This window comes from Pandoraea pnomenusa (genome assembly GCF_000767615.3).
Classification (GTDB): Bacteria; Pseudomonadota; Gammaproteobacteria; order Burkholderiales; family Burkholderiaceae; genus Pandoraea; species Pandoraea pnomenusa.
Window position 1 is genome coordinate 1,828,056 of sequence record NZ_CP009553.3, and the last position, 56,762, is coordinate 1,884,817.

General features: G+C 62.8%; 51 protein-coding genes, 1 tRNA gene, 5 pseudogenes and 1 other annotated feature (2 of these 58 cut by a window edge). Of the genes and pseudogenes, 45 read left to right on the plus strand and 12 right to left on the minus strand.

Translation table 11 applies throughout. The annotated features are described in order from the left end of the window. Together LV28_RS32265 and LV28_RS48345 are read left to right on the plus strand one after the other, a co-directional pair. A protein-coding gene (locus LV28_RS32265; RefSeq protein ID WP_081326840.1) for a hemagglutinin repeat-containing protein crosses the window boundary here: on the plus strand, positions 1-3,099 show its end. The gene continues 6,084 nt to the left of window position 1, outside the view; the window shows 3,099 of its 9,183 coding nt (coding positions 6,085-9,183); the start codon falls outside the window, past its left edge; its stop codon occupies positions 3,097-3,099. Next, a complete protein-coding gene (locus LV28_RS48345; RefSeq protein ID WP_081326841.1) occupies positions 3,099-3,407 on the plus strand; it encodes a DUF3630 family protein in 309 nt (102 codons plus the stop codon). Before LV28_RS32265 ends, LV28_RS48345 begins: the two co-directional genes overlap by 1 nt. Before the next feature lie 164 nt (positions 3,408-3,571). On the opposite strand, the gene LV28_RS32270 is transcribed toward LV28_RS48345, so the two are convergent. Continuing rightward, positions 3,572-4,809, minus strand: a protein-coding gene (locus LV28_RS32270) for an IS3 family transposase (protein WP_115344378.1) whose coding sequence is annotated in 2 segments (ribosomal slippage) — positions 3,572-4,518 and positions 4,518-4,809 — 1,239 coding nt in all. Because the reading frame shifts where the segments join, the coding sequence is not laid out codon by codon here. Continuing rightward, positions 4,412-4,528: a sequence feature (AL1L pseudoknot), on the minus strand. It overlaps the preceding gene by 117 nt. A 788-nt stretch (positions 4,810-5,597) precedes the next feature. Here LV28_RS32270 and LV28_RS32280 point away from each other — a divergent pair. The 4 genes and pseudogenes from LV28_RS32280 to LV28_RS32285 form a co-directional block, all read left to right on the plus strand. Then, complete coding sequence (locus LV28_RS32280) at positions 5,598-7,112, plus strand: hypothetical protein (RefSeq protein ID WP_160117957.1); 1,515 nt, start codon at positions 5,598-5,600, stop codon at positions 7,110-7,112. Positions 7,113-7,649: 537 nt separating this feature from the next. Further along, positions 7,650-7,745 (plus strand): annotated as a pseudogene (locus LV28_RS49660) (hypothetical protein); the annotation flags it as partial. A gap of 95 nt (positions 7,746-7,840) precedes the next feature. Then, entirely contained in the window at positions 7,841-8,008 is a 168-nt protein-coding gene (locus LV28_RS48690; RefSeq protein WP_023595207.1) for a hypothetical protein, read from the plus strand. A 35-nt stretch (positions 8,009-8,043) separates the two neighbouring features. Next, positions 8,044-8,256 (plus strand): annotated as a pseudogene (locus tag LV28_RS32285) (transposase); the annotation flags it as partial. An 82-nt stretch (positions 8,257-8,338) separates the two neighbouring features. On the opposite strand, the gene istB reads toward LV28_RS32285, so the two are convergent. The 4 genes and pseudogenes from istB to istA all read right to left on the minus strand — a co-directional run. After that, complete coding sequence (istB, locus tag LV28_RS32290) at positions 8,339-9,124, minus strand: IS21-like element helper ATPase IstB (RefSeq protein WP_038618124.1); 786 nt, start codon at positions 9,122-9,124, stop codon at positions 8,339-8,341. Further along, positions 9,121-9,465, minus strand: a pseudogene (locus tag LV28_RS32295) (IS21 family transposase); the annotation flags it as partial. The pseudogene LV28_RS32295 and the gene istB, both read right to left, overlap by 4 nt. A gap of 37 nt (positions 9,466-9,502) precedes the next feature. Then, positions 9,503-10,701 (minus strand): IS3 family transposase gene (locus LV28_RS32300; protein WP_169834586.1). Its coding sequence is split into 2 segments (ribosomal slippage): positions 9,503-10,386 and positions 10,386-10,701, totalling 1,200 coding nucleotides; the frame shifts between segments, so codons are not numbered across the junction. Between the two features lie 96 nt (positions 10,702-10,797). Continuing rightward, positions 10,798-11,472, minus strand: a pseudogene (istA, locus tag LV28_RS32310) (IS21 family transposase); the annotation flags it as partial. A gap of 501 nt (positions 11,473-11,973) precedes the next feature. Here istA and LV28_RS48695 point away from each other — a divergent pair. The 5 genes and pseudogenes from LV28_RS48695 to LV28_RS48700 all read left to right on the plus strand — a co-directional run bounded on the left by LV28_RS48695 (position 11,974) and on the right by LV28_RS48700 (position 16,214). After that, positions 11,974-12,303, plus strand: a complete 330-nt coding sequence (locus LV28_RS48695) for a hypothetical protein (RefSeq protein ID WP_144347290.1) — start codon at positions 11,974-11,976, stop codon at positions 12,301-12,303. Between the two features lie 90 nt (positions 12,304-12,393). Further along, positions 12,394-13,463: pseudogene (locus LV28_RS32315) on the plus strand (hemagglutinin repeat-containing protein); the annotation flags it as partial. A 99-nt stretch (positions 13,464-13,562) separates the two neighbouring features. Then, on the plus strand, positions 13,563-14,381 hold the full coding sequence (locus LV28_RS32325; RefSeq protein WP_048806392.1) for a hypothetical protein: 819 nt from the start codon (positions 13,563-13,565) through the stop codon (positions 14,379-14,381). Between the two features lie 195 nt (positions 14,382-14,576). Continuing rightward, a protein-coding gene (locus LV28_RS32335; protein ID WP_115344375.1) for an IS3 family transposase occupies positions 14,577-15,667 on the plus strand; the annotation gives its coding sequence in 2 pieces (ribosomal slippage) (positions 14,577-14,835 and positions 14,835-15,667; 1,092 coding nt in all). Between the two features lie 85 nt (positions 15,668-15,752). After that, entirely contained in the window at positions 15,753-16,214 is a 462-nt protein-coding gene (locus LV28_RS48700) for a hypothetical protein (RefSeq protein ID WP_147291574.1), read from the plus strand. 393 nt (positions 16,215-16,607) lie between these two features. Here the strand turns inward: LV28_RS48700 and LV28_RS32340 are convergent. Further along, a protein-coding gene (locus tag LV28_RS32340) for an IS3 family transposase (RefSeq protein ID WP_371328142.1) occupies positions 16,608-17,710 on the minus strand; the annotation gives its coding sequence in 2 pieces (ribosomal slippage) (positions 16,608-17,449 and positions 17,449-17,710; 1,104 coding nt in all). A gap of 338 nt (positions 17,711-18,048) precedes the next feature. On the opposite strand from LV28_RS32340, the gene LV28_RS32350 reads away from it, so the two are divergent. Beyond that, complete coding sequence (locus tag LV28_RS32350; RefSeq protein ID WP_023595215.1) at positions 18,049-18,801, plus strand: YoaK family protein; 753 nt, start codon at positions 18,049-18,051, stop codon at positions 18,799-18,801. A 476-nt stretch (positions 18,802-19,277) separates the two neighbouring features. Here the strand turns inward: LV28_RS32350 and LV28_RS32360 are convergent, their stop codons facing one another. After that, positions 19,278-19,724, minus strand: coding sequence for a rhodanese-like domain-containing protein (locus LV28_RS32360; RefSeq protein ID WP_023595217.1), 447 nt, complete (start codon positions 19,722-19,724; stop codon positions 19,278-19,280). 118 nt (positions 19,725-19,842) lie between these two features. On the opposite strand from LV28_RS32360, the gene ftrA reads away from it, so the two are divergent. Next, positions 19,843-20,820: a transcriptional regulator FtrA gene (gene ftrA, locus LV28_RS32365; RefSeq protein WP_038618108.1), complete on the plus strand. Its 978-nt coding sequence runs from the start codon at positions 19,843-19,845 to the stop codon at positions 20,818-20,820. Between the two features lie 317 nt (positions 20,821-21,137). Here ftrA and LV28_RS32375 read toward each other — a convergent pair whose 3' ends face one another. Next, positions 21,138-21,773 carry a FadR/GntR family transcriptional regulator gene (locus LV28_RS32375; RefSeq protein WP_023595219.1) on the minus strand — a complete coding sequence of 212 codons (636 nt, stop codon included), beginning with the start codon at positions 21,771-21,773 and terminating at the stop codon, positions 21,138-21,140. Between the two features lie 309 nt (positions 21,774-22,082). On the opposite strand from LV28_RS32375, the gene LV28_RS32380 reads away from it, so the two are divergent. From LV28_RS32380 to LV28_RS32425, 10 genes are all read left to right on the plus strand, one after another. Continuing rightward, complete coding sequence (locus tag LV28_RS32380) at positions 22,083-23,222, plus strand: cupin domain-containing protein (protein WP_023595220.1); 1,140 nt, start codon at positions 22,083-22,085, stop codon at positions 23,220-23,222. A 73-nt stretch (positions 23,223-23,295) separates the two neighbouring features. Next, the gene (locus tag LV28_RS32385) at positions 23,296-24,363 is read left to right on the plus strand and encodes an LVIVD repeat-containing protein (RefSeq protein ID WP_257125741.1); all 1,068 of its coding nucleotides are present in this window, start codon (positions 23,296-23,298) and stop codon (positions 24,361-24,363) included. 34 nt (positions 24,364-24,397) lie between these two features. Next, a complete protein-coding gene (locus tag LV28_RS32390) occupies positions 24,398-24,769 on the plus strand; it encodes a RidA family protein (RefSeq protein ID WP_023595222.1) in 372 nt (123 codons plus the stop codon). 51 nt (positions 24,770-24,820) lie between these two features. Further along, positions 24,821-25,417 carry a glutathione S-transferase family protein gene (locus LV28_RS32395; protein ID WP_023595223.1) on the plus strand — a complete coding sequence of 199 codons (597 nt, stop codon included), beginning with the start codon at positions 24,821-24,823 and terminating at the stop codon, positions 25,415-25,417. Between the two features lie 112 nt (positions 25,418-25,529). Next, the gene (locus tag LV28_RS32400) at positions 25,530-26,402 is read left to right on the plus strand and encodes an ABC transporter ATP-binding protein (protein WP_023595224.1); all 873 of its coding nucleotides are present in this window, start codon (positions 25,530-25,532) and stop codon (positions 26,400-26,402) included. Beyond that, positions 26,399-27,220, plus strand: coding sequence for an ABC transporter permease (locus LV28_RS32405; RefSeq protein WP_024788461.1), 822 nt, complete (start codon positions 26,399-26,401; stop codon positions 27,218-27,220). Before LV28_RS32400 ends, LV28_RS32405 begins: the two co-directional genes overlap by 4 nt. A gap of 105 nt (positions 27,221-27,325) precedes the next feature. Then, a complete protein-coding gene (locus LV28_RS32410; RefSeq protein ID WP_024788462.1) occupies positions 27,326-28,348 on the plus strand; it encodes an ABC transporter substrate-binding protein in 1,023 nt (340 codons plus the stop codon). A 24-nt stretch (positions 28,349-28,372) separates the two neighbouring features. After that, entirely contained in the window at positions 28,373-29,869 is a 1,497-nt protein-coding gene (locus LV28_RS32415; protein WP_038618099.1) for an aldehyde dehydrogenase family protein, read from the plus strand. A gap of 26 nt (positions 29,870-29,895) precedes the next feature. Continuing rightward, the gene (locus tag LV28_RS32420; protein WP_023595228.1) at positions 29,896-31,569 is read left to right on the plus strand and encodes a GMC family oxidoreductase; all 1,674 of its coding nucleotides are present in this window, start codon (positions 29,896-29,898) and stop codon (positions 31,567-31,569) included. Further along, on the plus strand, positions 31,566-31,988 hold the full coding sequence (locus LV28_RS32425) for a Rossmann-fold NAD(P)-binding domain-containing protein (protein ID WP_023595229.1): 423 nt from the start codon (positions 31,566-31,568) through the stop codon (positions 31,986-31,988). Before LV28_RS32420 ends, LV28_RS32425 begins: the two co-directional genes overlap by 4 nt. Before the next feature lie 100 nt (positions 31,989-32,088). On the opposite strand, the gene LV28_RS32430 is transcribed toward LV28_RS32425, so the two are convergent. Then, positions 32,089-32,772: a TetR/AcrR family transcriptional regulator gene (locus tag LV28_RS32430; RefSeq protein ID WP_023595230.1), complete on the minus strand. Its 684-nt coding sequence runs from the start codon at positions 32,770-32,772 to the stop codon at positions 32,089-32,091. A 194-nt stretch (positions 32,773-32,966) separates the two neighbouring features. Between LV28_RS32430 and LV28_RS32435 the strand changes: the two genes are divergently transcribed. The 12 genes from LV28_RS32435 (at position 32,967) to LV28_RS32485 (ending at position 44,666) form a co-directional block, all read left to right on the plus strand. Next, complete coding sequence (locus tag LV28_RS32435; RefSeq protein WP_048806390.1) at positions 32,967-34,286, plus strand: alpha/beta fold hydrolase; 1,320 nt, start codon at positions 32,967-32,969, stop codon at positions 34,284-34,286. 95 nt (positions 34,287-34,381) lie between these two features. Beyond that, positions 34,382-34,987: a VOC family protein gene (locus tag LV28_RS32440; RefSeq protein ID WP_306630337.1), complete on the plus strand. Its 606-nt coding sequence runs from the start codon at positions 34,382-34,384 to the stop codon at positions 34,985-34,987. 23 nt (positions 34,988-35,010) lie between these two features. Further along, positions 35,011-35,244 (plus strand): hypothetical protein, encoded by a 234-nt coding sequence (locus LV28_RS49485; RefSeq protein ID WP_306630339.1) that lies wholly within the window; start codon positions 35,011-35,013, stop codon positions 35,242-35,244. A 28-nt stretch (positions 35,245-35,272) separates the two neighbouring features. After that, the gene (locus LV28_RS32445; protein WP_081326843.1) at positions 35,273-37,042 is read left to right on the plus strand and encodes an AMP-binding protein; all 1,770 of its coding nucleotides are present in this window, start codon (positions 35,273-35,275) and stop codon (positions 37,040-37,042) included. Beyond that, on the plus strand, positions 37,039-37,527 hold the full coding sequence (locus LV28_RS32450; RefSeq protein ID WP_023595233.1) for an acyl-CoA thioesterase: 489 nt from the start codon (positions 37,039-37,041) through the stop codon (positions 37,525-37,527). The genes LV28_RS32445 and LV28_RS32450 overlap by 4 nt, the downstream gene beginning before the upstream one ends. Next, positions 37,524-38,306, plus strand: coding sequence for a maleate cis-trans isomerase family protein (locus LV28_RS32455; protein WP_023595234.1), 783 nt, complete (start codon positions 37,524-37,526; stop codon positions 38,304-38,306). Before LV28_RS32450 ends, LV28_RS32455 begins: the two co-directional genes overlap by 4 nt. 38 nt (positions 38,307-38,344) lie before the next feature. Then, positions 38,345-39,496 carry an FAD-dependent monooxygenase gene (locus tag LV28_RS32460; RefSeq protein ID WP_023595235.1) on the plus strand — a complete coding sequence of 384 codons (1,152 nt, stop codon included), beginning with the start codon at positions 38,345-38,347 and terminating at the stop codon, positions 39,494-39,496. 103 nt (positions 39,497-39,599) lie between these two features. After that, positions 39,600-40,970, plus strand: a complete 1,371-nt coding sequence (locus LV28_RS32465) for an MFS transporter (RefSeq protein ID WP_038618095.1) — start codon at positions 39,600-39,602, stop codon at positions 40,968-40,970. A 294-nt stretch (positions 40,971-41,264) separates the two neighbouring features. After that, positions 41,265-42,356 carry a mechanosensitive ion channel family protein gene (locus tag LV28_RS32470; protein ID WP_255315170.1) on the plus strand — a complete coding sequence of 364 codons (1,092 nt, stop codon included), beginning with the start codon at positions 41,265-41,267 and terminating at the stop codon, positions 42,354-42,356. 128 nt (positions 42,357-42,484) lie between these two features. Then, positions 42,485-43,150, plus strand: coding sequence for a hypothetical protein (locus LV28_RS32475; RefSeq protein WP_038618092.1), 666 nt, complete (start codon positions 42,485-42,487; stop codon positions 43,148-43,150). A gap of 655 nt (positions 43,151-43,805) precedes the next feature. Next, entirely contained in the window at positions 43,806-44,018 is a 213-nt protein-coding gene (rpsU, locus tag LV28_RS32480; protein ID WP_010806331.1) for a 30S ribosomal protein S21, read from the plus strand. 174 nt (positions 44,019-44,192) lie between these two features. Further along, the gene (locus LV28_RS32485; RefSeq protein WP_023595239.1) at positions 44,193-44,666 is read left to right on the plus strand and encodes a WbuC family cupin fold metalloprotein; all 474 of its coding nucleotides are present in this window, start codon (positions 44,193-44,195) and stop codon (positions 44,664-44,666) included. Here LV28_RS32485 and LV28_RS32490 read toward each other — a convergent pair whose 3' ends face one another. The 3 genes from LV28_RS32490 to LV28_RS32500 form a co-directional block, all read right to left on the minus strand. Next, positions 44,667-45,692, minus strand: coding sequence for a hypothetical protein (locus tag LV28_RS32490; protein ID WP_147291573.1), 1,026 nt, complete (start codon positions 45,690-45,692; stop codon positions 44,667-44,669). It lies immediately after the preceding gene. A gap of 350 nt (positions 45,693-46,042) precedes the next feature. Next, a complete protein-coding gene (locus LV28_RS49285) occupies positions 46,043-46,906 on the minus strand; it encodes a CsgG/HfaB family protein (RefSeq protein WP_023595241.1) in 864 nt (287 codons plus the stop codon). 542 nt (positions 46,907-47,448) lie between these two features. Next, a tRNA-Arg gene (locus LV28_RS32500) sits at positions 47,449-47,523 on the minus strand. A gap of 555 nt (positions 47,524-48,078) precedes the next feature. Here LV28_RS32500 and LV28_RS32505 point away from each other — a divergent pair. The 10 genes from LV28_RS32505 to LV28_RS32545 all read left to right on the plus strand — a co-directional run. Continuing rightward, a complete protein-coding gene (locus LV28_RS32505; RefSeq protein ID WP_257125742.1) occupies positions 48,079-49,035 on the plus strand; it encodes a porin in 957 nt (318 codons plus the stop codon). Then, positions 49,011-49,253 (plus strand): porin family protein, encoded by a 243-nt coding sequence (locus LV28_RS49290; protein WP_257125743.1) that lies wholly within the window; start codon positions 49,011-49,013, stop codon positions 49,251-49,253. Before LV28_RS32505 ends, LV28_RS49290 begins: the two co-directional genes overlap by 25 nt. Before the next feature lie 279 nt (positions 49,254-49,532). After that, a complete protein-coding gene (locus LV28_RS32510) occupies positions 49,533-50,333 on the plus strand; it encodes a GntR family transcriptional regulator (RefSeq protein ID WP_023595243.1) in 801 nt (266 codons plus the stop codon). Positions 50,334-50,353: 20 nt separating this feature from the next. Continuing rightward, positions 50,354-51,565, plus strand: a complete 1,212-nt coding sequence (locus tag LV28_RS32515; RefSeq protein ID WP_023595244.1) for an ABC transporter substrate-binding protein — start codon at positions 50,354-50,356, stop codon at positions 51,563-51,565. A 4-nt stretch (positions 51,566-51,569) separates the two neighbouring features. Further along, positions 51,570-52,442 carry a branched-chain amino acid ABC transporter permease gene (locus tag LV28_RS32520; RefSeq protein ID WP_023595245.1) on the plus strand — a complete coding sequence of 291 codons (873 nt, stop codon included), beginning with the start codon at positions 51,570-51,572 and terminating at the stop codon, positions 52,440-52,442. Between the two features lie 22 nt (positions 52,443-52,464). Continuing rightward, on the plus strand, positions 52,465-53,490 hold the full coding sequence (locus LV28_RS32525; protein WP_081326844.1) for a branched-chain amino acid ABC transporter permease: 1,026 nt from the start codon (positions 52,465-52,467) through the stop codon (positions 53,488-53,490). Continuing rightward, the gene (locus tag LV28_RS32530) at positions 53,483-54,241 is read left to right on the plus strand and encodes an ABC transporter ATP-binding protein (protein ID WP_023595247.1); all 759 of its coding nucleotides are present in this window, start codon (positions 53,483-53,485) and stop codon (positions 54,239-54,241) included. Before LV28_RS32525 ends, LV28_RS32530 begins: the two co-directional genes overlap by 8 nt. After that, positions 54,238-54,948, plus strand: coding sequence for an ABC transporter ATP-binding protein (locus LV28_RS32535; RefSeq protein WP_038618087.1), 711 nt, complete (start codon positions 54,238-54,240; stop codon positions 54,946-54,948). Before LV28_RS32530 ends, LV28_RS32535 begins: the two co-directional genes overlap by 4 nt. 4 nt (positions 54,949-54,952) lie before the next feature. Further along, a complete protein-coding gene (locus LV28_RS32540) occupies positions 54,953-56,221 on the plus strand; it encodes a 3-isopropylmalate dehydratase large subunit (protein ID WP_023595249.1) in 1,269 nt (422 codons plus the stop codon). Between the two features lie 44 nt (positions 56,222-56,265). Next, positions 56,266-56,762: the 5' portion of a LeuD/DmdB family oxidoreductase small subunit gene (locus tag LV28_RS32545; RefSeq protein ID WP_023595250.1), read on the plus strand. The gene runs 76 nt beyond the window's last position; the window shows 497 of its 573 coding nt (coding positions 1-497); the start codon lies at positions 56,266-56,268; its stop codon lies off the right edge, out of view.

The following is a 56,762-nucleotide window of genomic DNA, read 5'->3' on the forward strand; positions in this document are numbered from 1 at the left end:
GATGTGCGCATCGAGTCGGCGCGGAACGAGAGCCGGAGCAGCTCGTTCTACGAGAAGAAGAGTTCCGGTTTGGGTTCGTCGGGCGGTGTGGGTATTTCGTACGGCAAGAACGAGCAACGTGACCAGACTAACGACAGCAGCGTAACGCAGACGGGCAGCATGGTCGGTAGCCTGAACGGCAATGTCAGCATGGTGGCGGGCAACGACCTGCTGGTCAGCGGCAGCGACATCATGGCGGCCGGCGATATCACCGGCATCGGTGAGAACGTCACGATCGAATCGGCGCTGAATCAGCAGCATCATGACGAGGCGCATGAGTTCAAGAGCTCGGGTTTTACGTTGGCGGTGAAGTCGCCGGTCATCGACGCAGTGCAAAACGTGACGAATCAGGTCAAGGCTGCGGTGGACTCGGGCGGGGATGCACGCGTCTCGGCGCTGCGAGGCTACGCTGCGGCAAGTGGCGCTTATGGCGCCTACAACGAGGCTGCGCGAGCTGTTGATATGTTTGCTGACCCGAATTCGAAGGCAAAGCCGGAAGCCAAGGTCGAGCTGAGCTGGGGGTCATCGAGCAGCAAGTCGACATCGTCTGTCGACACGACGCAGAACGTGTCGAGCAACATCAGATCGGGCGGCACGACGGCGTTTGTCGCCACTGGCGACGCGGCGTCGGGCAAAGGTAACGTCAACATCATCGGCTCGAACATCGATGCGAAGGACGTCCTCCTGCAGGCCAACAACCAGGTCAATATCCTCAGTAGCAAGGACACGGAGTCGACGCGCAGCGACAACGAGTCGAAAGGCGGTAGTTTTGGCGTGTCGTTTGGCACGAGCGGCTGGGGGGTATCGGCATCGTTCTCGAAGTCCAACGGCGATGCCAACTCGGATTCGACGTTCCAGAACAACTCTCACATTAATGCGAGCAATACGGCGGTGATTGTGAGCGGCGGCGATACGAATATCGTCGGCGGCAATGTGAATGCGGACAATGTGATTGTGCGTGTGGGCGGCGATCTGAACATCGCCAGCGTGCAGGACACGAGCGAGAGTTCGGCACATCAGGAGAGTATGGGTGGCGGGTTCAGCGCGAGCATGGGCGGCGCTTCGGGGAGCTTCAGCTATTCGCGCGGTAACGCTAGCGGCAACTACGCAGGTGTGGTTGAGCAATCTGGGATTCAGGCCGGGGCTGGTGGGTTCGACGTCGACGTCAAGGGCAATACGGATCTGAAGGGCGCATACATCGCCAGTACGGCAGACCCGTCGAAGAACCAACTCACGACGGGAACGTTGACGTACTCCGACATCCAGAACCATTCCGACTACAGCGCGAACAGCTTTGGCTTTGGCGGCGGGGGCACGTTCGGCAACGGGGGCGCCAACGAGCGGACGACGGGACCGAGTTCGGGCAAGAACACTGGCGGCATTGCACCGATGCTGCCGCAGTCCGAGAGCGGCAGCGAGCGTGGCGTGACCCGCAGCGGTGTGAGTGAAGGCACCATCACGCTGACGAACGGCGCGAACCAGACGCAGGATCTGGCGAGCCTGAATCGCGATACGTCGAATCTGAACGAAACGGTGAACCGAACGCCGGATTTGCAGAACCTGCTTAACGATCAGTCACGCTTGATGGCAGCGGCGACGGCGGCTGGGGAAGCGGTGGCGCGGGATATTGGGACGTATGCGGACAAGAAGCGAGAAGCGGCGCTAAAGATGGCCGACGCCACGACCGATCCGGAGTTGAAGGCGCAGTATCAGAAGGAAGCCGACGACTGGAAGGAGGGCGGCGACTACCGTGCGGCAATGCACGCGGCGGGCGGCGCCATCATCGCGGGCTTAGGCGGCGGGAATGCGCTCGGTGGTGCGTTAGGTGCAGGGTTGACGTCGAAGCTCGGCGGAACACTGAACGAACTGAGCGAGAACATTCAGAAGGCCCACCCGACGGGCAACGCCGATATCGATCAGGCATTGGCGCAGATTGTGGCGACGGGCGTTGGTACTGCGGTGGGGGCGGCGGTTGGTGGGAGTTCTGGTGCGTTTGCTGGCTATAACGTTGATCGGTTTAATCGGCAACTTCATGAGGACAAGGATCCGCGAAAGGATGAGCGGAAACGGATTCAGCAGGATATTGCTCCGCAGTTCGCGGCGGCCCATCCGGGAATGACTGTTGAGCAGGCAACTCAGATACTCGCAGACCAACTTCTGAGGCAAGTGGACACAACTGCCGCCGCCAAGGGCGGATGGAATCAGGATGCTGCGAACTACTTGAGCAACTACGCTGCGGCCCATGCTGGCGAAACCGTTGGAAAAGATCAATGGGGAAATGCCGTACCGTTGTTTGGAACTGCTGCTGGATATCAACGCAACGACAGTACTATTTTCAGCGCAAACCCGCAGACGACAGTCTCACCGCCGACATTGGGGCTAGGCTCTCTTGGTGGCTATTTCAAGGGGGTTGGTCAGGGCTTAGTCGATACGCTGGGACATCCAATAGACTCGGTTTGGGGAAGTCTCAAGGGCGTCTATACAATCATTACGGACCCCACCGGCATGGCATCGCGTTGGCAAAATGAGGCGCGAAATGTGGTCATTCAGGCAGGTGATGGGAACTTCGGGCCAGCGGGTCAGCAGGCCGGTCAGCAGTTCGGGACGACGCTAATAGACTCGGTGACGGTCGCCGGAGGCGGTGTTTTGATCGGCAAAATGATGCCGGGTCTCAAGGATTCGAGGGCAGCGGCGGGAAACGCTGACGCTGCGGTGAGCAACAATTTCTATCGAGATGGTATTTCTTATGATGTAAGGCGCATCGCTTATGAAGCAGATTCCAGGGGGCTTTCCAACACCGTGGATGCGATGCGGGCTTCTGGGGCGAGCGAGGAGATAATTGCTCGATGGGCGGTCGACGAGAGAAACGCACTTAAACTGCAATATCGAGACATATCCCCTCCAGACTTCGTGGCGGCGGCGGAAGCGAGAAACGTGGAGAAGTACGGGAACAAACTGGGGCCCTCAGTTGAACAACTCAGACAGAAGGGGCTGTCGTGGACGGATATTGCTAACGGTGCTGCTCGCCCTGGCGGACAAGACTTTGGATTCGGAAAATAATGAAAACCACTTTGGAAACATCGCCGACTGGATTCCGATATATCTCGGTCCAGGAGCGCGTTGATTGGGGCAGCGCTCCGAGTATTGTCGAGGATATCCTCAGTCGCCTTGGTGCTAGTGACGTGATGACAGTTGCGAATGATGACGCGGTATCCGTTGACACAAAATGGTGGAATTTCACTTTTGACGGAAAACGATTCAGAGTGGTTTATGAAGAATATCCGCGAAGCCTCTCGATAGAGCCTATGGAAAAGTTGGATTCTACGGTTTTGGCTGAGATTTCACGGTTGCTTTTGGTGGAAAAATAATATTTCTTTGCTTTTCAATGTTTTGTAAATTAATTGAAAATTTGTTTTTAGTGTTTGATGGTGATTTTTTGTTGGGTTGGTTGAATCTGTTTAATTAAGATTAATCAATTTTTAGCGAATTTATGGTGGTTGAACCGCACCGGGAATCGTGGAGGCTGGTTGGTTTAAGTTAATGCGGACACGTCAGCGGCATTTCTGAGTTGCCTGTAGTAGTTTGCCTCAGCTTCAGCAGGCGGGATATAGCCGAGCGGTTCCATCAGCCGATGATGGTTGTACCAGGCGACCCATTCCAGCGTTGCCAGTTCGACGGATTCCCTCGTTTTCCAAGGGGCGCGCCGATGAATCAGTTCCGTCTTGTACAGGCCGTTGATCGTCTCGGCCAGCGCATTGTCGTAGCTGTCGCCCCGGCAGCCGACCGACGGCTCGATGCCGGCCTCAGCCAGCCGTTCGCTGTAGCGGATGCTGACGTATTGAGACCCTCTGTCGGAATGATGAATCAAAGTCCCGTCCTCACCCGGTTGGCGGGCGTACAGCGCTTGTTCAAGTGCATCCAGAACGAAGTCCGTGGTCATCGACGAGCTGACGCGCCAGCCAACAATACGGCGGGCAAACACGTCGATCACGAATGCCACGTACAGCCAGCCTTGCCATGTCGAGACATACGTGAAATCCGACACCCAGAGCTGATTCGGTCGGTCAGCCTTGAACTGCCGGTTGACTCGGTCCAGCGGGCGCGGCGCGGTCACCTCGGGAATCGTCGTGCGAACACGCTTACCGCGAACTGCGCCACGCAAGCCCTGCAGTTTCATCAACCGTCCGACCGTGCAGCGTGCCACTGCAATGCCTTCCCGGTTCATCTGCTTCCAGACCTTCGGCACGCCGTAGACCTGCATGTTGGCCTGCCAGACACGCTTGATCTCCGGTTGCAAAAGCTCATCGCGTTTCGCGCGGGCGCAGCGCTTCGACGGATCGCGAAGTTGTGCTGCATGGCGTCGGTAGCCCGACGGGGCAATCCGCAAGACCTTGCAGATCGGCTCGACCCCGAAGGTGTCGCGATGCTGATCAATGAAGGCCTTCAGGACTTGAAACGGCGGTCGAGCTCCGCCTGGGCGAAAAACGCGCTCGCCAGTTTGAGAATCTCATTGGTCCGGCGCAGTTCCTTGACCTCGCGCTCCAAGGCCTTGATGCGTTCACGCTCGGCCGTACTCACGCCATCGCGCTCTCCACGGTCGACCTCGTCGCGCTTAACCCAATCCAACAGCGTCTGCGGCGTGCAGCCGATCATCGGCGCAATCGATTCGACTGCCGCCCACATCGAAGGATGCTCGCTACGCTGCTCGCGTACCAGGCGCACTGCGCGCTCTCGGACTTCCGGGGAAAACTTGCTTGGCTTCTTGTTCATTGCTCCATTCTCTCAAGAGTTGGAGCCTCCACAAAATCCGGTGCGATTCATGGTGCCCATGGATGGTTGGCCGGAGCAAGCCAAGGCGCGAATTCCGATCTCGTGAGCTATGGATCCAGTCCTAAGGTCGGTGACTTTCGTGTCGGTTCCTCCGTCTCCGCGAGTGCCATGCTTGGTCCTCTGGCCGGACAGTTCGGAGGTGGTGCAGGTCTTTTCTCTAACATTCAAGGAACGCCCATCACAGGGGGTACTGGCAGACCAAGGGGGTGGCTGCAATTGGACCGAATGTCGGCGTTGGAGCCGAAATTAAATTCAATATCATAGAGTTTACTTATAAGGGGAGGTAGTTGATTGATGATGAATGCGAGCGTTGGGCGGTTTAATGTTATTAGGCGCCTCATAATTGCTATTATGGTTTTTGGATTTATTGGTTTTTTGGGATTTAAATTATTGCCGAAGTGGCTGGAATATATAACGATATTTTATGTTTTATTTTTTGTGGCGATTTTGTTTTTATTGATTTCGAAGTTTTACAGGTGCCCATATTGCAATTCTATACCGCGAGGACATCCGATTCCGTATGTGGATCTGGCTCCGGAAAGCTGCAAGGTATGCGGCCGATCATTGAGGGTGGACGATCAAGGTGATTCTTCTGACTGTGCGTGATAAATAGTGAGGTAACGGACGATTTTATATCCGCGTCGCTGTCGAGGTCCAACGGCGACGCCAACTCGGATTCGACTTTCCAGAACAACTCTGATATCAACGCGAGCAATACGGCGGTGATCGTGAGTGAAGGCACCATCACGCTGACGAACGGCGCGAACCAGACGCAGGATCTGGCGAGCCTGAATCGCGATACGTCGAATCTGAATGAAACGGTGAACCGCACACCGGATTTGCAGAACCTGCTTAACGATCAGTCACGCTTGATGGCAGCGGCGACGGCGGCTGGGGAAGCGGTGGCGCGGGATATTGGGACGTATGCGGACAAGAAGCGAGAAGCGGCGCTAAAGATGGCCGACGCCACGACCGATCCGGAGTTGAAGGCGCAGTATCAGAAGGAAGCGGACGACTGGAAGGAGGGCGGCGACTACCGTGCGGCAATGCACGCCGCTGGCGGCGCGATCATCGCGGGCTTGGGAGGCGGCAATGCGCTTGGCGGTGCGTTAGGTGCGGGGCTGACATCGAAGCTCGGCGGGACACTGAACGAACTGAGCGAGAATATTCAGAAGGCCCGTCCGACGGGAAATACCGACATCGATCAGGCGTTGGCGCAGATTGTGGCGACGGGCGTTGGTACTGCGGTGGGGGCAGCGGTTGGTGGTGGTTCGGGAGCGTTTGCTGGATATAACGTTGATCGGTTTAACCGGCAGTTGCATCCCGATGAGCGGACGTGGGCCAAAGACAACGCGAAAAGTTTCGCAGAGTTCTACGAGAGAACCACAGGAAAGGCCATAAGCCAGGGCCAAGCGGAAAACATGCTTTTGGCGAACGGCTATCGTCTTGTCGATGAAATCGCAAGCAAAGGTCCGGGCGGTGATCCGGTTGCTATCGCATACATAAATCAGGTTGCCACAGGATTGTTCCAGACAACTTCCGAAGAATTTCGGAAGCCACTTATGAATGGGAATCGGGACGGCTCGCCCACTCCTGAGCAACTCGCCCTACCCGCAGCCAGAGGGAATCCGGCGCTAGGTCTGACTGTTGTTGCTGGGGTGCTAACTGCAGGGGTCGCACCCGAGATTGCCGCGGGCGTTGTTGCGGCGTCGAGGGTATGTGCGACAAACATCGTTCTATGCATGAATCAGATTGGCATCGGCTCGGGTGAGCTCTTTGCCAGTTCTGCAATGCCGGCAGGAACTGGTGCAGCAGTTGCGATGGCAGCCAAAATCAACAACTTTTACCGAGACGGCGCTGCGCCAGAGCTCTTGCAGCAGGCATATAGGCAGGCAGCAGTAAGTTCAACGCATAATGCCGCATCGTCGGAAGTGGTACTAGGAAAGTACATCGCCGGAAGTGAGAGCTCGTATGAGGCTGTAGCTGCGTCGAGAGGTTCGACGTATTTTTCCATGTCAGACTGGAACGCCGTCCAAGGACAGATGGGGGCGGATAAGATGTGGAACATAAATCGGGCTTTCCTTGACCAGCAGATGGCACAAGGCAAGAATTTCGTCTTTACATTGGACCCAAGATCTGTAAGCGAGTTGTCATACACGGCGAAGGAGTACGATTATCTCCAGAGAAATGGGTATGTATTGCAAGAAGGGACAGGAGGGTTGTTTCATGCAATTAAAAAATGATGCGGAAAGTCTAGATCTCGTTGATCAATGCGTGATTGATTACTATCGATCTAAAGGTCGATACGTGAAGAATTTCCTTAGATCAAGGAATGACGAGTGGGGGACTCTGTACTCCCATTACCTTGTGGATCGAAAAACAGTTGTTCGCGTATCTCTCGGTCAGGATAGAGGTATTTTTCTGACTGGAATTCAAATTGGCATTGGTCCTCACTATTTTTCTCCTTCGGAATTTTGGTCTTTTGAGGATGCGGATAGGTTCAGAATGGAGGCGAGCGTGGAATCGGTTTTGGTAAATTTATCTGCTTTGGATGATTTTATATTGTGAGTAATATTTTTAATGTTTGTGTGAGGGGAATTTAAAAATACTCTTCGATTTAACTGGATTCCGAGTAACGACTAAGAGCAATTCGAGTCGTGTCACATTTGAGGAAATCTTTGTACTGGGCCGCCTCTCCCCCGGATGAAGCTGCGCCAAAAGAATTGATCCAGCGGTAACACGCATGCGCGTTGGATCGACACGCTGGCGCCGTTGCCTATAGTGCACTCGCCGTTGCTGCCGGAGGACGGCCGGTGAAACTGGTTTGTGAAGTTCTCGGCGTGTCGCGCTCGAATGTAATGGCACTGACCTGCCGAATATTTTTTTACCAAGGGTGTCTAGGGAGTTGGGGGCGGTGGTTGCACTACGCTCGCTAATCGGGGGCGGCGTCACCGTTGCTGGTAACACGGACTTGAAGAGCGCGTACATCGCGAGCACAGCGGATCCGTGGAAGAACCAACTGACGACAGGCACGCTGACGTTCTCCGACATCCAGAACCATTCCGACTACAGCGCGAACAGCTTTGGCTTTGGCGGCGGGCGTGACCTGTCCGTGAAATTTCGTACCAATGGAATCTAGAGATAATGGCTCCTCAGCTCAGACGAGGAGTTGGTATGAAGAAAAGCCGGTACAGCGACGAGCAGATCGTGCGAATTCTGCGCGAAGCGGATCGAGATACGATCCCTGAGGTGGCCAAGCGCAATGGCGTGAGCGAGGCGTCGATTTACGCCTGGCGCAAACGGTTCGGCGAGATGGTGAGCGACGACGTCAAGCGCCTCAAGACGCTTGAGGCGGAGAATCCCCGGCTGAAGCTGCTGCTGGCGGAGTCGCTGCTTGTCAACGCCGGTTTAAATCTGACCCACCTTCCGGCGTATCGCCGAAGTAAATCTGACCCACCCAGGCTCCGTGTCACGCGGCGGCTTTCGCGCCTGCGCGTGTAGTTTGTCCAGCTTTCCGTTTGTCCTTCAGCCGATAGCTTTCGCCTGCAATCTGCACGATGTGCGCGTGATGCAGCAGCCGGTCGAGCATCGCCGCAGTCAGCGTCTGGTCGTCGGCAAATGCCGTGGCCCACTGCGTAAATGGCAGGTTGCTCGTCAGCACGATGGCTCCGCGCTCGTATCGCTTGGCCACCACGTTAAAAAACAGATTGGCTTCCTCGCGTCCAAACGGCAGGTAGCCGATTTCATCGATAACCAGCAGCTTCGGGCCAACCACGGCGCGGTTAAAAAACTCCCGCAGCCGGTTCTGCTGCCGGGCTGTGGCCAACTGCATCATCAAGTCGGCGGCGGTCGTGAAGCGCGTCTTGATTCCTGCCTGTGTCGCCCGATACGCCAGGGCGCAGGCGATGTGCGTTTTGCCCACGCCAGATGGCCCGAGCAGCACGACATTCTCGGCCCGTTCGATAAACGCCAGCCCGGCCAGCTCCTGGATTTGGGCTCGCGGTGCGCCGCTGGCGAAGCCAAAGTCGTATTGCTCCAGCGTCTTGATGCCCGGCAGGGAGGCCATCTTGGTCAGCGTCTGGCGCTTGCGTTCCTCTCGGGCATCCCGTTCGGTCAGCAGTAGCTGTTCGAGGAAGTCGGCGTGACTGGCATCAGCGTTGGCAGCGTTCTGGGCCAGCACGCTCCAGTCGTTCCCGATGCGGTCCAGTTTCAGTTCGTCGCACAGCCCTGCAATGCGTTCATGCTGGAGATTCATGCTGCCACCTCCAGCAAGGCGTCGTAGACCGACAGCGGATGCTGCAGGCTTTCGCTCGGCAGCACTCGCTTAAGCCGCGTCGGTACCGGGGCTGTAATCGAGGTCGACACCGGCAACGGCAGCAGTGCCGCTTGCTCTAACGGCAGTCGAACCGACGGTTTCTCTTTCGTCGTGGCATGCACCCGGACATTCGCCACCTCGGCCAGCCAGCGGCCAATATGGCCGTTAGCCGCCTCGACATCCAGCTTCAGGCCAGATTGCTTGAGCGTCGCCGCCAGCGGCACCACGAAGCTCTGCTTCAGATACCGGTTGAAGCGCTCGACCTTGCCCTTGGTCTTGGCTGGAGTTGCCCCTGTAACTCAGGACACGTGGACACCGTTAGGTTGATGACGCCGCTGCTCGCCTGAACTCGCGAGGCGAGCGGTATTTCAGGGCTTTGTGCGGGTGGCGCTCATTGTAATGTTCAAACGCAATGGCCAGACGCGAGAGCGCCGTTGGCGCGTCGGGCTTGTCCATATAGGCGTCGTAATTGTGCTTCATGGTCTTCACGAACGATTCAGCCATGCCATTGCTCTGCGGCGAACGTACGGGCGTGGTCAGCGGCTCCAGGCCCAGCTCGCGCGCGAAGCTGCGCGTGCGATGGTCGATGTAGGCCGAGCCGTTGTCCGTCAGCCATTCGATGGCCTGCGCCGTCTGCGTGGTGCCGAAGCGCTGCTCGACGGCCGCCAGCATCACGTCGCGCACCACGTCGCCGCTATGCCCGCCGGTCGTAGCAGCCCAGCTAATCGCTTCCCGGTCACAGCAATCCAGTGCGAACGTCACGCGCAGCGGCGTGCCATCGTCGCACCGGAACTCGAAGCCGTCCGAGCACCAGCGGGTATTGCTCCTATCCACGGCCACGCGACCGTCGTGCCGCCGCTTGTCTCGCCGCACGCCGGGACGACGCAGCAACAAATGGTGCTCACGCATGACCCGATACACGCGCTTGTGGTTGATGCACGGTGCGCCGACCATCTCGCGACTGCGGCGCAGCAGCGCCCAGATGCGCCGGTAGCCGTAGGTTGGCAGATGCGCCACGTGGCCATGGATTTCCTCGACCAGTTCCGTGTCGTCGGTGGGCTTGGCACGGCGACCGTCTTGCCAGTCAGACGAACGAGCCTGCTTCACTGCCACAACAGAGCGCGCCACGCCGAGAACTTCGCAGACCGTTTTCAATGGTCGTCCCCCGGCAGCAAGGGCGAGCGCGCAATCAGGTTTTTTGAACGGCCCCATTCCACGGCTTCCTTCAGGATTTCGACTTCCATTGTCTTTTTCCCGAGCAGCCGTTGCAGCTCCTTGATTTCCTTGATGGCTGCAGCCAACTCCGATGCGGGCACTACGGTTTCTCCCGCTTTCACCGCCGCCAGACTGCCTTCCTGGTATTGCTTGCGCCAGCCGAACACTTGGTTCGGGTTCACGCCGTGCCGCCGGGCCACGGCTGACACCGATGCTCCCGGTGCCAGCGTCTCCTGCACGATGGCGATTTTTTCCTGCGCCGTGCGCCGCCGACGGCGCTCCGGCTCGGTCAGAATTTCGATGGGTTCCACGTAATGACTAGGCTTACTGATAGGCACAAGACTATCCGTTATTTTAAGAGAGTCCTTGTGTCCTCAGATACGTGGGGCCGCTCCATTGGCACGGTACGGCCTGCATACCTTCGGCGTAAATCCATACGTTTCCGCCAGCGCCAACATCTCGCCGTTCCAGCGATGATGACCGTCGCCGTAAGCATCGCGTTCGACGATGACCGACTTGGCGTTATCGAACAGCACATGCTCGGGCGTGCCGCCGAAGTAGACGAAGGCTTCTCGCAGACACTGGCACAACGTCGTGGCATCCTCGCCGCTCGTGAAACGCACGTACGTCGCCCGGCTGTAGCCCAGCGTGGCGACCAGCGCCAGCAACGGCGACCTGCCGCGTCGGATCGTGGTGAAGTCGGCTTGCATCTGTCGGCCTGGCGGCGTCTCGAAGCGCACGACCGGTTCCGGCTCCGCGTCCCTGTATGGCGCGAGGAACACCTTGAGTTGGCTGATACCGCCGTCGTAGCCTTCTTCCCGCAACTCGCGCAGCAACACCGTTGCCGGAATCCAGTGCGGCCGCGCCGCCTCGATTCGCCCAAGCAGGTACGCCTTGAACGGGTCCAGTTTGGTTGGCCGAGGCTCTCGCCCCTTATACCGGCTAGCCTTCTGGTCGCGCAGATATCGTCGGACCGTGTTCCGCGAGACACCCATCTGCCTCGCTATCTCCCGCACCGGCGCTCCGCGCCTTGCCAATACCTTGATTTCCACTGCTTGCTCCTGAGTCAGCATCGGCGGCAAAAGCCGCCATCCTCTCCCAGGTGGGTCAGATTCACTTCGGCGGGTGGGTCAGTTTTACATCGGCGCTAACAAGTATTTACGGGGAACGCGATTAGATCCGGTCAATCGCTTCCAAAGATGGTTCAACTTGGCATAAACGACGAGTTGATTCGAATTGTTCCTGTTGGGGATAATGCTGGAATTAGCTCGTTCTATATGTCGAGAGTGCAATATGATCTGCTTGTTAGCCAAGGCGCGAGCGCAACTTCGATAGCGAATTCCCTGGGTTTGCCTGCCTCAAGTTTGGCAAGCGGGAGCGTAAGAGGGTTTCAAGCGTTCTCGATTCAACCGAAGCCGGGGGTTTTGGCGACCGCTTACCAAAGCACCATCGCACCCGTCAGTCAAGGGCAATTCACAGCTTCGGGTGGGATGACGCAGTATGTTGTCCCTAACCTTGGGAATTTCACGTCGCCCGTGGCCATCCCGGGTGGAATTTTTCGCTAGGAGCTGTGAATGGATGAGTTATTGAAATATCTCAATATTAAGATTGAAATTGCGGAAAAATTGGCTGTAAAGATAGGTGAAAAAGACGAAAATATAAAAAATATTTATGAAGAGAGACTTAAATGTATTTTTGAGGATATTAAGCAAAAAAGAATAAATTTACCTAGCGATTTGTTATTTGGCTATTGGTACTACTTCAGCCCGGAGGGTCCATGGGGGGTGTGGAATAAGTATCCGGATTTGGTGGAATCAATATCGGAAATTATTAACTTACTTTGGCTTAAGGGGGGTGATGATTTCCACGCGTACTGTCGACGCAATAAAATTGATATTCGTTAGTCGAGTGTGCGAGCAATGATGTTTCGCTAGTGAACGAGGCACGCGTCGTCGTATCGGAACTACCGCAGAGCGATATACACGTCGGTCAGCGGCGGCGATCTGAACATCGCCAGCGTGCAAGACACGAGCGAGAGTTCGGCACATCAGGAGAGTATGGGTGGCGGGTTCAGCGCGAGCATGGGTGGCGCGTCGGGGAGCTTCAGCTATTCGCGCGGTAACGCTAGCGGCAACTACGCAGGTGTGGTTGAGCAATCTGGGATTCAGGCCGGGGCTGGTGGGTTCGACGTCGACGTCAAGGGCAATACGGATCTGAAGGGCGCATACATCGCCAGTACGGCAGACCCGTCGAAGAACCAACTCACGACGGGAACGTTGACGTACTCCGACATCCAGAACCATTCCGACTACAGCGCGAACAGCTTTGGCTTTGGCGGCGGGAGCACGTTCGGCAACGGGGGCGCCAACGAGCGGACGACGGGACCGAGTTCGGGCAAGAACACGGGCGGCATTGCACCGATGCTGCCGCAGTCCGAGAGCGGCAGCGAGCGTGGCGTGACCCGCAGCGGTGTGAGTGAAGGCACCATCACGCTGACGAACGGCGCGAACCAGACGCAGGATCTGGCGAGCCTGAATCGCGATACGTCGAATCTGAACGAAACGGTGAACCGAACGCCGGATTTGCAGAACCTGCTTAACGATCAGTCACGCTTGATGGCAGCGGCGACGGCGGCCGGGGAAGCGGTGGCGCGCGATATCGGGACGTATGCAGATAAGAAGCGAGAAGCGGCGCAAAGGCTGGCCGACGCCACGACCGATCCGGAGTTGAAGGCGCAGTATCAGAAGGAAGCGGATGACTGGAAGGAGGGCGGCGACTTCCGTGCGCAATGCACGCCGCTGGTGGCGCAATAATTGCAGGCTTGGGAGGGGGCAATGCGCTCGGTGGTGCGTTAGGTGCAGGGTTGACGTCGAAGCTCGGCGGAACACTGAACGAACTGAGCGAGAGCATTCAGAAGGCCCACCCGACGGGCAACGCCGATATCGATCAGGCATTGGCGCAGATCGTGGCGACGGGCGTTGGTACTGCGGTGGGGGCGGCGGTTGGTGGGAGTTCGGGAGCGTTTGCCGGGTATAACGTTGATCGGTTTAATCGGCAGTTGCATCCGAATTAGCGGCAGTGGGCTAAAGACAATGCGAAAAGCTTTGCAGAGTTTTACGAGAACACTACAGGAAAGGCCATAAGCCAGAGCCAAGCGGAAAACATGCTATTGGCCAACGGTTACCGATTAGTCGACGCATCTGCTAGCAAGGGGCCGGGAGGTGATGCAGTTGCGGTGGCATATATCGGCAAGAACGCCGGTAGTATGTTCACAGCGACTGCCGCCGAGTACAAGAATCCTTTCCTGTACGGAAACAAGGACGGTTCGCTAACGCCGGAGCAACGGGCATTGCCGGGAGCCATTGCTAATCCTAAACTCGGCCTTGCTATTGCGGGCGCGTTGGCGGTGCCGGCGGTCCTTCCTGCATTGTCAGCCATACCGGGGGCGCCGATCTTCGGGGTTGACGGGGCATTGGGGTCGACAGCATGGACTTCGGCAGCAGGAACCGGCACGATTAGCGCGGGCATCAATGCTGGCTCGCAGTATTACCAGAACGGGACAGTCAATCCCGTTGATGTAGCCATTGCCGCGATATCGGGAGGCGTTGGCGTATACGGCGGGCTGGGATGGAACGCGTTGGTGAATGGCGCGGGCGGTGCGATAGGCACGGCGATCAATAACGCCGTATTCGGTAAGCACGATAGCATTATGTTTGGTGGCTTAGTGAGCGGCGTTAGCGCGGTCTTCGGCTATGGTGTTGGCAAAGATATGGAGACGCGGATCAACTCCATTCTGCGGCCCACGATCAACGGTTCGGGCTGGGCGGATGTCGGAAAATGGGCAGGGCCGTCGGGATTGAACTTCCTGTTACCGAACAATTTGGGTGTAATCGGGGCCGGCGTAGCCGGCGGGTCAGGTTCTGAGGCGGCGAGCGCCGCAATAAATGGTGTCAAGGATCGAATGGAGTCTGCAAAAAAATGATGCGTTTAGTGCTCCTACTGCTATTGGCCTATGCCCTGTCGATGCTATGTTTCGCGGCGATCAAAGTATCGTCTGTCCTGATGGCTGAAATATTTTACGGTGGAGCGTATCGGTGGGGAATGGATGACGCGACGTCTCCCCCGATTTGAGTATCGCGGCGATTTAGAGTCCAATCACGTGGTCAGGAGATTGGACATGAAGAAGCGATTCACCGAAGAACAGATCATTGGCTTCCTGAGGGAAACTGAGACTGGCATCCCGATCAAGGATTTATGCCGTCGGCATGGCTTCTCGGAGGCCAGCTACTACCTCTGGCGCAGCAAGTTTGGTGGCATGAGCGTGCCGGACGCGAAGCGATTGAAGGAGTTGGAAGCCGAGAATGCCCGGCTGAAGAAGCTGCTGGCGGAATCGCTGCTGGAAAACGAAGTCACTCGCGAGGCATTGCGAAAAAAGTGGTGAGCGCACCATCTCGCCGGGAGTTGGTGCGCTATATGAGCGAGCAGGGCTTGAGCGAACGCCGAGCCTTGCGGGTAGTCGGCATGAGCGCCAGCGCCTATCGTTATCGACCGGCTCCGGACCGGAACGCGGCTTTGCGAGCACAGATCGTGGCGCTGGCTCAGCGGCATCGCCGTTACGGTTCGGGAATGATTTATCTGAAGCTGCGCCAGTCAGGGCAGGCGGTCAATCACAAGCGGGTCGAGCGCCTGTATGCGGAAGAGAAATTGCAGGTGCGTCGCCGCAAGCGAAAGAAAGTACCCGTCTCAGATCGCCAGCCGTTGGGGCGGCCGTCGGCGGCCAATCAGGTCTGGTCGATGGATTTCGTGTTCGACCGAACCGCCGAAGGCCGTGTGATCAAGAACCTGACGGTGGTTGATGATGCAACGCATGAGGCGGTCGCCATCGTGCCGGAGCGGGCAATCAGCGGAAATGGACTGACGCGCATTCTGGATCGAGTGGCATTGCATCGTGGTCTGCCACAGGCAATTCGCACTGACAACGGCAAGGAATTTTGCGGGCGTGCGATGCTGAACTGGGCGCACGTACGAGGTGTGAAGCTATTCCTGATTGAGCCAGGCAAGCCGAACCAGAACGCCTACATCGAATCGTTCAACGGGCGATTTCGGGATGAATGCCTTAACGAGCACTGGTTCACCAGTTTGTCGCACGCAAAGGTCGTGATCGAATCCTGGCGGCGGGAGTACAACGAGGAGCGACCGAAGAAATCACTGGGCGGATTAACCCCAGCAGCGTATGCCCAGATACTGACAGGAAAGCAGTTACATTAACCCTCGGACTCTAAAGCCTGGTGCTACTGAATACGGGGGGACGTCGCCGGTTGCCGAGAATGGCATCAAAGTTGTCGCCGGCGGTATGGCAATAGCCGGAGGTTTTGCCGCCTGTTCAAGCTTGGTTGGATGCGCGCTGGGTGGACCAACTGCGGTGTTTGGCGGGAGTGAAACGATTGAAGGAGTGACCGGACTCTATAGGTTTGCGACTGGCAGCGGTCCTGCGGGCTTTAACCCAGTGCGTGATTTGCTAGTTGCGAACCTGCCAGTTGGTTGGGGAAACGTCACCTATGACGTTGGCGCGTTGGGGGCAAATATGCTGAGTCTTGGTATCCGCATGCCATACAACATTGGATTCACGGATGGAGTTAATCGATCAAAGTCGATATTTGGTGTGACAACGTCAAAATGGAATAACCCAATGCTAAACCCGATGACCAAACAGCAGTTACCGTCATATGTGGGGCAAGGAATATTGACGTACGGAATTGGTTCGAAGGGCGTGAAGATATTTAATGATATCCAAGAATCTAAAAATGAGCGTTAACCGTATGGCCGCGTCGATCCGCTTGCTACTTATCGTCGGTGGAGCATTTCTATGTTCCAGTGCCTTCTGGGGGGCAATCGTCGTTATTGTGGCACGTAGAGTGTTCGGCACAAATAACGAATATATGCTCCTGGGAATGTTTGTCGTGACATCGGCAATTTGTTTGTATTTTTGCATTAAATTTTTCTTGCGGTGCGGGCGAAAAAGGGGGTGAACCTAAATGGAGTCGACCCTGTAATCCCGGACACAGCGTCACGCTAAGGTTGCTGAATCCATCATGTCCAATCTCGAGACTACGTGATTGGACTCTAAATCGCCGCGTTACTCAAATCGGGGGCTGATCCGCTTGGGTTTTCTGTGCCAAATCCAGAGCGAGTTTTTCGGCGTATCGGGTCAAGTCGGCCCGGGTAAACCCACCAATTGGCGGGCGAAATCGGCCGGCGCCAGCTCTTTGAGAGCTGAGTGAGGCCGACTCTCGTTGTAGTCCGCGCGCCATGCCTCGATAGTCGCCTTCGCTTCGTCCAGCGTCTCGAACCAATGCAAGTTCAAACACTCGTCACGGAATGATCCGTTAAACGTCTCAATGTGGCAATTGTCCGTGGGCTTTCCTGGGCGGCTGAAATCGATTTTCGACTTGTGGTGATATGCCCACATGTCGAGCAGTCGCCCGGAAAACTCACTGCCGTTGTCTACGAAAATATGCCGAGGAGCGCCGCGTCTGGCCGCGATTCGATTGAGCGCCGACACCACATGCTCTCCCCTCAACCGTTGACCAACTTCGATGGCCAGGGCTTCTTTCGTGAATACATCGACAACTGTCAGCATGCGAAACTTCGAGCCATCTGCGAGTTGATCGGCGACGAAATCCATACTCCAGGCATCATTCGGTTTGCTCGGCACGATTTTCTGCACGCGCGTGACGACCATCTTGCGGCGCTTGGGCAGTTTCGATCGCAATTGCAATTGCTCTTCGCAATACAGCCGGTATGCTTGATCCCTGCCCAACTGCCAGCCTTCACGCCGTAGCAGTACATGCACGCGCCGATAGCCATAGCGCACCCGCGTATAGGCAATTTCGCGCATGCGGGCACGAAGCTCGGGCCGAGGATCTTTCACGCTTTGGTAGTACTGCGTGCTGCGAGGTTGCTTCACCAAACGACAGGCCCGCCTCATCGTCAATCCATAGTGGCTTATCACGTAATCCACCACGTCTTTCCTCAGCGCGGGCCGGGCCACTTTTTTGAAGCAACATCCTGCAGAATGGCCTTGTTCAGGCTTAGCTCGGCCACTAGCTTCTTGAGCCGTGCGTTCTCGTCTTGCAACTGTTTGAGCTCACGTACCTGGTCTGACTGCATACCGGCATATTGCTTCTTCCAGCGATAAAACGTCTGCTCCGAAATACCGACGTGACGGATGAGATCGGCCACCGGCATTCCCAACTCGGCCTGCTTCAGTACCGCCACAATCTGCTCGACTGAAAAGCGCTTGCGTTTCATAGCAAACTCCTCCTTTTTCCAAGGGTAAAGTTTGCCGAAAAACTAACGGCCCAGGTGGCCCAGAATTCTCATTGCAGATCACCCGCCAATTGGTGGGTTTACCCGGGCCGACTTGACCCGATACGCCGGAAAACTCGCTCTGGATTCTGCCCAGAAAACCCAAGAGGATCAGGGAGGGCTGGTCAGTGACGTTGAGGCGCAGGCAAGGGACAGCGTGCCCCATACCCTTGCCATGCAGGGTTTCTTGAGTGCCACTTGCACGAACTGATTCCTACTGGAGTCCCCGGCGGGAGTAAAATCGTTGCCACGCTATCTCGCGTATGCAATGCAGGTGCGCAATGCCGATCAACTATCTACGTGGTTTCACACATCCGGCACGAACCGACGCGGCCAATCGGCGTCTCGGCCGGTGGCTGGCGTTTGTCGCCGGGGCGGCCAATGCCGGCGGTTTTCTGGCGATGGGACAGTACACGTCCCATATGTCGGGCGTCGTGGCGTCGCTTTCCGATAATCTGGCACTTGGCCAGATTGTCCTGGTCCTCACCGGACTCAGCGCGCTCCTGGCGTTTCTCACGGGGGCGGCCACCTCGGCGGTACTCATCAACTGGGGCCGCCGCCATCACACCAACAGCGAGTACGCTGCGCCGCTGATGCTCGAGGCCATGCTGCTGCTGTGTTTCGGCTTCGTCGGGGCGAATCTGGCGCACCACCATTGGCTGTTCGCGCCCGGAACCGTAGCGCTGCTCTGCTTCGTCATGGGCTTGCAAAATGCAATCATCACCAAGATTTCGAAAGCGGAGATTCGCACGACCCACGTCACGGGTCTGGTGACGGACATTGGCATCGAGCTCGGAAAGCTGCTTTACTGGAATCGCTCGCAAGCCTCCCCGGACCGCAAGCATGTGAGCGCCAACCAGGCGAAGCTACACCTGCTGTCGTCCTTGCTGGGCATGTTCTTTATCGGTGGCCTCGCCGGTGCGCTCGGCTTCAAACATCTCGGTTTCGTCTCGTCGGTCCCGCTGGCCATCGCGCTCGTCGTGCTGGCCATCGTGCCGCTGCTGGACGATTTCTCCCATCGGGCGCACCCGTGATTCGGCAGGCGACAGGGCGCGAGCACGGACGAGGTTGTTGACACACACATGCCAGGCCCACATGCCAAGCCCGCATGATCATGCCGGCGGGCACGGCGGCAAGCACAACGGTCCGTCGCGTTTGCCGGCACCCGCGCAACCCGTCGCGCCGCGCCCGGATCGCGCACTTCCACGGGGACCGAACGCCCGACTGACCAGCCGAACTCGACCCAGAACGGCAGCATGCCGAGTCGCCTGAGGCACGCGTGATACACCGCGAGCGCGACCGACAGACCATATGGCGTGCAACGTTTGCTGGGCAGTCATGTACGGCTGCCAGACGTGCCGCGTCGGACGCTCCACTCCCGCGAACATCAGCAGATTCTGGTGGCGCAGCATGCGCCCAAACGCCTCGACATCGTCAAGCGAGACGATAAGCGTCGTTTCCGGATTCACGCTGTCGACGATCACCTGCGCGTCATCGAGCGTCGTGAGCGTCATCGAGCGTCCTGTGCGCCAGCAGTCCGAAAGCTGGCCGAGGTCGACAGTTCGAACCCCTCGTCGATCCAGCCGGTGATGCCGCCGATCATGATCTTCACTGGTCGGCCGAGCTGGGCAAGTCGGATCGCGCCTCGCGTGGCACCGTTGCAGTGGGGCCCCGCGCAGTAAGTGACAAACAAGGTGTCGGCCGGAAAATCGGCTAGTTTCGACGCAACGAGCTTTCCGTGGGGGAGGTTAACGGCACCCGGCACGTGCCCTCGGGCGAACAGCGCCGGGCTTCGAACGTCGAGCAGGACGAATCCGGGGGCGCCACTGGCTAGCGCGCTGGAAACATCCCAGCAGTCGGTTTCGAATTGCAAGGACGTCTGGAAATGATCGAGCGCGCGGGCGCTGTCGGCGGCGGGGACTGCGGTGACGGCGTTGGTCACGTGGCTTGTAGACATGGTCGAATTTCCCGTGGTGAGGGTGATGGGAGAGAACGCGATCCTTCAGTGCCCATTCTGTGCCCGCGCGGCGCACGGGGTAAGTGGCGTAATCGACAACATCCGGTAACATTACGCCATGAACCCACATTTCGTTGTCGCGCTGGCGTACGACCGGCTCTGTACCTTCGAATTCGGCTGCGTGACCGAGTTGTTCGCGCTGGAGCGCCCGGAGCTCGGCGTCGAGTGGTATCGCTTCGCTGTCTGCGCGGCCGAACCCGGTCCACTGCGCGCGGCCGGGGCAATCACGATCGGCGCGCCCTACAAGCTTGGGTTGCTCGATCGGGCGGATACGATCGTCGTGCCAGGGTGGCGCGATCCGGACGAAGTCCCGCCCGAGCCACTGCTCAGGAAGATTCGTGCCGCGTATCGGCGCGGCGCCCGGCTTTGCACCATCTGTTCCGGGGTATTCGTGCTGGCGGCCGCGGGGGTGCTCGACGGCAAGACCGTCACCACCCATTGGCGCTATGCGGAAAAGTTGCAGCGGCGCTACCCGAATGTGCGTGTGCAGCCGGATGCGCTGTATGTGGATGAAGGACAGATCGTCACGTCGGCGGGATCGGCGGCGGGACTCGACATGCTGATCCATTTGGTGCGGCGCGACTACGGCAGCCCCGTGGCAAACCGGGTAGCGCAGCGGCTGGTGCTGCCGCCGCATCGTGAAGGTGGACAGGCGCAGTTCGTCCCCCGGCCAATGCCGCCGGACGGAAGCAGCCGGCTGGCCAGGCTGATGGACTGGGTGCGCGAGCATCCTGCCTTGCCCCACACGCTGCAATCGCTCGCCGAACGGGCCGCGATGAGTCCGCGCACGTTGCAGCGCCAGTTTCAGGACGCGACAGGCATGGCGCCGTACGAGTGGCTCGTGCGCGAGCGCGTGAGCGTGGCGCGCGAGATGCTGGAAGCGGAAACGCCCCCGACGATCGCGCGTATCGCCGAGCTGGCGGGGTTCGGTTCGGAGGAATCGCTGCGCCGGCACTTTCGGCGTCTGGTCCTGACCAGTCCGGCGGCATATCGGGAAAAGTTCGGTCATGGTGCCGGGGGGGCGGCCAACCGGTAAAATGGCGGCGCAATGGCACGACGATGTCATTCTTACCCAGGATCCCCGGAGGGCCTCATCAATGCGCAAACTCGCTTTTCTGCTTCTTGCCAGCACGGTGCTGCTGGCCAGCTGTGCCGTATATCTTCCCGACGATGGTCCGCATGGCGGTCGCGGCGGTCCCGGCAATGGTTTCTGCCCGCCGGGCCAGGCAAAGAAGGGGAACTGCTGACGCGAAACGCGGCGCGCATGCCATTGCCGCAGCCCGCGGCCTGGGCATGACCGGCGCCGTCATTCATTGCGTCGACGCGCCTGCCGAACGCGGCATCGCTGACGGCTCAGCCGCCCTGACTTCCCGGCACCATCCGCGCCATGATCTGCTCGCGCACACGAATCAAGTGTTCGCGCATTGCCGTTTCGGCCAGGTCCGGCGCCCGATCGCGAATCGCGTCGGCGATCGCCTGATGCTCGATGTCGCGCTGACGGATACGCTCGGGGCAGTGCGGCATGGGTTGTTGCACGTGCAGGCGAACGTCCGACCCGACCCGTCGGACGATCTGATAGATGTCCGCCGCCAGCGCATTGCCCGAGGCCGCTGCGACCGCGCGGTGAAATGCCAGATCGGTGGAGCCGCGGTCGGCCCCCGGTGGCGTGGACGCCGCACGCTCGATTCGCGCGATCTCGACCGGGGTCGCGCGTACCGCCGCCAGACGCGCGAGGAACGGCTCGAGCGCCAGCCGCAGTTCTATCACTTCGAGCACATTCGTGCGCCCGGCCAGTATTTCGCCGCTGCGCTTCGACTGACCCTCACCGCGCCCCCGCGGTGACTCCAGTTCGCCTTCCTCGCGCAACACCTTCAGTGCATTGCGCAACTGATGACGCTTCACGCCCAGTTCGTCGGCCAACTGCCGCTCCGCCGGCAAGGCGTCGCCGTTGGCGAGGCGGCTTCGCAGACTTTCAACCAAATCGACCATAGCTATTTTCTCCACTACAACCAGTGGGTTTGGTTGCACGCCAAAAATTCTACCGAGGCAGCATGATAGCGGAATTCACAACCATCGGCTAACACGGCGAGGTCTTGTTTTTTAGTAATTCACGTGAATTATTCGGTGTCGATGTGCGAATCTCGAGATTGCGCCAAGACTGTTTTGGTTCAACCAAACTAACAACCAAATAATATCAACCATAATAACCAAATACATTTTTGGTTGACACAAAAAATTTGTATTGATCTAATCGTTTGCATCGGCAGTCAGTGAAACCCCACCCGGAGGTAGCACAGCATGATGCAAGCCACGCAGCAAGCCGCTGGTCGCGCGAGCGAGCAGGAGATGCGGCAGATGTACGAGGAAATCGGCAACGCGCACCTGTTTCCGTTCTGGGCGCGTAGCGCCGACGTCGAACACGATGAAATCCGGCAACTGATGCAAGGCCAGCGCGCCGTGCCGTATCTGTGGCGCTATCGGGAGGTGCTCGAGCCATTGCTGCAGCGCTCGGCGCGCCTGATTTCCACGGCGGACTCCGACCGGCGCTCGCTGATTTTGACTAATCCCGGACTCAAGCCCCGACGCGCGACGGTGACCACGCTGTACACCGCCTACCGCCTGAACGATCCGAACGAGATCATGCCGCCGCACCGGCACACCGCGAGCGCCATTCGCCTCGGTTTGACAGGTGCCCAGAACTTTACGGGCGTCGAAGGCGAGGACGTGGTGTTCGGCCCGGGCGACATGGTGCTCACGCCGCGCGACACGTGGCACAACCACGGCAATGTGGGCAGCGAACCGGCCATCAACCTGTCGGTGCTCGATTACCCGCTCGTCGAAACGCTCAACGCGCTGTCGTTCGATCACGATTACAGCGAGGGCGGAGCGGTCATGCGCAAGCAGTCGGCGCGCTTTCCCGCCGATTACTCCGCCATTACCTACGGTGCGGGCGGGTTGATGCCGCGCTTCGTCGACCATCGACGCGGCGCAAACGGTTCCTCGCCGATGTTCATCTACCGCTACGAAGCCGTGCGCGAATTGCTGGAGAAGCATCGCGAGTGGGCCGAGAACCCCTACGAAGGATTGCGCATCGAGTACGTCGATCCGCTTCGCGGCGGCCCGGTCTACAAGACGATGACCTTCTTCATGCAGATGCTGCGTCCGGGCGAGCGCACCTTGCCCATGAAGCAGACGGCCAGCCTGCTCGTGTCGCCGCTGGAGGGGGCCGTGCGTGCAACGCTCGATGGCGAGGCGTTCGAGACGCATCAGTTCGACACGCTCGCCGTGCCGGGCGGCACGTGGGCCGAATACGAGAACACGAGCGCCACGCAACCGGCCATCGTGTTCATTGCGAGCGACGAGCCCGCATTGCGTGCGTTCGGCCTGCTCCAGCGCTGGGGCAAGACCGCCGGCGGCGACATCATGCTGCTCGACTGAGGGGAGTCGCCATGGCCAAGGCGTGGAACACGCGGCGGGTGAGTCACATCGACTGCCCTGGCGGCGGGCAGGTGTGGATCGACCGGAACATCCTGTACGTCTCGCACATGCGCCCCCCGCCGGAACGTCGATCTACGACGTGTCGGATCCGAAGCATCCGCGGCTGCTTGCCACGCTCGAAGTGCCGATGGGCTGGCATTCGCACAAGGTTCGCGTGCAGGACGGCGTGATGCTCGTGAACTACGAGAAGTTTCGCGAAGGTGCGCCCGAATTCGGTGGCGGGCTGGGTATTTTCGATGTCACGCGCCCGTCGGAGCCGCGTCCGATCTCGCGTTGGTACTCCGGCGGCGAAGCCGGCGGCGTGCACCGGTATGACTTCGACGGTCGCTACGCGTATATCTCGCCGACCGCCGAGGGCTTCGTGGGCAACATCGTCAAGATCCTCGATCTGGCTCGTCCCGAGCAGCCCGAGGAGGTCGGCCGCTGGTGGATCCCCGGGCAGAACGTCGGCGCCGGCGAAGCCTATCCGTGGGACGACTACGTGCGTCCTCGCTGCCATCACCCGCTGCGCATGGGCGATCGTCTCTACGTGTCGTACTGGCACCATGGTTTCTTCATCCTGGACATCTCCGACATGTCGGCGCCGAAGCTCGTCTCGGGCCTGAACAGCAGTCCCGCGCATCCGCACCCGACGCATACCGCCTTGCCGATCCCGGGCATGGTCAAGGGACGCCGGGTCATGGTGGTGGCCGACGAGGACGTGGCAAAACTGCGGCCGTCACCGCCGTCGTTCGCCTGGATCTACGACATTACCGACGAGCGCCAGCCGATGCCGATCTCGACGTTTCAGGTCGAGGGCGTCGACCCCGATGGCATGCCTCGCGAGCCAATGTCGGGCTGCCACCAGCCCTCCGAACGTTTCGTGGGGACGACGCTGCCGTTCGCGTGGTTCGCCAGGGGCATGCGGCTGGTCGACATCGCCGATCCGTTCGCCCCGAAGGAGATCGCGTACTACGAACCGGATCCGCCCGCCGGCTGCGAGCGCGCCTCGTCCAACGACGTGACGATCGACGATCGCGGTCTGGTGTACCTGCTCGACCGGCAGCAGGGCATCGACATCATCGAGTGCTTCCCGGGATGACGCTTCGCCCCGGACAACGACAACGAGGACGGCAATGACGATTTCGGTACATGGCAAGCGCAACCCGAACCTTCCGTTTCACCCGGCCGTGCGGGCCGGCGACTACGTGTTCGTGTCGGGCCAGGTAGCCAAGGACGAGGACGGCGGCATGATCAGCGGCACGATCGAGGAAGAGACGCGCGCCACGATTCTCGCCGTGCAACGGGCGCTGCGCGCGGCCGGATGCGATCTGGCCGATGTGGTCAAGGCCACCGTCTACCTGGAGGATGCGCGCGACTTCGGCCGCTACAACGGCGTGTTCAAGGAGTTCTTCCCGGACGGACGTCTCGCGCGCACCACGGTCGAGGCGCGCGCCGTGATCACCACGCGAATCGAGATCGAATGCATCGCCTACCGGCCGCTGTGAGCCACGCCGGCCCGTCGCGACACCCACCGAACATCACCTGAGGACACCGACATGATCAAGCTTTACGGACGCGCCACTTCGGGCAACGTGCAAAAAGTCATTTTCCTGCTCGAAGAACTGGGGCAACCCTACGAACGGCTCGACTACGGTCGCCAGTTCGGCAACACCGGCACCCCCGAATATCTTGCCATGAACCCCACCAACAAGGTACCGACGCTGGCCGATGGCGAGCTCGTGATTTGGGAGTCGAACACGATCCTGCGCTACCTCGCGAGCCGGCAGGCGTCGTCGCTGTATCCCGCCGATCCGGCGCAACGCACTTTTGTCGAGCGATGGATGGACTGGACGCTCGCGTCGCTCAACCCCGTTTATCTCGCCGGCTTCAAGGACGCGAAGAAGCCGAGGGAGGCGCAAGCGGCCGATACGGGACCGAACCTCGCCGCCGAGCTGACGATCCTCGACAAGCACCTGCGCGAGGTGCCGTGGTGTGCCGGACAGGCGATCAGTCTTGCCGACATCGCACTGGCGCCGCTGGTCAGGCGCTGCGTGAACTTCCCGTTCGATTTGCCGGCGCTGCCCGGCATCGCGGCATGGCTCGGGCGTATCGAAGCGCGCCCCGCGTTCGCGAAGGCGACCAGCGCCGGCTGACGCGCGACTGCGCGAGGTCGTCGATGCACGATGGCGTTCGCGCCGCATGCCGCGCCGAGCGCGGCGTGAAGCGCGGACCATGATTCCGGAATCGCAAGACTGGAGTGTCCCCATGACAAGTCCCGATCGGCCCGACGGGGTGACGACGGTGCGCACGACAGCACCGGCGCATACACAAGCGCCCGTCCCGTCGCCGCAGCCCTACATCAGCGTGAGCGGACTTTGCGTCGACTTCGAGACGCAAGGGCGTGTGACCCGCGTGCTCAATGACATCCACCTGTCGGTCGAGCGTGGCGGCTTCACGTCGCTCGTCGGGCCCTCAGGGTGCGGCAAGAGCACGCTGCTGAAGGTGCTCGCGGGGTTGCAGGCGCCCACGCTGGGGCGCGTGAGCGTGGGGGGCATGACGCCGGCCGAGGCGGTGCGACAGCGCCGCATCGGCCTGGTGTTCCAGGAGGCGGCGCTCATGCCGTGGAAGAGCGCCTTCGACAACGTGTGCCTGCTGATGGAGATCGTTGGCACGTTTGGCGACAAGGAAGCGATTCGCGCCCGCGCGCTCGAACTGCTCAACATCGTGGGACTCGGGCACGCCGTGGATCGCAAGCCGTCGCAGTTGTCGGGCGGCATGCGCCAGCGCGTGGCCATCGCGCGCGCCCTGGCGCTCGATCCGGAGGTACTGATGATGGATGAGCCGTTCGGTGCGCTCGACGCCATCACCCGCGAAGAGATGAGTGACTTCCTGCTCGATCTCTGGCAACGGACCGGCAAGACGATCGTGTTCGTGACGCACTCCATCGACGAAGCGGTGTTCCTGTCGCGCGACGTCACCGTCATGGCGACGGGGCCGGCCCGCATTCTGGAGTGCCTGACCGTGCCGCTGGCCTACCCGCGCAACGAGGACAGCTATGCGACGCAGGCGTTCGCGCAGACGGCGTCGCATCTGCGCAAGCGATTGAAGGAAGGCCATCGGGCCGGGAGGGCGTCATGAGCGTATCGCCAACGGAAGTCGTGCCCGCCGGCGCGCGCGGGCGCGCCGCCCCCAAGCCGTTTCGCGGCCTGTGGCGCGCCGGTCCGGGCGTGGCCCTGCTCGTCGTGCTGCTCGTGCTCTGGGAGGCCGGGCTGCGCGTGTTCGACGTGCCCGCATTCGTGTTGCCGACCCCGACGCAGATCGCCGGGACGCTGGTGACGAAGCAGCCCGAGCTCGCCGCCGCGGCATGGGTGACGGCGCGCGAGGTGCTGTATGGCTTCGTGCTGTCGAGCGTCGTGGGGGCACTGCTCGCGATCGGCATTGCGCGCTTCGAGCGGTTGGGCGGCGCGGTCTACCCGCTCATGGTGGTCTTCCAGAACGTGCCGAAGATCGCGCTCGCGCCGATCTTCGTGCTCTGGTTCGGCTATGACCTCATGCCCAAGATACTGCTTATCGTCGTGATGGCGTTTTTTCCGGTGGCGCTCAACATGCTTGTCGGCCTGCGCAGCGCGGATCCGAACCTGGTCGCGCTGCTCAAGTCGGTCGGCGCCACGCGAACGCAGATCCTGATGCGGGTGCAGATCCCGCACTCGCTGCCGTCGCTCATGGCCGGCATCAAGGTCGCCATCACGTTGAGCGTGATCGGCGCCATCGTGGGCGAGTTCGCCGGTGCGTCGGCCGGGCTGGGCTACGTCATCCAGTTCGCTTCGACGCAAATGCAGATGCCGCTCGTGTTTGCCGCCCTCGTCGAGGTGTCGCTGCTTGGCGTGCTCTTCTACTACGCCGTCGAGGGATTCGAATACCGGTTCATTACGTGGGGCGGCGAATCACGCCACTGATCGCCGGATGGCGGGGCGGCGGGGCAGTGGGGTAGCGGGTTAGCGGGTTAGCGGAGTGTCGAAGCGTCTTCCTTTTCAGCGCTTTTTTCTTGCAGGAGTACCAGCGTGAGCAGATTGAGCAAACTGTTTTCGGGGCTTCTCGTGTCGGTGTCGTTGCTGGGCGCCGCGGCGCCTGCGTCGGCCGCCGATGATGTCATTGTCCAGCTCGACTGGATCGTGCGCGGCAATCACGCCATGTTCTTCGTCGCGCGAGACAAGGGCATGTTCGCGAAGCAAGGCATCAACGTCACCGCGATCCGTAAGGGCACCGGCTCGGTCGACGCGCTGCGCATGGTCGCCAACGGCAGCGCGCAGTTCGGCTTCGGAGATCTTTCGACGTTGCTGGTCGCACGCACGCAGGGGGCGGCGAACTCGGCGCTGGTCGCCGTCAATCAGAAGAGCCCGCTGGCCATGGTGTCGGTCAAGTCGCGCAAGCCACTTGCTTCGGCCAAGGACCTCAAGGGCCTGAACGTCGGTGTGCATCCGGCGGGTTCGACTTATGTGTTCCTGAAGGCCTTCCTCAGCAAGAACGGCATGTCGCTCGCCGACATCAGGCAAAGCACGGTCGCGCCGCCCTACGAAAATTACCTCGTGATGGGGCGAGTCGACGCGGTGCCCGGCTATATCGATGCGGAGGTGCCGTTGCTCGAGGAGAAGACGGGCGGCCCGGGCTCGCTCTCGATCCTCCAGGCGGCCGACCACGGTCTGAACGTCTACGGATCGGGCGTTTTCGCCTCGGACAAGATGATCGGGGCGAATCCGCAACTCGTGCAGCGCTTCGTGAACGCGTACATGGAGGCGTTCGCCTACGTGATCGCCCATCCCGACGAGGCGGTGGCGACCATCGTGAAAGCCAACCCCGAGTACAAGGGGCAGGAAAAGATCCTCGCCGAGCAACTCGACGCCGATTTCAAGCACACGATGTATTCGCCCGACACGGCGGCCAACGGAATCGGCTGGATCGATGCGAAGCGTTGGGGCGAGATGTTCGACGTTCTCCGAAAAGAGGGCTCCATCGATGCGAACGCGAAAGCCAGCGGCGGCTTCGACATGCAGTTCCTGACGGCGGCCAAGCCGCTGCGCAAGTGAAAGGGGGCGGCCATGACAGCGCGTATGTCCGAAAGCTTGCACGCGGGTGCGACCAGCCTGGTCCTCCCGGCCCATGAGGGGCTCTACTACGGCGGTGCGTGGCATGCCCCGCACGCGGGCCGTTACGTCGATGTCCACAGTCCGGGGGACGGATCGTGCATCGGGCGGGCCGCGGTCGGCGACGCGAGCGATGTCGACGCCGCCGTTGTGGCCGCGCGGCACGGGTTCGCCGTGTGGCGCGACACGCCGCCGCTCGAGCGTGCACGGGTGCTCAGGGCGGCGGCGGTGGAGATGCGCAGGCATGCGGCCGATCTGGCCATGCTCGACGCCGCCGACTGTGGCAATCCGGTGGCCGAGATGGCGGGCGACGTGATGGTCGCGGCGGCGCTGTTCGAGTTTTTCGCCGGGCTCGTCACCGAAATGAAGGGAGCATCGATCCCGATGGGGCCGGACGCCATCGACTTCACGGTGCGCGAGCCTGTCGGCGTCGTGGCGAGAATCGTGGCGTTCAATCATCCCTTCATGTTTGCCGCGGGCAAGATGGCGGCGCCGCTGGCCGCGGGCAATGCCGTCATCATCAAACCGCCCGAGCAGGCGCCGCTGTCGTCGTTGCGTCTGGCCGAGATCGTCGGCGGCCTGTTTCCTCCCGGCGTCGTGTCGATTCTCAACGGCGGGCGCGACGTGGGCGAAGCCCTGGTGTCGCATCCCGGCGTGGCGATGCTCGGTCTCGTGGGCAGCATACCGACCGGCCGCGCCGTGGCGCGCGGTGCCGGCGATCGTATCAAGCCGATGTTGCTGGAGCTTGGCGGCAAGAACGCGCTGATCGCCTACCCCGACGTCGACCCCGATGCGCTGGCCGCGGCCGCCGTGGGGGGCATGAACTTCACGTGGTGTGGCCAGTCGTGCGGATCGACGAGCCGCCTGTTCCTTCACGAGCACCTGTACGACGCGGTAATCGAGCGTATCGCGCACCGTTGCAAGGCGTTCGTGCCCGGTCTGCCGACCGATCCGAAGACGACCATGGGCGCGATCATCAGTCAGGCGCAGCATGCGCGGGTCATGGCATACATCGCGTCGGCGCACGAGCAGGGTGCGCGACTGGTCCATGGCGGCAAGGTGCCCGACGATCCGGCGCTGGCCAACGGCTACTACATCGAGCCGACGGTGTTCGCGGATGTGGATCCCAGCATGCGCATCGCGCAGGAGGAAATCTTCGGCCCGGTACTCTCGATCATCAAGTGGCGCGACGAAGCGCAAATGCTCGCCGAGGTGAACGCGCTCGACTACGGGCTCACTTGTGCCATCTGGACCAACGATCTCGAGAAAGGCATGCGCACCGCCTCGCGGGTCAGTGCGGGCTTCGTGTGGATCAACGAAGTCGGCAAGCACTTTCTCGGCGCGCCGTTCGGCGGCATGAAGCAGTCCGGCATGGGGCGCGAGGAATGCCTGGGCGAGATGCTGTCGTTCACGCAGGAGAAGAACATTCACGTCAGCCTGCGCCGCGTTGCCGCGCAGCCATGATCCTCCACCGTTCGCGAGACCCTGGCATGCAAAGCACTTTTGACTACATCATCGTTGGCGCGGGCTCGGCCGGTTGCACGCTCGCCAGTCGCCTGACCGAAGACCCGGAGGTTCGGGTGCTCGTGCTCGAGGCCGGCGGATGGGATCGCGATCCATGGATTCACATTCCGCTCGGATGGGGCAAGATTCTCACCAAACGGCTGCACGACTGGATGTACGACTGCGAGCCCGAGGAGAATGTTGGCGGGCGAAGCGTGGAATGCGCGCGCGGCAAGGTCGTGGGCGGTTCGTCTTCGGTCAACGCCATGGCGCACGTGCGCGGCAATCGCGCCGACTTCGACCGCTGGGCGAGTGACTACGGACTGCCCGACTGGTCCTACGAGAACGTGCTGCCGTACTTTCGCAGGCAGGAGCGGTGGGAGGAGGGGGGCGATACGTTTCGCGGCGGCGACGGGCCGCTCAACGTGCAGCGATGCCGTTACCAGGACCCGTTGCTGGGCGCGTTCGCCCAGGCTTCGCGCACGGCGGGACATCCGTGGGTCGACGACTACAACGGTGCCGCGCAGGCCGGCTTTAGCCGGCTTCAGATGACGATCCGCAATGGCCGCCGCTGCAGCGCGGCGAGCGCCTATCTGCACCCGGCGCGTTCGCGCCCGGGGCTTCGGGTCGAGGTCGGCGCGCTCGTTTCACGCGTGATCCTCGAAGGCGAGCGTGCCGTCGGCGTGGAGTACTGGCAGAACGGCGTCAGGCATGTGGCGACAGCCGGGCGCGAGGTGCTCTTGTCGGGCGGTGTCATCAATACACCGCAACTGCTCATGCTCTCGGGGATCGGCGACCCTGCGAGGCTGGCGCAGATCGGCGTTCGCACATCGGTGGCGAGTCCCGGCGTCGGTCGCAACCTGCAGGACCATCCGTCGGTGATCGTCATGTATCGTCGCGCAAGTCCGGGACCGTTTCACCGGATGATGCGTCTGGATCGCATCGGCATCGAGTTGATCCGGGCCTACTTCACGGGCAAGGGCTTCGCGGCCGACGTGCCCGGTGGGGTGGTCGGTTTCATGCAAAGCGGACAGGCGCCGGCGCCGAGCGAGGCACCCGATCTGCAATTGTTGCTCACGGCCGCACCGCTGGGGGCGTGGCCGTACTTCCGGCCGTTCAGGCAACCGTTCAACGACGGCTTCGCCTGCCGCACGGTCCTGCTGCATCCGCAAAGCCGGGGCGAGGTTCGCCTGGTCTCGGCCGACCCGGCCGCAAAGGCGCGGATTCACCAGAATTTCCTGTCGACGCCATACGACTGGGCCGCGTTGCGCGCGTCGGTGCGCATGGTGCGCGAACTGGCTGCCCAGCCGAGTCTGGCGCCATTTATCGGCGCGGAGATCGCGCCGGGGCCGACGATGTCGACCGACGCACAGATCGACGCGTTCATCCGCAAGACGGCCATCACCGTCCATCACCCCGCCGGCACCTGCCGGATGGGGGCACTCGACGACCCGATGGCCGTGGTGGACAGCGAGTTGCGGGTAAAGGGGGTGCAAGGGCTGCGCGTGGTCGACGCCTCCGTCATGCCCGACCTGACCTCCGGCAATATCAATGCGCCAGTCATCATGATCGCCGAGCGCGCGGCCGATCTGATTCGTACCGGCGTGCCGTTGCGCGCTCACCCGCGCGCGCATGAGGCAACGGAAGCGGTGGCGGCATGAAGCTCGCGCTCGCGGGACTCGGCAGGCATCGTCTGGTGGTCACCCAGCCGCTGGACGACGCCGAGATCGATCGCCTCGACCGCTTCTTCGAGGTGGCGATATGCGCGCAGGCGATGTCGCGCGCCGCGCTGAGCGAGCAGTTGCGCTCGGCGGCCGCGGCGCTCGTGGGAGAGACCGATGTCATCGACGCGCAGATGCTCGACGGTCTCGATGCGCTGCAAGCCGTGTGTTGCCTGACGCCGAGCGAGCCGCACATGGACATCGCGGCGATGACCCGTGCCGGCGTGCGGGCGATGTCGTCGCCCGACGCCCGGCGCGCCGTGGAGAACCTCGTGGCGGCCTTCGGCTTCGGCAGGCTCGGCGGACGTCCCCCCGATCTGCTCAACCCCGAACTGCTCTGCGATTGTTGCAGCTTCTGACGTCGCGAGGTCCGGCGTACCGCGCGTCTCCGACGGACTGGCGGGGTTGCCGAGGTCTGCGACGCCCCGGTATGCGGCGAGGCGCCGTGCCACTGGCCGACTACGGCTTCAAATGCCGTTCCAGCAAGTCGATGTCGTCGCGCAGCAGCTTGAGCACGCCGGCGGCGCTTTGCTCGCCCAGTTGTCGCCCGGCGTCCTGCTCGACCGAGCGCAATGCCATGTCGGCAATCTGCTCGGCAATTTCCTCTGCCCTGCGCGGTCCCGACGGGGCGAACCACCATGCCGTCCAGTTGCACATGCCGATGATCGAGAAGGCGGCCACCTTCGCGTCCATCACCCGGAACTGGCCGCGCTCGATACCCAGTTCGATTGCCTGCCGGAACTGCTCGAGCACCGCGCGACGCGACTGCTCGGCGAGCTTGCGCTGCTCGGGCGGCAGATTGTCCTCGTTGCGCTCCACCACACGAAATTGCAGCGGATGCGTGAGGATCAGGTGCGCGTGTCGAAGCACCCGGTGCCGGAGCATTGCCGACGGTTGCCGCAAGTGCGCCGGCAGCGCCTCGGACGCCAGTTCCCCGGCCGCTCGCGTGACCACCGTGGTCAGCACTTCGAGAATCGCCTCCTTGCTCTTGAAGTAGTAATAGAGCGCCGGCCGACTCACGCCGACCACGTCGGCGATGTCATTGAAGCTCGTCCCATCGAACCCCCGTTCAATGAACAGGCGCGTCGCGACCTCAAGAATGTTCTCCCGGAGCGCGTCGCTCTTTGTTTGTGCTTTGCTCATGTCGATTGCCTTTTCGGTCTTTCGACGCTCGCGTCAGAAAGCGCCAATAAATTCGAACGATAGCGAAAATCCATCGCCCAGCAAAGCTCGACCTATCTCCCCATCAGGTTTTTTACGCGTTCGTCAAAATTTTGCGGAAATGTTTACCAATCCGTAAAAATTTGAACTAGTATGTAAAAAAAGGAGGTGGAACGATGAATCAACAGCGACACGGCCGCGGCGATGGTCTGGGCGCGACGGCGGGTTTCCTGAATACCGACTGGAATCCGCGCGACCTGCCCTTGGGGGCGACCACGCGCAACGTGGTACTGCGCACCGCCGACGGCGCGGCCACGAGCGGCGCGCTTTACGCCGCGGGTGCGCCGGATACGGTGGTTTGCATCATGCATCCGCGCGAATTCATGGCGTGCCATTACCTGATCCCCGACATCGTCGGGGCGGGCTACGCTGCCTGGACTCAGGCGCCGCGCGCGGTCGGCAACGACATGCGCCTCGAGCACGAACTGGCGCTCTTCGACGTGGCGGCGGCCATGCGGTTTCTGCGCGACGCGGGCTTCAGGCGCATCGTGCTGCTCGGTAATTCGGGCGGCAGCGGCCTTTATGCGTTGTACGTGCAGCAGTCCGGCCTCGCGCCGGAGGCTCGGATCGAACGCACGCCCGGCGGGCGTCCCACCAGGCTGGCGGCGCTCGACATGCCGGTCGTCGACGGTGTGGTGTTCGTCGCGCCGCACCCCGGACAGGGCGCGCTGCTGCAATCGTGCATCGATCCGTCGGTCACCGACGAACACGACGCGTTGTCCGTCGACCCGACCCTCGATCCTTTCGACGGCGCCAACGGTTATGTGGCACGTCGGGCCGATGCCGATGCGTCGGTGCCGTCGACTCCGCTGTCGACTTCGCCGTCGACCCGGTACGCACCGGATTTCGTCGAGCGCTACCGCGCCGCGCAGACCGCGCGCGTGGCCCGGCTCGACGCGATGGCGCGGGATCTGATCGCCGCGCGCCAGGCGGCCCGCGAGCGTCTGCGGCGCGACGGCGCGAATGCCGCCGCCCATGTGCGCCGCCTGGCCGCGCACACGCCGCTGATGACGGTCTGGCGCACCGACGCCGACCTGCGCTGCTTCGATCTTTCGCTCGACCCGTCCGATCGACGTTTCGGCTCTCTCTGGGGCAGCGATCCATTTGCCTCGAACTACGGTTCGGTCGGCTTCGGGCGCGTGTGTTCGCCGGAAGCCTGGCTGTCGACATGGTCGGGCCTGTCGTCGAATGCGCTGCTGTCGAAGACCGCTTCCGCCATCGTTCAGCCCACGCTGCTGATCGAGTACACGGGCGATCAGGCGTGCTTCCCGAGTGTGATCGCGGACATCCACGCGAGTCTCGGCGCGTCGCACAAGACGCACCGCCGCGTGCGCGGCGACCATCACGGCCGTGCGCTCGCGCCGGGCGAGGAGGCCGGTCGTTACGTTGCCGGGCGCCTGCTGCAGGACTGGCTGCGCGAGACCTTCCCGCAATGACGCGCCCCCGCATTGCATCGAATCCACGAACCCACGAGACCTGAGATGAAGTTGAACGACATCCCCCGGCCGGCCCCGCGCAGCTCGCGTTACGCTTGCACGGCGTCGACCACACGGCCCGTCCGACCTGGCGCCTGCGAGAGACCGTCGAGTTCTACCGCGACGTGCTGGGCCTGCCGCTCATTCACACGATTTCCGCGCGCGGCTGGGGACCCGCCACGCATCCGGACTTCCTGCATTTCTTTTTCGACAGCGGCAACGGCAGCACCATCGCGTTCTTCTATTACCTCGGCAGCAACGAGCCCGCATCGCTCGCATGCCGTCCGGGCCGGGCACCGCTGCCGGACGATCACGTGTTCGACGCCACGCACACGGCATGGCTTGTCGACACGCAAGACGCCCTGCAAGCCTGGAAGGCGCGCCTGGAATCGCGCGGTGTGACGGTGTCCGCGGAGACGGCGCACGAGGTGATCGCGTCGATCTACTTTCGCGATCCGAATGGCTACTTCATCGAAATCACGCGCAAGCTGCGTCCGTTGGAGCCCATCGACGCCCGCGACGCCGCGGCCACGCTCGACGCCGCCATGGCCCTCGAAGACGAAGCGCGCGCGGGTGGCGAGGCATTCGCCAGCATCGATGCCGTGTGGCGGCGCAAGGCGGAATGCCTCGCTCAACGTGTGCTTCGGGAGCCCCGATCGTGAACCGCCATTCTCTGCAGATATTCGTGTTGAACGTGCCCGAGTTCGCCTCGCTCACGGCGGCCGCGCGGCGGATGCCGGAATGCCGGGTCGACGATGTCGGCGATTACGTCGTGATTTCCAGCGACGCGCCCATCGCCTTCGAGCGCCGCGCGCTGGGGCTCAAGCCCGCGGTCTGGTATGGGCTGTTCACGGGCGGCCTGAATGGCCGGATAGAAACCTATGAACGCGACATCGTGCGGATTGCCCCGCGCGCATGAGTTCGCGTCAGCTCGTGCAGGAGACAACATGAGCGGTATTCATCACCGTATCGACGGCGTGACGTACTGTCCGCCGGATCTGGCCAGACGCTATTTCGCCTCAGGCGCATGGCGCGACACCACGCTCGGCGACGCGTTGCGCGCCACCGCCGGGCGCGTGCCGGACCGGCCAGCCTACATCAGCGACGAGGCATCGATCTCATTCGCGGCGCTCGACGCCCGTAGTGAGCGGCTCGGTGCGGCGTTGATCGCGCTGGGGCTGCGTCCGGGCGACCGGGCGATCTTCCAGATGGGCACCACCGTCGATACTGTCGTAGCGTTGATGGGCGCCTACAAGGCGGGTGTCGTGCCGGTGTGCGCCGTACCACAGTACCGCGAAGTCGAGATCGGCCAGCTCGCGGCGCAATCCGAGGCGCGAGCCTATTTCGTGCAGGCGGATTTCTCGGCGTTCGATCTGGTCGGCTTCGCGCAACAGATGATGGACCGGCACGCCGCGCTGGAACATCTGCTGGTCGCGCGAGGGGCAGGCGCCGCCGAGCGAGGGGCGCGGCACGCCATCGAGCGGCTGATCGACGACATGACGCTCGAGCGCGCCCGCGCCATACTGGCCGACGTGCGCATCGGCAGCGAAGACGTGCTGAGCTTCCAGCTCTCGGGCGGCACGACGGGCGTGCCGAAGATCATTCCGCGTTTTCATGCGGAATACCTGGGCCACGCCCTGGCCTGGATGCGCCACATCGGCATGACCGAGCATAGCCGCATGATCTGGTCGCTGCCACTGCTGCACAACGCCGGTCAGTTGTATGGACTCGCATCGACCATCGCCACCGGCATGACGACCGTGCTCATGCCGCGCGTCGATATCGCCCGCATGCTCACGCTGATCGAGACGCACCGCGTCACCCACGGTCTGTCGATCGGGCCCGTGGCGCCGCAGATGATCGCCTACAAGGACGTTGCCCGCCATGACCTGTCGTCGCTGGTGCTGTTTGGCACGATGAGCCGCGCCGATTCGCTCGAAGCCCACCTGGGCGTGCCGTGCTTCAACCTGTACGGCACGACCGAAGGACTTCTCATGGGCGCCGGTGCGCATCTGCCGGCGGCGCTGCGTCACCACACCCAGGGCCTGTCGGGCTGTGAGGACGACGAGATCCGTGTGCGCTTTCCCGGCACCGACCAGCCGGTCGAAGACGGCACGCCGGGCGAGCTGTGTTTTCGCGGGCCATCGAGCCTGCGCGGCTACTACAAGGCGCCTGAAGCCACGGCGCAGACGATGACCTCCGATGGATTCGTGCGCACCGGCGACATGGTGACGGCGCGGATCATCGAAGGCGTGCGCTGCTTCGCCTTCGAGGGGCGTTTGCGCGACAACATCAATCGCGGCGGCGAGAAGATCGGCTGCGAGGAGGTCGAGGCGTACGTAAGCCAGCACCCGTCGGTCGCCGACGCCAAGCTCGTCGCCATGCCGGACCCGTTCTATGGCGAGAAGGGGTGTGTCTACCTGATCGTGCGTCCGGGACATGCGGCCCCGTCGGTCGCCGAACTGGCTGGCTTCCTCGTGAGCTGCGGATTGGCGAAGTTCAAATGCCCCGAGCGCGTCGAGGTCGTCGATGAGTTTCCTGTCACGCGCGTGGGCAAGGTCGACAAGGCGTCATTGCGCGCGGCCATCTCCGGGCGGATCGCAGCCGAAACTGCCGAAACTGCCGAAACTGCCGAAACTGCCGGAACTGCCGGAACTGCCGGAACCACCGGTGCCGCCGACGTCGCAGCCGTGCACGCCGCGAAGGAGGGCGCATGATCAGCACGGAATATGTCGCGAGCGAGTGCCCGTTCGTGGTGCGTCGTCAAGTGCGCTGGGGCGAGTGCGACCCCGCCGGGGTGGTCTTCACGGCGAGCTTCTCCGACTACGTGATCTCCGTGGCCGAACTTTTCTACGGAGCGTTGTTCGGCGGCACGCCGCAGGCCGTCAAGCACCGGCACGGCTTCGGTACCCCCACGCGCGCGCTCGAATTCGACTTTCGCCGCTCACTCTGGCCCGACGATGCCATCGACGTGACGGTGGACGTGATCGACATCCGAAACCGCACTTTCACGTTGCAGATGACGGCACGCAAGGCCGATGGCGACATCGCGTTCGTCGCACGGCTCACGCCGATCTGTATCCGGCGCGGCGTGCGCGAGTCCATCGACATGCCTGCTGTGCTGCGCCACGCCCTCGAACAGTACCGGGATCGCGTCGCGCAAGCGGCCGCGCCTTCATTCGCAGGAGAATCGACATCATGACCCAACCCTCGCAAGCGTGCTTTCGCATCGGCCAGATCGTGCCGAGTTCCAACACCACGATGGAGACCGAGATTCCCGCCATGCTGCGTGCGCGGGAACGAATGCTGCCGGAGCGTTTCACCTTCCATTCGAGCCGCATGCGCATGCATCGCGTGGTGAAGGAAGAGCTCGAGGCGATGAATCGGGAGGGGCTGCGCTGCGCGGCCGAGCTGGCGGATGCGCGCGTGGATGTCATGAGCACCGCATGTCTCGTGGCCATCATGGCGATGGGGCCGGGCCACCACCGACAGGTGGAGGACGACTTGCGGCGCGTGGCACGCGAGAACCACTGCGACGCGGCCGTGATGACCTCGGCAGGTGCGCTGGTCGCCGGACTCAAGGGACTCGGCGCGCGCAAGATCGCGCTCATGGCGCCTTACATGAAGCCGCTCACCCAGGCGGTCGTCGACTATATCGAACATGAAGGCATCGAGGTGCTCGACGCATTGTCGTTCGAAATTCCCGACAACCTGGCGGTCGGGCGCCGCGATCCGATGCAGTTGCTCGATGACGTAAAGCGCCTGAACACGGCCAATGCCGACGCCGTGGTGTTGTCGGCGTGCGTGCAAATGCCGTCGCTGCCGGCGATCCAGCTCGCACAGGACCGGATCGGTCTGCCCGTCACGTCGACCGCGGTGAGTACCGTGCGCCAGATGCTCGACCACCTTGGCCTCGCGCCGATCGTGCCCGGCACCGGGGCGCTGCTCGCCGGCGACCTGCCGCTCGCGCGCATCGCCTGAATCGCGCCAATTCGCATCCACGCACCCAGGAGTCCCTCATGAAAATTGCCGTGATCGGTGGCGGGCCAGCCGGCCTGTATTTTTCGCTGCTGATGAAGCAGCGTCACCCTGCGGACGAGATCGTCGTCCACGAGCGCAATGCGGCCGACGCCACCTATGGGTGGGGCGTCGTGTTCTCCGACATCGCCCTCGCCTTCCTGAAGGAGGCCGACGAGGCGTTCTTTCGCAAGTTCACGGCGCACCATACGCGCTGCGATTACATGGAGATCGTGCACCAGGGCGTGCCGGTGCGCCTGAGCAACAACCATTTCTCGCGCACCTCGCGCATCGACATGTTGGGCGTGCTCCAGCGGGCTTGCGCCGACGTGGGCGTGGACGTTCGCTACGGCAGCCACGTGAGCGACCCCTCGCATCTGCCCGACGCTGACGTCGTGATCGCGGCAGATGGCGTGAACAGTGAAGTGCGCACGCGCATGGCGGCGCATTTCGAACCAAGCTTCGACGAGCGGCGCAACAAGTTCGCGTGGTACGGCACGTCGCGCTTGTTCCACCCGGTGTCGCTGATCTTTCGCGAGACGCCGCAAGGGGTGTTCATGGCGCATGCCTACCAGTACAGCCCCGAGCGCTCGACATTCCTCGTCGAGGTCGATCCGCATACGTGGCGGCGCTGCGGCCTCGATACGGCCACCGAGCAGGAGAGCCGGGCGTTTTGCGAGCGGATATTCGCCGACGACCTTGGGGGCCATGCACTGCTGACCAATCGCTCGAACTGGTTCCAGGCGCGCGTGGTAAGCAACGCCCACTGGTCGCACGGCAATGTCGTGCTGCTCGGCGATGCGCTGCGCAGCGTGCACTTCTCGCTGGGCTCGGGCACGCGCATGGCCATGCAGGACGCGATTGCGTTGGTCGACGCGCTGAGCGCGCATCGCAACGATGTGCCGGCGGCATTCGCTGCCTTCGAGCACAGCCGGCGTGGGGCATCGGACCGGTTCCAGGACGCCGCGCGTCGCAGCCTGGACTGGTACGAGTCGGTCGACAGCCGCATGCATCTCGATCCCGTGAGCTTCGCCTACGACTACATGCTTCGCACCGGGCGCGTGACGCACGAGGACCTGCGCGAACGAGACCCGACGTTCATTGCGCGGGTGGAGTCCGTTGCGGCGCCGGCGTTGCGCGGGCATGCGGCCTGACGGCGCCAGTGGGCACGAGGGCAAGAGGGCAAGAGGGCGAGGGCAATACCCCGAACCCTCCATAAGAAGGGGCGACCACGCCCCTGACACACAGGAGACATTCATGGACAAGCACGGCACCCCGCAGGCGTCAGTCGACGTACGGGACTTCATCAACGCGGCCCCCGTGTCGCGCTTCCAGATCATGATCAGCGTGATGTGTTTCCTGATCGTGGCACTCGACGGATTCGACATTGCGATCATCGGCTTCATCGCCCCGCACATCCGCTCGGAATGGCAGTTGTCGATGGTATCGCTCGGCCCGCTGTTCAGCGCGGGGTTGCTCGGGCTGATGGTTGGCGCGTTCTGCAGCGGGCCGATGGCCGACCGCATTGGCCGGCGGCGTGTGTTGATCCTGTCGGTGGCGTGGTTCGGTGCGGCGAGTGTCGGGGCGGCGCTCGCGCCCAATGTGGCGTGGTTGATTGCCATGCGCTTTCTGACGGGGCTCGGGCTGGGCGGTGCCATGCCCAACGCGATCACGCTGACTTCGGAGTTCAGTCCCGAGCGACGCCGCGGCACGTTGCTCACGCTGATGTTCTGCGGCTTCTCGCTCGGCTCGGCGCTCGGCGGCGTGGTGACCGCGTATCTGGTCGCGGGCTTCGGCTGGCGAGGTGTACTGGCCATCGGCGGACTGCTGCCGCTCGCGTTGGTGCCCGTGCTCTGGCTCACGTTACCCGAGTCGGTGCGCTTCCTGGCGATCCGGGGCGGTACGCAGGCACAGATCGCCGCGATTCTGCGGCGTGTGTCGGCCGCGCGGGTGGGCGCGGGGCAGCGTTTCACGGCGGCCGACGATCGCCTGCCGGCGTCACCCGTGGTGCAACTTTTCCATCGCGATTACCGGCGTGGCACGCTGCTGCTGTGGCTCGCATTCTTCATGAGCCTGTTGTTGCTGTATCTGCTCATCAACTGGCTGCCGATTCTGGCCCAGCGCAGCGGACTGACGCTCAAGCAGGCATCGATGTTCGCCGGACTGCTGCAGGGCGGCGGCGTGCTCGGTGCCATCGTGCTGGGCGTGCTCATCGACCGGTTCCATCCATACAAGGTGGTCGCGGTGGCGTACCTGCTGGGCGCCGTCTCGGTGGCGTCGCTGGCGGTGGCCGACGGCGCGCTGTGGCTCGCGATCGGCATTTTCGTCACGGGCTTTTGCGTGAGCGGCTCGCAAGTGTGCGCCAACGTGATCGCGTCGGCCTATTACCCGACGTCCAATCGCGCCACGGGGGTAGCCTGGGCGCTCGGCATCGGTCGCGTGGGCGCCGTGGCGGGGTCGTTCGGCGGTGCCTTCCTGCTCGCGGCCGGCTGGAGCAACGCCGGCCTGTTCACGCTGCTGGCGATTCCGGCCGCGCTGGCGGCGCTGGGTATCCTGCTCGCGGGCTCGCGCCACGGGCGCGCGAGCGCGCCCGGCGTCGCGGCGCCGTCCGGCCCGGCATTGTCTTGAACGGGTAAGGTCCTCGGGGGCACTTCGCGCGCGGCCCGACGGCGCGCGTTCTTTCATGCATTTGAAATTTTGGGGGCGATGGCGCAACGCGTGAGCGTGGCGTGGATTGCCGCCGCAACGGCGGGGCGAAGTCGCGCGCGACCCGGTCGCGCCAGCGTGCGCGGCGGTTGGGCGACCGATCATCCGACCGTCTGGTCTGCCAGGCATCCGAATGACGTAATGGGCATGCGTCTTGCTCGGGTCCCTCTCGTTAATCGATTTTCGATTCCGGTTTCGACGAAGAGGAGGACACGTTTGCAACTCGGTACGCTGACACCGCTGAAGGCTTTCGAGGCTGTTTCGCCCGTCGACTGGGCGTTCGCCGCCGCGGCCATGCTGTTGACCTACGCCGTGTTAACCGGTGTGTTGCGTCTTGCGGTGGGCCGCTTCGGTGCGCTCTCGCGCCGCATGAAATCCCAGGCCGCCGGCATGATCGTCGAAGTGCTCGGGGCAACACGGCACTTCGTCCTGCTGGTTGCGGCCTTGCTCATTGGCCTGAAGATGCTCGATCTCGGTGACCGGTGGGACACCGCCATCGTCCACGGATGGACGGTCCTGTTCTGCCTGCAACTGGCGCTCTGGGTCAATCGGGCGGTGAGCGTGTGGTCGACGCGGCGACTCCGGCATCGCGAGTCCGTGCCGGACAATCCCGTCATCGTCACCATGACGGCCTGGACGGTGCGCGTGCTCGCATGGGCGGTTCTGCTGCTGGCAATGCTGGCGAACTTCGGCGTGAATATCACCGCCTTCGTTGCAAGCCTGGGCATAGGCGGCGTGGCCGTGGCACTGGCCGTGCAGAACGTGTTGAGCGATCTGTTCGCGTCGCTTGCCATCGGGCTCGACAAGCCGTTCGAAGTCGGCGATTTCATCGTGTTCGGCGAGGTGGCGGGCACGATCGAGCGCATCGGCCTGAAAACGACGCGCATTCGCAGCCTGAGCGGCGAGGAGATCGTGTGCGGCAACACCGAACTCCTCAAGAACACCTTGCACAACTACAAGCGCATGGTCGAGCGACGCATCGTCTTCACGTTCAGCGTGAGCTATCACACGGTGCCGGACAAGCTCGCCCGGGTGCCGGAGATGGTCAAGGCCGCGGTGCGGGCGTCGGACAAAACGCGCTTCGACCGGGCGCATTTCAAGCAGTTCGGTACCAGCTCACTGGATTTCGAGGTCGTGTACTTCGTGCTCAGCCCCGACTTCAATCTGTATATGGACCTCCAGCAGGACATCAATCTCGCCCTGATGCGCGCCTTCCTGAAGGCGGACATCCGTTTTGCGATTCCGGCCAGCGTGCAGTATTTCGCCCAGGCCCCGGAGCCTCCCGAAGCCGCCGCCGTCGTGCACTGAGCCGCGCGCCGCATCGCCTGTCGGCACGGTCATTGCGGCGTGGTAGGATCGATCGCAACCACGCGCTTCGATGCGTGGCTTCGATCCAATCCGGACTCGTCGCGTGACGAGGAATTCAGGAGGCCAGCATGTCTGCAGAACAGAAGACGTCGCATCGGGGGTTCACCATCATTACCGTTCTCGAGCGCCTTTCCAAGGGCCGCGCACGGCTCTCGGCCAAGGTGCTCGCCAGCGACGAAGACCACAAGCGTCGCCTCGGCGGCAAGAAGTTGCTCCAGGCCAAGCGCTGGTTCGATCATTTCGCCGACGATCTGGCCGCGCCGGTGATCGCGGGACTCAAGCACACCATCGACCTCGAACTGGCGGCGGCGAAGACCCCGCCGAAGACGGCGAGCCGGCCTTCGGACGCCAAGGCGGGCAAGGGCGGGGCAACGGCAAAGCCGATGAAGGCGTTGAAAGCGCTGAAGGCCGCCAAGCTCGCCAAGCCGACAAAAGCCGCAAGGGCGGAGAAGGTCGCCAAGGCTGGAAAATCGGGCAAGGCGGATGCCACGCCGAAGGTCGCGAAGGTCACTAAGGTCACTAAGGTCACGAAGGCCGCGAAGGTCAATGGCGCGTCGAAGGTTGGCGCTGCGCCGACCTCGGGAGCCACATCGGCAGCGAATGCGGGCGCCGGCAAGACCGGGCTGCGCAGGACCGCCCCGGCCCGCAAGCGAACCGATATGGCTTCGGCGTCTCCCATCGGTACACCGGCACCGACGCCGGTCAGGCGCGCCTCGGCGAGAAGCGCGGGTTGACGCGCTACGGCCTGAGAGGCTGACGGCCGGCGCCCCCGGGACGATTGGGTGCCGAGCATTATCGATTCGTTATCCTGACTGAATTTTTAGCGGCGCACGCCACTCCGGCGGAGCGCCGTTTTTCATTGAAACGTCGAAGCGCCGCACATGGGGGCGAGAAACGGCCGTGACGCATGGGCCTCGCGTGATGACCGTTATCATGCCGCGCGAAGTCGTCCTGACCTGCACCGCATAGGTCCTGCATTTACAGCGACGGGAGCGTCGGCGGGGTCCGTCGCGCCTTCGCGTCACCCAAAATGGGTGCATTGCGCGCGCATTCTGTGTATAATCACGACCTTGTCCAAAAAATGGGCATTGCGGGAAGTGGCGCTCACTGACGAACGATGAGAATGCCGCTTCGCCATCAATCAACCGTTCAGCCAGTCTGGAAGGCGCGATGCGGGGTTCACGCGACAGTGGGCCGGGTGTCGAATGCCAATCGGGAGATCGCAGAGGAGGTGAGTCGCGGTCCCGCCGGATGTGGTGTAGTGCAGTCCGTGGCAAGTCCGTTCGTCGCGCCTGGCAGGAGATGTCTCCGGCAGGGCGGGGAAGGGTGTCTTTGCGCGGTAAATTAAATATGCGGCTCGGTTGAGCCGATCACTATTCGAGATATTGCATGACCAAGATCGTTATCAAAGACGGTGAACCCGTTGAAGTCGCACTGCGTCGTTTCCGTCGCGCCATCGATGGCACGGGCCTGATCAAGGAAGTCAAGGCACGCGCTGCTTACGAAAAGCCGACGGCCGAGCGCAAGCGCAAGAAGGCTGCTGCCGTGGCCCGTCTGCGCAAGCGTCTGCGCAGCCAGACCCTGAAGAAGAAGATGTACTGAGCACGCCATTGCGCCGACGCGGCGCAATGTGTGCAAAGTCAAAAAACCCGCCGCGAGGCGGGTTTTTTTATGGACCGAAGGCAGGCGCGGGGCTGCGAGCCGATTTGTTAAACTTGTGCGCCCCGCGGTCTTGTCGAGAATGATCGGCCGCCGACTTTCCCCCACGATTCCCCTATGAAAACATTGACCTTTGCCGCGCTCGACGCCCTGACCCAACAAGCCGAGCAGTCGCCTCGCGCGCGTATGAACCAGAACCTGCACGACGCGCTCGACGAGCCGATCCAGCGTCTGGCGATTGCGATGGAACCCTCGACGTATATCCGCCCGCACCTGCATCACCACACGTGGGAGTTGCTCACGTCGCTGCGTGGCCGCCATATCGTGCTGACGTTCGACGCGGCGGGCGTTGTGACGGACCGTTGCGTTCTCGGCGAGGACACCAGCGTGGTGGAGACGCCGCTGGGTGTGCATCACACCGTGCTGTCGCTGGACCACGGCGCCGTGATTTTCGAGGTGAAGCACGGTCCTTACCGGCCCTTCGTCGAAGCCGACTACGCCGCCTGGTCGGCCCCTGCCGGGACGCCGGAGGCCGCGGCGTTCATGGAGTGGGTCAAAACGGCCAAGGTCGGCGAGCGCTGGGCGGCCTGATCAGCGCGTCCATCCCTGAAATTCGGTGGCCATGGCGATCAGCGCCCTGGCTGCCGCGTCGACGGACCCGGGCCGGCCGTCGCGAGGCCACGGCATGCCGCAGTCCTGCTCGTCCCCTGTGTCAGCGATACCGAAACGGGCGGTATCGAACGGTTCGAACGGTTCGAACGGTTCGAACGGACCGTGCGGTTCGCGCTCTGGCATTTGTACGGTGGGCGTTGTCAACTGCCAGACCGGTACGCCCAGGCCCTGCGCGAGATGTGCCTGTGGCGGTTGCAGGGAAATGACCAGATCCAGGTTGTCGATGAGGGATGCCTCGTCGGCCAGATCGTCGAAGTCGGCGCGCCAATCGATCCAGTCGATGGATGCCGGCAGTGCGATGTCCGCCTCGCCAGGCGCGCGCTGCCCGAGCGGAACCCAGGATACCCCGGGCACGCGCAGCAGCGGCGCGAAGTTGACCCGCCGGCGCGCGCCCGGATGCGAGCCGACGCCCGGGGTGGTGTCGTCGTATCCCGCGAAGCCAACGCACAGGCCATGTTGCGCGGCGGCGGCGAGCCGGTCGCGCCAGTGCCGGGCGGCGGTCATGGTCACGCGCAGGTGGGGGCGGCCGGCATGTGTTGACGCCGCCTGCGGCCCCAATGCGCGGGCCAGCGTACCGATCGGGCAGCGAAGATCCCAATCCGATACGTCGCGCGGCAATCGGGAAATCACCACCACGCGTTCCCCCATCGACCATTCGACGAGACGGCGCACGTTCGCCGGTCCGATGAAGCCTACCTTGCGAAATCGCGCGGACGCCATTTCCAGGTATCGCAGCTGACTGACGAGATCGCCGTCATGGCCGCTGCCGATGACCAACAGATGCCGGTGCAGCGTGTCCCCGCCACCGGTCCATGTCGGGAGCGGGCAATCAGGGTGCGGGCTGAGGGCGGCGCCGACCCGTGCCCAGGCGTGAGCGATGGCATCGGGTTGGGGGCGGGTGTCGGACATCGGGACGTGTATGGCACGCTGCGGAGGCTTCGTCATGCGAATCCTGGCATCGATCAGGAATGGGGGGCGACGATATCGGCGGGGCGGTGGCGGTATTCGGACACGGAAACCCGACGATATGACGCCGGCGAGGTGCGCAGGTGGCACCTCAAAAATGATAGTTCAGCAGAATCGTCGAACTGGCCGCGTGCGTTTGCTGCCGGGGCGAATTCGTTTGCTGGACGGCAAAATATTTGAGATTCGATGCCGGTGCGCGGCGAGGGGGCGCTCGGGATCGGATCGGCCTTGGGGCGGGGAATACGGCGCTTTGCCCGAAGGGTCCCTGCCCGAGAGCGCGCAAGTGGCGGTCCTGGGCAGGGAGGCGGCAAGCGCTGCGCTGCCTTGAATTACTTCTTGCGGCGCACGGCCTTTTTGGGGCGCGGCGCTTCGTCGTCCTGGACGGTGAGCTGGCCGCCCGTGCCGAGGCCGCCGGCGACGGTTTGTTGCTTGTAGTTCTTCACGGCGCGCACGACGTTGTTGTACGAGTCGGTGAAGGCGGCAACGATCACCTTGCCTTCCGCCGTGTTCGAGTAACCGCCGAGCGAGCCGCCGGCCGAGCTGCCGACGATGCGGCCGAGGGCGCCGAAGTCCATGGCGCTCGCGCTGCCTTCCGCGGCGGCGATCTGCACGCTCGAGCGGTTGTCGATGACGGTCAGCAGCGTACTGGCCTCCTTCGAGTTCATGCTGCCGGCCAACGCGCCGATGGCCGAACCGATCCCGCCCGGCAGGAGGCCGGCGATGCTGGCGCCCGCGCCACCGGCGTTATTGTTGGTAAACGTGATGGACGGGCTAAGTGCGTAGTCGGCCGACACCATCTTGCCTTTGCCGAAGTTCGACTTGTTGCGCAGTTCCCCTGACTGCTGCAGGGCGCGCTCGCCCATGACCGTATCCATGCCGCGCCCGCGCTCGACCACAACGAAGCAGTTCGACTGCTGAACGAGCAGCTTGAGCACGGGCACGGTGGAGCCGAGCTTGTACTGGCCGGTCAGGATGCCGTACCACGGCGCCGTAGTGTCTTCGATGACGGCGAGCGTGCCCAGCGGACGGTCGCATTTCTCGAGGGTTTGATTGGCGTTTTCGGCGTTGGCGCCGCCGGCCGATCCGGTGGCGGCTGTCTTGGCGCTGCTGCTCCCCATGTTCATGGTCGAGCACCCGGCCATGATGCCGGCCGCGACGAGCAGGCCGGAAATTTTTGCGAGATGGTGTGCCATTTTCCTAGTCTTCAGATTGTTGTTATGGAAATTCGCGGCGCTGCCTTACTCCTCATGCGGGGAGTTTCGGCCAGGTCGGTGACGCCGCCGTCGGTCAGGAGTCGGGAAATCAGGAGTAAGAAGCAAATTACGATAGGACTCCTACGCTGAAATGCCTCGTAAGAGCATTCCGCGCCGCATGCTAGCACGCACTTCAAACGCGTATTACCTATTAAAAATCATGGGGATTACGAAAGGATTAGTGAGATGCCTTTCGACGGATGAGGTAAGGATTAGGGGGAAACCATCGGGGGGGCGAGTCGCATTTGTCGTTGGGATACCGAACGACATTAAGGGCAAGCTCGGTGAACGGTCGACGCGGGAGGGGGCCGTTTCACCGCACTGGGGGAAAGGCCGGAGGGAATGACCGGAGAGAGGCGAATGCCAGCCGAATCGGCGACCGACGCATCGAGGCATGCGTGGCATCGTGCCAAAACCGCATCAGCGTGGGTCGTCGATTTGTCGCGGCGTTGCCGCAGCCAAGGCGGAAAGCCTTGCTTTTATGGTCCCCCCGACAGGAATCGAACCTGTATCTAGCGCTTAGGAGGCACTCGTTCTATCCATTGAACTACAGGGAGGGAGCGGACGCGATCCACTCAGAAGGGGCAGAGTATAGCAAAAACGCCCGGCAAGAAGGAATGCGTCCCGATTGGCCGCTCGTCAAGCGTGTTGAAGCCAGCCATCGCCCGCTCACGTCGTCTCGCGGCACCGAGCGGGGCTCGGGAATTTCCCGATGGAACAACCGTCTTCGGCATTTGTTCCATTGACGCTACAAATTGGTCCTCCTAGAGTCATCGCCATGATGACTCGTCTCCCATCCTCCTGCGTGTTGGCGCGCGTTTCGAAACGTGCGTCGTATCGCGTCCTGCGCGAATAGTCCGTCGCACCCCCAACGCGTAGCGCCGCGACCGGTTTCGCTTCGCGTGATTTTCCCCTGTCGCCCCATGCCTGACGACGCGCCCGCTGACTGCGCGTCGCGGTGTCGTGCGCCCTGACGTCCGAGCCTCCCGCAACGCCGCATCGGCTTGCAGCGAGGCGCCGGCGTCCGGCGCCGAGGGGAGGCTGTTTTCCCGAATCGCAGCAAACCCAAAGCCCGAAGTCCTCACGCCCTTCAAGCCAAGACCATAAGACTCATGAAGACCACTCAACGCAAAACACTGAAATCGCTAACCCTCGCCGGTGCCGCGCTGGCGCTGACGACCGCCGCGACATCCGCGCTCGCGCAATCGAGCGTCACGCTCTACGGCCTGATCGAAGGTGCTGTCGTCTCGCAGAATCACGCCAGCCCTGACGGCGGCCGCGTCTATTCGCTGAACCAGTCCGGCGAGGGCTTCCTGTCGGCCAGCCGTTTCGGCCTCCAGGGCATCGAGGACCTCGGCGGCGGCATGAAGGCGCGCTTCGTGCTCGAAAACGGCTTCAATTCGCAAGCCGGAACGTTCGATCAACAGGGGCAACTCTTCGGACGCCAGGCCTTCGTCGCATTGCAAGGCGGCTGGGGTGAAATCGCATTCGGGCGTCAATACACGGGCGCCGTCGTGGCGATCTCCATGGTCGATCCGATCTTCATCGGTGCGCCGCCCACGAACTCGTGGCTCGTTTTCCTCACCGGCCAGCGCTATAACAACGCGCTCACCTGGACGAAAAAATTCGGCCCCTTCGGCGTGAACCTGCAATACGCCTTCGGCGGCATCGCAGGGCAGGGCTCCGCACGCTCGTCAGCCTCGGGCGGGGTGTCGTGGGAGCAGAACGGCAACGTCTTCACCGGACAGTTGCAGCAGACGCACGACTCGCAGAGCCGTACCGCGAAAACCTGGTCGCTCGGCGCCAAGGTCAGCTACGGACAATGGAAATTCCACGCCGACTACCTGCAAAGCCAGCGCGACCCCGGATTCGACGTGACCAACGGCGGCGTCGACTACGCGTCGATCACCAACATGAGCACCGCCGCAACGCCCACCACCGTGGCGGCCATCGGCTCGGTCTTCTCCGCCGCCCGACGCGATCAATTCTTCACGCTCGGGCGAGTTACCTGCTCAACCCGTCGTGGCAATTCATCGCCGCCTACATGTATGACAACACCAGTGCCGTGAACTTCAGCGGCAAGCGTCAAACGCTGTACGGCGTCATCGACTACTTCCTCTCGAAGCGCACCGACGTCTATTTCGCGACCGCTTACGAACGCGTCGACGGCGGCTGGGCGGGGCTGTTCGGCACCTCGACCACGAACTGGACCGGAGGCAACGGCGTGAAGCTCAACGGCTACGATAACCAGATGAGCTATTACGTCGGCTTGCGTCACCGCTTCTGAGCGGCCGCCGGGCGCCGCGGGTCGTACGCCCGACGCCCGTCCTGCGGACGGGCGAGCGGGACGCCGCGCGAGCCCGATATCGCCGCCGCAAACGCGTGCCGCGCAGCTCACGAGCCGTGCTGCGCGGCACCGTGAAGGTCCTTGTTCCGCCTGGGTTTGAAGTGCCTCCGCGCATCGCCGGAAAATCCTCGCACAGGGCTTAGGTGTTTTCCCGATGGGACATTTTGTCTGCTTATTTGTTCTATTGACCGGACATTATGACACTTCCAGAATCGTCGCATGGATACCCCACTACCGCTGCCGAAGTACCACCAGATCTACCTCGTGTTGCGCGAGCAACTGCAGGAGGGACGTTTCGATCGCGACGGCGTGCCCGGCGAGCATCTGTTGGCCGATCAGTTCAGTGTGGCACGCATTACGATCCGCAAGGCGATGGAGATGCTCGTGGCCGATGGGCTCGTGGTGCGCCGCCCCGGACTGGGGACGTGGCCGCTGCATGCCGGACAACGCACCGGCGGCGGCAAAGGCCCCGGTATCTCGCGTGAGAAGGCGCACCTGACCGGTCTGCTCGAGAACATCGTCAACATGGGCCTGCGCACGAACGTGGCCGTGCTCGAATCGTCCGTGGTCGGTGCGAGCGACGCTGTGGCCGAGGCGCTCGCGCTGACCCCCGGCGCTCCGGTCTACAAGAGTGTTCGCGTGCGCAGCACGCAAGCCGGCCCGCTGTCGTACATCACCACGCACGTGCCGAAGGACATCGCCGAGATTCGCAGCGACGACCTCGAACGCAAGCCGCTGCTCATGCTGCTCGAAGAGGCCGGCGTCGAACTCGGCGGCGCGACCCAAACCATTTCCGCGCGCCTGGCCGACGCCGTCGTGGCGCGCCACCTCGACATCGCCGTCGGCTCCGCGTTGCTCGCGGTCACGCGCCTGGTGCGCGACGTCGCCGACCGCCCCGTGCAACTGCTGCAAGGCCTGTATCGCCCCGATCGCTACCAGTACCAGCTTCAACTCTCGCGCGTCGGCGACATCGACGCCAAGGTCTGGGTCAGCGAAGAACTGTCTGCCCAATTCCACTGATCAAGTCCGGAGACCCACACATGAGTTCGCGTCGCACGTTCCTGCGCCAGTCCACCGCCATGGCCGCTCTGGCCGCCACCTCCAGCGCGCCGTGGTTGGCGCACGCCGCCGGAAAACCCGTCAAGATCGGCGTGCTGCACCCGGTCACCGGCGCACTCGCCTATTCGGGCCAGCAGTGCCGCCTCGGCGCCTTGCTCGCCATCGAGGACATCAACGCGGCCGGCGGCATCAAGTCGCTCGGCGGCGCGCCCATCGAGGCCATGCTGGGCGACGCGCAATCGCGTCCCGAAGCCGGTTCGGCCGAAGTCGAGAAGATGAACGAAGCCGGCGTGTCCGCCATCGTCGGCGCCTACGCGTCGGCGATTTGCCTCGCCACCACGCAAACGGCCGCGAAGTACGGCTTGCCGCACGTGGTCGACGTCGGCGTCGCGGATCAGATCGTCGAGCGCGGGCTGACCAACACGTTTCGTTTCGGCCCTGGGTATCGCATGTGCTCGATGCGCGCGGTCGACGATCTCGCCGCGCTGAACAACGCGGCAGGCAAGCCGGCGAAGACTGTGATGATCGTGCACGAGGAATCGCTCTTCGGCACCGGCACGGCGGCGCTGTTGCAGAAGGAACTTCCCGCGCGCGGTTTCGAGATCAAGGAAGTGATCAAGCACGCCAATCCGACGCGCGACTTCAACAATATCGTGCTGCGCATGCGCTCGGTCAATCCGGACATCGTGATTCCGGCGAACTACTACAACGAGTACGCCTTGCTGCTGCGCGCGATGAAACAGCAGAAGGTGCGTCCGAAAGCGATCTACTCGGTGCTCGGCGGCGCGGCCTCGAGCTACAAGTTCCTCAAGGAGTTCCCGGACATCGCCGACGGCATCATCGACTGCAACCACTGGTTCAATCCGAAGGACCCGCGCGTGGCGACGCTCAAGAAGCGTACGGAAGCGAAGGGCGCCTATTTCAGCTACGAAGTGTTCATGACGTACACGGCCATGATGCTGCTCGCCGACGCGATCGAGCGCGCCAAGTCGGTGGATCGCGCGGCCATCACGGCGGCGCTCGCATCGAGCACGTTCAAGGACCACCTGATGCCGTACGGCCCGACGAAGTTCGAGAAGGGCCAGAACCTGGGCGCCCAGCCGCTGCTCACGCAGGTCTCGGGCGGCGACATCAAGGTCATTCTGCCGGACAGCTACCGTCAGGTCGCGCCGGTCTTCCCGCTCAAGGCCTGACGTGATGTTCGACCCGGTCATTCTCCTGTCGGCCGTGCTCAACGGCCTGACGACCGGCGCGGTCTATGCGCTCATCGCGCTGGGCCTCACGCTGGTCTACGGCGTGCTGCACATCATCAACTTCGCGCACGGCGCGGCGTTGATGGTGGCGCTGTACGCGGTCTGGCTGCTCAAGGAAAAGCTCGGCATCGACCCTTATGTCGCGCTGCCGTTCGTCACGCTGGGCATGTTCGCGCTGGGCTACGCGTTGCAGCGCGTGGTGATCGAGCGAGCGAGCCACGGCAAGGACGAGAACATTCTGCTGGTCACACTCGGCCTGGCCATCGTGCTGGAGAACCTGGCACTCGTGTGGTTCAAGTCCGACACCCATACGATCGACACGCCGTACACACTGGCCACGGTCGACGTTGGCCCCGTCATGCTCGCCGTGCCGAAGCTGATCGCATTTGGTGGGGCGCTCGCCGCGGCGGCCGTGCTGTTCTGGATCATGCGCGCCACCGATCTGGGCCGCGCGATTCGGGCCGTCGCCAAGGAAAAGCATGGCGCGAAGCTCATGGGCATCGACGTGGAACGGGTGTACGCGCTGTCGTTCGGGATCGGCATGGCCTGCGTGGGCGCGGCGGCGTGTTTTCTCATGCCGGCGTACTACGTGAACCCGCAGGTCGGCGGCGGTTTCGTGCTGGTGGCCTTCACCATCGTCGTGCTGGGCGGCATGGGGAGCTTCGTGGGTGCGCTGGTGGGTGGCTTGCTCATCGGCGTGGTCGAGTCGCTCGGCGGGCTGTGGCTCGGCGATTCGCTCGGGCAGATGGGCATCTTCGCCATTTTCATCATCGTCGTGCTGCTGCGTCCGCAGGGGCTGTTCGGTGCACGGGCATGAACCGGGGGAGCAGGAGCCAACGATGAAAGATCTTCGAATGATTGTGCTGTTCGGCGTGGCGATGGCCGCGCTGCTGCTCACGTTGCAGTCCGGCGTGTGGCTGTCGTTCCTGATGATGACGTTTTACGCCGTGCTGCTCTCGCAGTCGTGGAACGTGCTCGGCGGGTTCGGCGGCCAGTTGTCGTTCGGCCACGCGCTGTTCTTCGGCGTGGGGGCGTACGCCCAGGCCATTGCCCAGTTGCAATGGGGCTGGAACCCGTGGCTGGCCATGCCGTTCGCGATCGCCATGGGCACGGCGGTTGCCGTGGCGCTCGGCGCGGTGACGTTTCGTTATGGCCTGAAGGGGTCGTATTTCGCTCTGGTCACGCTGGCCTTTGCCGAGGTGTTCCGCATTCTGGCCGTGTCGCTGCCCTTTACCGGCGCGGGCGTGGGCCTGATGGTGCCGCTGCGCCAAAGCGTGGGTAATTTGCAGTTCGCATCCCCGCGCGGTTATGCGGCGTTGCTGCTCGTGTTCGTGATGGCGGCGCTGCTGGTGACGGCGTGGTTGCGGCACTCGCGCTTCGGCGCGTGGCTACAGGCCGTGCGCGACAACGAGAATGCGGCCCGTGCGGTGGGCGTGAACCCGCTGCGCGTGAAGCTGGGCGCGATTGCGCTGTCGGGCGGCTTCATGGCGGCGGCCGGCATGTGCTACGTGCAAATGTTCCAGTACATCGACGCGGGCATCGCGTTCGGCTCGACCATCTCGGTCGAGGCGCTGGTCGGGGCCATCGTCGGCGGGCTCGGCACGCTGTGGGGCCCGGTGCTCGGCGCAGCCGTCCTTTACGCGCTCGGTGAATTCACGCGCAACCTGTTCGGCGAACTGCCCGGCCTGTCGATGGTGATCTACGGCGCCGTGCTCATCCTGATCGTGATGTTCCTGCCGCGCGGCATGACGGGCGCCGGGGCCTCGATCCGACGCGTGCTCGGCATGGAACGCAAGGCCGTGGCGCAGGGAACCGCGGCGGACGAGACGCGTACCGCATCGCGTGAGGAGAACGCCCGTGTCTGACATTCTTTTGAAGGCCGAAGGCCTGTCCATCACGTTCGGCGGCCTGAAGGCGGTGCAGGACGTGAGCTTGTCCGTCAGGGCCGGCACGCTGACCGCCCTCGTCGGTCCGAACGGCGCGGGCAAGACCACACTGTTCGGTTTGCTGTCCGGCTTTCTGACGCCGGGCGCCGGACGCGTGGAATTCCAGGGGCGCGACATCACCGGGCAGGCACCGTACGAAACGGCGCGCCAGGGGCTCACCCGCACGTTCCAGATCGTGCAGCCGTTCGGGGCGCAGACCGTGCGCGAGAACATCGCCGTGGGTGCCCATCTGCATCTGCGCGAGCGCCGCGCCGCGCTGCGCGACGCGGAGGAAATCGCCTACCGAACCAATTTGCAGGCGCAGCTCGACAAGCCGGCGGCGGACCTCACCGTGTGCGGCCGCAAGCGGCTCGAGCTCGCCCGCGCGCTGGCCACTCGCCCGCGCCTGCTGTTGCTCGACGAAGTGCTCGCGGGGCTCAATCCAAGCGAGATCGACGAAATGATTCCCGTGGTGCGCGATATCGCCGCGAGCGGCGTGACGGTGCTGATGATCGAACACGTCATGCGCGCCGTGATGAGCCTGGCCGAGCACGTCTGGGTGCTCGCGCAGGGCAAGCTGATCGCGTCGGGCACGCCTCGCGAGGTGACGACCGACCCCGCCGTGATCGAGGCCTATCTGGGGCATGGCACGGCGGCGCGGCTCGCTGCGCAAACCGGAGGTGCGCAATGACCCATCTGCTCGAAGTCGAAGGCCTGCGCACCGGTTATGGGCGTGTCGAGGTGCTGCGCGGTGTCGATCTCACCGTCGGCGAGGGCGAGATCGTCGTGATGCTCGGCAGCAACGGCGCGGGCAAGTCGACGCTGAACAACACGCTGTCCGGCATCAACCCGGTCTGGGGCGGGCGGGTTCGCTTCGACGGGCACGATCTCACCGGCCGGCATTACCGCGACATGGTCAAGGCGGGGCTGATCCAGGTGCCTGAAGGGCGCCGCATTTTCCCGAACCTGAGCGTTCGCGAGAACCTGTCGCTCGGCGCGTTTGCCCGCGCCCGCGCGTCGCGCGAACGCAGCCTGGAGAAGATGCTCGATCTGTTTCCGCGTTTGCGCGAGCGTATCGATCAGGCGGCCGGAACGATGTCCGGCGGCGAGCAGCAGATGCTTGCCATTGGCCGAGGGCTGATGGCCGAGCCGCGCCTGCTGATTCTCGACGAACCGTCGCTCGGCCTCTCGCCGCTCATGGTCGAGGAGCTTTTCTCGCTCATCGCGCGCTTGCAGCGCGAGGGCCTGTCGATCCTGCTCGTCGAGCAGAACGTGGGCCAGTCGCTCGAAACCGGGCAGCGCGGCTACGTGCTCGAGAACGGTGAAATCCGCCACAGCGGCACTTGCGCCGAGTTGCTTGCGAGCGACGATCTGCGGCGTGCGTATCTGGGAATGTAAGGGAATGACCGTGCCTCAAACTCTGACGCAAAAGCTGCTGGCTGCCGCGTGTGGCCGCGACACCGTGGCCGTGGGCGAGATCGTCACCTGTCGTGTCGATCTCGCGATGTTCCACGACTCCAGCGGCCCGCGCCGCCTGCAGCCGATGCTCGAATCGCTCGGCGCTCAGCTGTGGGACAAATCGAAGGTTGTGCTTGTCATCGATCACTACGTGCCGGAATCGGACGACGAATCGCGGCGCATCGTGCGCATTGCGCGCGACTGGGCGAGCGCGCAGGCGCTGCCCAACGTGTACGACTCGGCAGGCATCTGTCACGTGGTGGTGCCCGAGCACGGCCACCTGCGCCCCGGCATGTTCTGCGTGGGCGGCGACTCGCATTCGCCGACCGGCGGCGCGTTCGGCGCGTACATGTTCGGCATCGGCAGCACCGAGATGCTCGGCGTGGCGGTGTCCGGCGAGATCTGGGTGAAGGTGCCCGACACGATCCGCATGCGCTGGGACGGGCGCCTCGCCGACGGCGTGAGCGCCAAGGACATGATGCTCCACATGATCGGTCGCTTCGGCATGAACGGCGGACGCTACCAGGCGATCGAGTTCTGCGGCGACGCCGTGCGCGCCCTGTCGATGCAGGAGCGCATGACGCTCTCGAACATGAGCGCCGAGCTTGGCTCGCAGGTGGGACTGATCGCGCCCGACGAGACGACCGTGGATTATCTGCGTTCGGTCGGCGTGACGGAGGCCATCGACATCGCGCGCTGGCAAGGCGACGCCGATGCGCCGTCCGAACTGCATGTGTTCGACGCGGGCTCGCTCGCCCCGCAGGTGGCGGCGCCGCATAGTCCGGCCAACACGCACGCAATCGGCGAGTTCGCCGACGTTACGGTCGACGTGGCTTATCTCGGCGCGTGCACCGGTGCGAAGCTCGACGACCTGCGGGCCGCCGCCCGCGTGCTCAAGGGCCGCAAGGTCGCCAGGGGCATGCGCTTCGTGGTGGCGCCGGCCTCGGCGCGCGATCAGGCGCAGGCCGCGCGCGAAGGCGTGATGGACGTGCTCGTGGAGGCCGGTGCCCAGGTGCTCGCCAATACCTGCGGCGCCTGCGCGGGCTACGGCGGCTCGATTCCCGAAGGCGCGACCGTGCTCTCGAGCACGGCGCGCAACTTCAAGGGACGCATGGGTTCGGAGACGGCCCAGGTCTATCTGGGCTCCCCCTATGCGGTGGCCGCCGCCGCGCTCACCGGCCGCATCGCGGACCCGCGCGAACTGCTGGCGTGATGCGCGCCGGACTTCCCGAACATTTTCATTGCCTCTCCTGAATCATGACAACGCCAACGTCTTCTTCCGGTCGGCCCGAGGCGAGCGGCCACGCGACTGACGCCGACACGCATCGCGCGTGGGTGGTCGGCGCCGATATCGATACCGACGCGCTCGCACCCGGCGCCTACATGAAGTTCGGCATCGACGAGATCGCACGCCACTGCCTGCATCGGGTGCGCCCGGAGTTCGCCGCGGGCGTGCGACCGGGCGACGTGCTCGTGGCCGGGCCGAACTTCGGCATTGGCTCGTCGCGCGAACAGGCGGCCGCCGCGCTGGTGCACCTGGGCGTGCGCGCGGTGATCGCACCGTCGTTCAACGGCCTCTATTTCCGCAATGCCTTCAATGTGGGGCTGTTGCTGCTCACCTGCGCCGACGCGTCGCGAATCGCCGAAGGCGAGGACCTGCGGCTCGCGCCGCGCGAGGGCTATGTCGAGCGTGCCGATGGCAGCCGGCTCGCCTGCGAGAGCGTGCCGGGGTTCCTCCTCGACATGGTCGACGC

What these genes read in the sequence shown, in the direction of transcription:
- LV28_RS48345 (WP_081326841.1), top strand. Translation starts at nt 3,099, where the DNA reads ATGAAAACCACTTTGGAAACATCGCCGACTGGATTCCGATATATCTCG.
- istB (WP_038618124.1), bottom strand. Translation starts at nt 9,124, where the DNA reads ATGAATCTCCAGCATGAACGCATTGCAGGGCTGTGCGACGAACTGAAA.
- LV28_RS48695 (WP_144347290.1), top strand. Translation starts at nt 11,974, where the DNA reads ATGGATGAGTTATTGAAATATCTCAATATTAAGATTGAAATTGCGGAA.
- LV28_RS32325 (WP_048806392.1), top strand. Translation starts at nt 13,563, where the DNA reads ATGCTATTGGCCAACGGTTACCGATTAGTCGACGCATCTGCTAGCAAG.
- LV28_RS48700 (WP_147291574.1), top strand. Translation starts at nt 15,753, where the DNA reads ATGGCAATAGCCGGAGGTTTTGCCGCCTGTTCAAGCTTGGTTGGATGC.
- LV28_RS32350 (WP_023595215.1), top strand. Translation starts at nt 18,049, where the DNA reads ATGCCGATCAACTATCTACGTGGTTTCACACATCCGGCACGAACCGAC.
- LV28_RS32360 (WP_023595217.1), bottom strand. Translation starts at nt 19,724, where the DNA reads ATGTCTACAAGCCACGTGACCAACGCCGTCACCGCAGTCCCCGCCGCC.
- ftrA (WP_038618108.1), top strand. Translation starts at nt 19,843, where the DNA reads ATGAACCCACATTTCGTTGTCGCGCTGGCGTACGACCGGCTCTGTACC.
- LV28_RS32375 (WP_023595219.1), bottom strand. Translation starts at nt 21,773, where the DNA reads ATGGTCGATTTGGTTGAAAGTCTGCGAAGCCGCCTCGCCAACGGCGAC.
- LV28_RS32380 (WP_023595220.1), top strand. Translation starts at nt 22,083, where the DNA reads ATGATGCAAGCCACGCAGCAAGCCGCTGGTCGCGCGAGCGAGCAGGAG.
- LV28_RS32390 (WP_023595222.1), top strand. Translation starts at nt 24,398, where the DNA reads ATGACGATTTCGGTACATGGCAAGCGCAACCCGAACCTTCCGTTTCAC.
- LV28_RS32395 (WP_023595223.1), top strand. Translation starts at nt 24,821, where the DNA reads ATGATCAAGCTTTACGGACGCGCCACTTCGGGCAACGTGCAAAAAGTC.
- LV28_RS32400 (WP_023595224.1), top strand. Translation starts at nt 25,530, where the DNA reads ATGACAAGTCCCGATCGGCCCGACGGGGTGACGACGGTGCGCACGACA.
- LV28_RS32405 (WP_024788461.1), top strand. Translation starts at nt 26,399, where the DNA reads ATGAGCGTATCGCCAACGGAAGTCGTGCCCGCCGGCGCGCGCGGGCGC.
- LV28_RS32415 (WP_038618099.1), top strand. Translation starts at nt 28,373, where the DNA reads ATGTCCGAAAGCTTGCACGCGGGTGCGACCAGCCTGGTCCTCCCGGCC.
- LV28_RS32420 (WP_023595228.1), top strand. Translation starts at nt 29,896, where the DNA reads ATGCAAAGCACTTTTGACTACATCATCGTTGGCGCGGGCTCGGCCGGT.
- LV28_RS32425 (WP_023595229.1), top strand. Translation starts at nt 31,566, where the DNA reads ATGAAGCTCGCGCTCGCGGGACTCGGCAGGCATCGTCTGGTGGTCACC.
- LV28_RS32430 (WP_023595230.1), bottom strand. Translation starts at nt 32,772, where the DNA reads ATGAGCAAAGCACAAACAAAGAGCGACGCGCTCCGGGAGAACATTCTT.
- LV28_RS32435 (WP_048806390.1), top strand. Translation starts at nt 32,967, where the DNA reads ATGAATCAACAGCGACACGGCCGCGGCGATGGTCTGGGCGCGACGGCG.
- LV28_RS32445 (WP_081326843.1), top strand. Translation starts at nt 35,273, where the DNA reads ATGAGCGGTATTCATCACCGTATCGACGGCGTGACGTACTGTCCGCCG.
- LV28_RS32450 (WP_023595233.1), top strand. Translation starts at nt 37,039, where the DNA reads ATGATCAGCACGGAATATGTCGCGAGCGAGTGCCCGTTCGTGGTGCGT.
- LV28_RS32455 (WP_023595234.1), top strand. Translation starts at nt 37,524, where the DNA reads ATGACCCAACCCTCGCAAGCGTGCTTTCGCATCGGCCAGATCGTGCCG.
- LV28_RS32460 (WP_023595235.1), top strand. Translation starts at nt 38,345, where the DNA reads ATGAAAATTGCCGTGATCGGTGGCGGGCCAGCCGGCCTGTATTTTTCG.
- LV28_RS32465 (WP_038618095.1), top strand. Translation starts at nt 39,600, where the DNA reads ATGGACAAGCACGGCACCCCGCAGGCGTCAGTCGACGTACGGGACTTC.
- LV28_RS32475 (WP_038618092.1), top strand. Translation starts at nt 42,485, where the DNA reads ATGTCTGCAGAACAGAAGACGTCGCATCGGGGGTTCACCATCATTACC.
- rpsU (WP_010806331.1), top strand. Translation starts at nt 43,806, where the DNA reads ATGACCAAGATCGTTATCAAAGACGGTGAACCCGTTGAAGTCGCACTG.
- LV28_RS32485 (WP_023595239.1), top strand. Translation starts at nt 44,193, where the DNA reads ATGAAAACATTGACCTTTGCCGCGCTCGACGCCCTGACCCAACAAGCC.
- LV28_RS32490 (WP_147291573.1), bottom strand. Translation starts at nt 45,692, where the DNA reads ATGACGAAGCCTCCGCAGCGTGCCATACACGTCCCGATGTCCGACACC.
- LV28_RS49285 (WP_023595241.1), bottom strand. Translation starts at nt 46,906, where the DNA reads ATGGCACACCATCTCGCAAAAATTTCCGGCCTGCTCGTCGCGGCCGGC.
- LV28_RS32505 (WP_257125742.1), top strand. Translation starts at nt 48,079, where the DNA reads ATGAAGACCACTCAACGCAAAACACTGAAATCGCTAACCCTCGCCGGT.
- LV28_RS49290 (WP_257125743.1), top strand. Translation starts at nt 49,011, where the DNA reads ATGTATGACAACACCAGTGCCGTGAACTTCAGCGGCAAGCGTCAAACG.
- LV28_RS32510 (WP_023595243.1), top strand. Translation starts at nt 49,533, where the DNA reads ATGGATACCCCACTACCGCTGCCGAAGTACCACCAGATCTACCTCGTG.
- LV28_RS32515 (WP_023595244.1), top strand. Translation starts at nt 50,354, where the DNA reads ATGAGTTCGCGTCGCACGTTCCTGCGCCAGTCCACCGCCATGGCCGCT.
- LV28_RS32520 (WP_023595245.1), top strand. Translation starts at nt 51,570, where the DNA reads ATGTTCGACCCGGTCATTCTCCTGTCGGCCGTGCTCAACGGCCTGACG.
- LV28_RS32525 (WP_081326844.1), top strand. Translation starts at nt 52,465, where the DNA reads ATGAAAGATCTTCGAATGATTGTGCTGTTCGGCGTGGCGATGGCCGCG.
- LV28_RS32535 (WP_038618087.1), top strand. Translation starts at nt 54,238, where the DNA reads ATGACCCATCTGCTCGAAGTCGAAGGCCTGCGCACCGGTTATGGGCGT.
- LV28_RS32540 (WP_023595249.1), top strand. Translation starts at nt 54,953, where the DNA reads ATGACCGTGCCTCAAACTCTGACGCAAAAGCTGCTGGCTGCCGCGTGT.